This window comes from Myxococcus sp. XM-1-1-1 (assembly GCF_020037095.1).
Classification (GTDB): Bacteria; Myxococcota; Myxococcia; order Myxococcales; family Myxococcaceae; genus Myxococcus; species Myxococcus fulvus.
The window spans coordinates 1-51,806 of sequence record NZ_JAIQDH010000041.1 but is presented as its reverse complement, the minus strand read 5'-3'; the positions used below and the strand labels follow the sequence as shown (position 1 = coordinate 51,806).

Here is a 51,806-nt window from a genome sequence, read left to right as displayed (position 1 = left end):
AAACCGCGTGGGAGAGTAGGTCGCTGCCGGATTCTTTTTGAGAAGCCCTCGTCGCCTCGTGCGACGGGGGCTTTTCTTTTTTCCTCACGGCCCTCGACGCGCTTTACCGCGTGGCGAGGAGCTCGGCGAGTCGATCGAAGTTCTGCTCATTGGCTTCCTCGACGAAGCCGCGGACCTTCTCGACCTCCTCCTTCGACTCGAAGCGCATTCGCCAGGTGAGGCGCGTCTTGGGGCCCTCGTCCGCGAAATCGAGGCGCATCTCGAAGTGATGTGACTCCTGGAGGTGTCGGAAGACGACCCGCTCCATGGGGACCACCTGCGTGAACTCCTTGTGCATGGTATATCGGGCTCCATCCGGGCCCTGCATCACGAAGCGCCACTGACCTCCTGGGCGGAGCTCAAACACCTCGAAGGTGTTCGTCGAGCCCTTCGGTCCCCACCACCGCGACAGCTGCTCCGGGTCGCTGAATGCCTGGTACAGCCGGTCTCGGGAGGTGTCGAAGCGCCGAGAGGAGACGATGTCTCGGGACTCCTCGAGCACCCGCCCCAGCCTGTCGAAGTGTTCCGTCGTGCCTCCCTCACGTGAGCGCATCCCATCCTCACCGTCGAGGAAGGTGGCTTGCTCGGTGAACACCATCCTCGTCCCGCCTGTCTTCGTCGCGTGCAACTCCACCGTGGCCAGTGACACGGACAGGTGCTTGTCGCCCACGTGCATGTCGTAGACGTAGACCAGTCGCTCGTCGGGGATGATGGAGTGGTAGCGCGCGGTGAAGACACTCGCGTGGCGCCCCTCGAACTGTCCGTGGAGCAGCTCCGTTCCGCCCACGCGGAAGTCGAGCTCACGCTTCACGAGGCGCCACCGCTCAGGCGGACCGATGAACCACTGGGCCTTCATCTCCACGTCGGCCCAGGCCGCGAAGACCCGGGCAGGAGAGGCTTTGTACGTGCGCTCGATGCTGAATGTGCCGTGAACGGCGGGACGTGCCTTCATGAGCTGCCCTTCTTTCGGGGGGAAGGCGTGGGGGATTCGGGGCCATCCAGCAACTCGCCCAAGCGGTCGAAGCGGCGCTCCCACAGGCCGCGCCGCGCGGAAATCCAGTCCTCGGCCACGCGCAGCCCCTCTGGCTGGATGTGACAGGAGCGCACACGCCCGACCTTCTCCGTGCGCACCAGGCCGCTCTCCTCGAGCACCTGGAGGTGCTGAACGACCGCCGCGAGGGTGATGTCGAGCGGCTTCGCCAGGTCGCTGACCGACAACGAGCCCTGACTCAGGCGCTCGACAATGGCTCTCCGCGTGGAGTCACCCAGCGCCTGGAACACCCGGTCTACGGCGCCATGGTTTAGCATGGGCTTAAGTATGCGCTGTGCGCCCTGACTGTCAAGCCGTGGCTTAAGTGTTCGGTGCGGGCTTCAAACTGCACGGCGACTGTGGAGTCATCGTGCAGGCTGCAATGCGCGCGGCGGCCAGCGTTGCCCAACCCCGCGATAGTCCTACGGATTTGTCAGAGGCTGTGTGGTACGCGCGGTGCTCATTGGATGGGCACCCATGTTGTCCATCGACTCCACTCAGCTGCTTCTCTCCCTGCTCCTCCGGCAGGCCGATGCATCCCTGCCTGCTGCCGACGCCACGGCCCACGACTCGGCGGCGACCCGCTTCCTCTCCCGGGTCCAGCCCGAGGGCGGCGTCGATGTGTACTTCGCCCACAACTTCAACCGCCCCGCGAACAAGGCCAGCTTCCTCCCCGGCACCGGCACGTCCGCCAAGCGCGATGGCGAGGTGTCCATCAACCTGGCCTCGCTGGGGCTGAGCGCCGAGCCCGCTCCCGTGGGCTTCAAGGTGCTCCTGGGCTTTGGAACGGGGGCGGAGGTGGTGCACTCGGCGGAGCCCGAGGGTGTCGCCTCTGGACCTGCTGCGTGGCGCTACGTCCAACAGGCGTCCGTGTCCTTCGCCACGGGGCCGCTGACCCTGGAGGCGGGGCTGTATCCCAGCCACATCGGGCTCGAGTCGTTCCAATCCCAGCTCAACTGGACGTACACCCGCTCGTGGATGGGCGAGTACTCGCCCTATTACCAGACGGGCATCAAGGGGACCTGGGCCTTCGACCCGGCGTGGAGCGCGCAGCTTCAAGTCCTCAATGGCTGGCAGACCGTGGGTGACAACAACCGCGGGCTCGCCGTGGGCACTCAAGTGGCCTACGCGGGCGAGCGCCTCTCCGCGGCCCTCAACACCTTCATCGGCGAGGAGGGCGCCACGGGCGACGAGGGGCTGCGCCTCTTCGCGGACGCGGTGGCGACGTTTCGTGTCCTGCCCTCGCTGTGGCTCGCCGCGACCGCAGATGTGGGGACACAGCGTCTTCCCTCGGGAACTCGCGCGAACTGGTACGCGGCAGGGCTCAATGCCCGGGTGCTGCTCGCGGAGCCCGTGGCGCTCGCCGCGCGTGTCGAGGCCTACCGGGATGCCGATGGCTTGATGACCGGCGTCGCGCAGACCTTGTCGAGCGGGACCGTCACGCTCGAGGTGAAGCCCGCGGAGCAGCTCACCCTCAAGCTGGAGGCACGGCATGACCGCTCGACGGAGGCGGTGTTCGCGGGCCGCGCCACGGCCGATGACGGCTCGCCCGTGCCGAAGGACACCGAGACGCTCGTCGTGCTCGGCGCCACCGCCTTCTTCTGATGTGCCCCCGGAGACCTTCCATGGATTTCGTCCTCGTCCTCGTCACCGTCGGATTCTTCACCCTCGCGCTTGGCTACACCCATGGCTGTGAACGGCTCTGAGCGCACCCTGCCCGCTTTCGTGCACCCCGCCGGATGCTCCCTCGCGCCGTGCACTTCGCTCATGCGCAGCTCCACTCCAAGCCTCACCCGGAGTCCCCACTCATGACCTTCGAATACGCCGCCGGCGCCGTGCTCGCCGTCCTGCTCACCGTCTACCTCGTCTATGCCCTGCTCCGCCCCGAGCGCTTCTGAGGGCCCTCTCCAATGACTCTCATCGGCTGGCTGCAAGTCCTGTTGTTCTTCGCCCTCCTGCTCGCGCTGACGAAGCCGCTGGGCGTCTATCTCTTCCGTGTCTTCGAGTCCGAGGCGCGGCCGTTGCCCCGGCTGCTCGGCCCCGTGGAGCGGGGGTTGTTGCGCCTGAGTGGCGCGAGCGAGCGGCGTGAGCAGACCTGGGTGGAGTACTGCGGGGCCCTGCTGGCCTTCAGCCTGGTGAGCCTGCTCATCCTCTACACCCTCCAGCGGGCGCAACACCTGCTGCCCTTCAATCCCCAGAAGCTCGGCGCCGTGGGGCCCGAGCTCGCCTTCAACACGGCCGCCAGCTTCGTCACCAATACCAACTGGCAGTCGTATGCCGGTGAGTCCACCCTGAGCTACCTCACGCAGATGGCGGGCCTGGCGTGGCAGAACTTCGTCTCCGCCGCCGCGGGGCTCGGAGTGGCGCTGGCGCTCGCTCGCGGCTTCACCCGACGACCGGGGCCCGAGGGCTCGAAGACGCTCGGCAACTTCTGGGTCGACCTGGTGCGCGGCACGCTCTACGTGCTGCTGCCCCTGTGCTTCGTCGTCGCCCTGTTCTTCGTCTCGCAGGGGATGCTGCAGAACCTCGCTCCCTATCACTCGCTGACGACGCTCGAGGGCGGGACGCAGACGCTCGCGATGGGACCGGTGGCCTCGCAGGAGGCCATCAAGATGCTCGGCACCAACGGCGGTGGCTTCTTCAACGCCAACAGCGCCCACCCGTTCGAGAACCCGACGCCGCTCACCAACCTGGTGCAGATGCTGCTCATCTTCGCCATCCCCTCGGCGCTCACCTACACCTACGGGAAGATGACCGGTGACACGAAGCAGGGCTGGGCCCTCTTCGCCGCCATGTCGTTGCTGTTCTTCGTGGGAGTGCTCGCCGCCTACTCCGCCGAGGTCCAGCCCAACGCCGCCGTGTCCGCCGCGCAGGTGGCCCACGTCGGCAACATGGAGGGCAAGGAGGCGCGCTTCGGCACCGCCGCGTCCACGCTCTTCGCCGTCGTCACCACCGATGCATCGTGCGGCGCCGTCAATGCCATGCATGACAGCTTCAATCCACTGGGCGGGCTCGTGCCGCTCGTCAACATGCAGCTGGGCGAGGTCATCTTCGGCGGCGTGGGCGCGGGCCTCTACGGCATCCTCATCATGGTCGTGCTCTCTGTCTTCATCGCCGGACTGATGGTGGGCCGCACCCCCGAGTACCTGGGCAAGAAAATCGAGGCCCGGGAGATGAAGCTCGCGATGCTCTACGTGCTCATCTTCCCGCTGTTCATCCTCGGGCTGTCCGCCGTCGCGGCCGTGCTCCCCCAGGGCGTGTCCTCGCTCAACAACGCGGGACCGCATGGCCTGTCTGAAATCCTCTACGCGTTCACCAGTGGCACGGCCAACAACGGCAGCGCGTTCGCGGGCCTCAACGCGAACACCCCGTTCTGGAACATCTCACTGGGGCTGGCCATGCTCGGCGGGCGCTTCCTGATGATTGTCCCCGCGCTCGCCATCGCCGGCTCCATGGTGGGCAAGAAGGTGGTGCCCGCGGGGCCCGGCACCTTCCCGACGAATGGCGTCCTCTTCACCGGCCTCCTGGTGAGCATCGTCGTCATCGTCGGCGCGCTCACCTTCTTCCCCGCCCTCTCCCTGGGCCCCATCGTCGAGCACTTCCTCGCCGGGGCCGGAAAGGTCTACTGAGCCATGAGCTCCTCGTCCTCGAAGCCCGCGTCACTCTTCGACGCGTCACTGCTCAAGCCCGCGCTGCTCGACAGCCTCAAGAAGCTCCACCCCCGGGATGTGGCTCGCAACCCCGTCATGTTCGTGGTGTGGGCCGGCAGCCTGCTCACCACCGTGCTGGTGGTGAAGGACCTCGTGTCGCCGCGCACCGACGGCGCGCCCCTCTGGTTCACCGTGTCCGTGGCCCTGTGGCTGTGGTTCACCGTCCTCTTCGCCAACTTCGCCGAAGCGGTCGCCGAGGGGCGCGGCAAGGCCCAGGCGGGGGCCCTGCGCAAGATGCGCAAGGACACCACCGCGCGCCGTCTTTCCGAGGGGCGCGAGGAGCGGGTGCCCGCGCCTGACTTGCGCAAGGGCGACCTGGTCGTCTGCGAGGCTGGAGACCTCATCCCGGGCGACGGCGAGGTGGTGGAGGGCATCGCCAGCGTGGATGAGTCCGCCATCACCGGCGAGTCCGCGCCCGTCATCCGTGAGTCCGGCGGTGACCGCTCCGCGGTGACCGGCGGCACCAAGGTGCTGTCGGACCGCATCGTCGTGCGCATCGCCGTCAACCCAGGCGAGTCCTTCCTCGACCGCATGATTGGTCTGGTGGAGGGCGCGGCCCGGCAGAAGACGCCCAATGAAGTCGCGCTGCACATCCTCCTCGTCGGGCTCACGGTGGTGTTCCTGCTGGCGTGCGTGTCGCTGGTGCCGCTCGCGCTCTACTCGGGTGTGCCGCTGTCGGGCACCGCCGTGGTGGCGCTCCTCGTGTGCCTCATCCCCACCACGATTGGCGGACTCCTGAGCGCCATCGGCATCGCCGGGATGGACCGGCTGTTGCGCAAGAACGTCCTCGCCATGAGCGGCCGAGCCGTCGAGGCGGCGGGTGACGTGGACACGCTGCTGCTCGACAAGACGGGCACGATTACACTCGGCAATCGCATGGCCACGGAGCTGCTGCCCATGCCCGGCGTGCGCCTGGAGGAGCTGGCCGAGGCCGCTCAGCTCGCGAGCCTGGCCGATGAGACCCCCGAGGGACGCTCCATCGTCACGCTGGTCAAGGACACCTACAAGCTGCGTCCTCGCGAGCTCCTGGCGCACCAGGCGACGTTCGTTCCCTTCACCGCGCAGACGCGGATGAGCGGGTGTGACCTGGTGGAGCCTCACGCGCGCAGCATCCGCAAGGGCGCGGTGGATGCCATCGTCAAGCATGTGCAGGGGCAGGGCGGCCCGGTGCCTTCGGAGCTGGCGCTGGCCGCGGGACGTATCGGAGACGCGGGCGGGACGCCCCTTGCTGTCGCGGAGGGCTCGCGACTGCTCGGCATCATCCACTTGAAGGACGTGGTGAAGGGCGGCATCCGCGAGCGCTTCGACCGCTTCCGCGCCATGGGCATCCGCACGGTGATGATTACGGGCGACAACCCTCGCACCGCCGCGGCGATTGCTCGTGAGGCCGGCGTGGATGACTTCCTCGCGGAGGCGACTCCCGAGGCCAAGCTCGCGCTCATCCGTACCGAGCAGGCCAAGGGCAAGCTGGTGGCGATGACGGGCGATGGCACCAACGACGCTCCCGCGCTGGCTCAGGCCGATGTCGGCGTGGCGATGAACACCGGCACCCAGGCGGCGAAGGAGGCAGGGAACATGGTCGACCTCGACTCCAATCCGACCAAGCTGCTGGAGGTCGTGGAGGTGGGCAAGCAGCTCCTGATGACTCGGGGCACGTTGACCACGTTCTCCATCGCCAATGACGTGGCGAAGTACTTCGCCATCCTGCCGGCGCTGTTCATGGGTGTGTTCCCCCAGATTGCTCCGCTCAACGTCATGGGGCTGACGTCGCCCTTCAGCGCCATCCTCGCCGCCGTCATCTTCAACGCGCTCATCATCATCGCGCTCATCCCCCTGGCGCTGCGCGGTGTGCGCTACCGGCCGCTCGGCGCGGCGGCGCTCCTGCGGCGCAGCCTGCTCATCTACGGGCTTGGCGGCGTCATCGTTCCCTTCGTCGGCATCAAGGCCCTCGACGTGCTGCTCACGGCCGTCGGTCTCGCTTGAGGACTGGTCATCATGGTCTCCACTCTCGTAACCGCGCTTCGTGTTGGTGTCGTCACCCTGGTGCTCACGGGCTTGCTGTATCCCCTCGCTGTCACCGGCGTGGCCTCGCTGCTCTTCCCCTCCGAGGCCCATGGCTCCCTCGTGAAGGACGAGCAGGGCCGTGTCGTGGGGAGCGCCCTCATCGGTCAGGGGTTCACTCGCGCGGACTACTTCCAGCCGCGCCCCTCGGCCGCCGGGAGTGGCTACGACGCGGCCGCGTCCTCGGGGAGCAACCTGGGGCCCACTTCGCAGAAGCTCCGGGACCGTGTCTTGGCCGAGGCCTCGCGGCTGCGTCGTGAGAATCCGGATGCGCAGGGCGCTGTTCCCGCGGAGTTGGTCACCACGTCCGCGTCCGGGCTGGACCCGCACCTGTCGCCGGAGGCGGTGCGGTGGCAGGTGCCTCGTGTCGCGAAGGCTCGCGGCGTGGCTCCGGAGCGCGTGCTGGCCGTGGTGGGCTCGCATGTGGAGGGGCGCACCTTCGGCGTGCTCGGCGAGCCTCGGGTGAATGTGCTGTTGCTGAACCTCGCGCTGGACCGACAGTTCGGTCGTCCGGCCGTCGAGCCCGGGGTCCCGATGGGCGGCGCGGTGGCTCCGTCCGCCACGCCTGCCCGGGGCGCGGCCAGCCCGTGAGGGCTGGGTTGTCGTCCGCAGCGTCGAGGACGGTCGACATCATGGCGCTGGAGCCGTCGACGGGAGTTGCTTCGTCGTCGAGAGTCGAGGACGTTCGCCGTCATGGCATTCGAAGGGCGTCGTGTCTCCTTGTCGAATCGAGGTCCTTCGACCTTCATCATGGGCCGGGTCGATGAGCGCTGAGCTGACTCGGCATGTGATTCGTTTGTCGCGCTCCGAGGTTCTCGGATGACCCCCCGTCGCTCGCGTGCGGAGGACTTCCTGGAGCTGGTCGAGCGCGGCCGGCGCGGTCGGCTCAAGCTCTACATCGGCTTCGCGGCCGGCGTCGGCAAGACGTACCGCATGCTCGAAGAGGCCCATGCGCTGAAGCGGCGCGGCGTGGACGTGGTGCTCGGCTTCGTGGAGACCCACGGACGCAAGGAGACCGAGGCCCTGGTCGCTGGACTCGAGGCCGTGCCTCGCAAGACGTACTCCTATCGCGACGTCCTCGTCGAGGAGATGGACCTGGAGGCGGTCCTCGCTCGCAAGCCCCAGGTCGCTGTCGTCGACGAGCTGGCTCACACCAACCTCCCCCTGTGCCGACATCGCAAACGCTACCAGGATGTCCAGGCGCTCCTCGACGCGGGCATCAACGTCATCGGCGCCTTCAACGTGCAACACCTCGAGAGCCTCAATGACCTGGTGGAACGCACCACCGGCGTCGTCGTCCGGGAGACGCTGCCCGACAGCTTCCTCAAGGGCGCTGACCAGGTCGTGAACCTGGACCTCGCCGTGGAAGACCTCCACGAACGACTCAAGGCCGGGAAGATCTACGCCGAGGACAAGGTGCCCCATGCCCTGGAGCGCTTCTTCACCGGCGAGAACCTGTCCACCCTTCGCGAGCTCGCCCTCCGCGAGGTCGCCGAGAGCCTGGACCGCGCCACCTCCGGACTGTCCTCCCGCTCCGGCGAAGACGAACCTCGCAAGGGCGCGTCCTGGGGCCGGGTGCTGGTCGCCATGTCCAGCCATCCTCCTCGCGCGGCCACCCTCCTGCGCCGGGGCTCGCGCATGGCCGGTCGGCTGAACACGGACTGGTTCGTCGTCTATGTCGAGACGCCTCGCGAGGCGCCCCACCTCATCGACGCCGAGGCGCAACGCCACCTGCTGGCCAACATCGAGAAGGCTCGCGAGCTGGGCGCCGAGGTGGTTCGTCTTCGCTCGAAGGACCCCGTCGAGGCCATCCTCGACTTTGCCCGCTCCCATGGCGTCGGCCACATCATGGTGGGCCGCTCGCACCAGCCCTGGTGGAAGCGCGCGCTGGGCCGCGCCGCGGATGTGCGGCTGCTCCGTGAAGGCGAGGGCTTCGACATCCATGTCGTCGCCTTCGAGCCCTCCTCCGAGGAGAAACGTCCATGACCCTGCGGATGCGATTGCTGCTGGCGCAGGCGCCCCTCGCGCTCGCGCTCGCGCTGGTGGGCCTGGTCGCCGTCATCACCCTGGCCCGCTTGGGGCGCTCCGGTCAGCGCATCCTCCAGGACAACTACCGCAGCGTCCTGGCCGCCCAGCGGATGACCGAGCAGTTGGAGCGCATGGACAGCGCCGCCCTCTTCATCGTCGCCGGTGAACGCGAACGGGGGCAGTCCCAGCAGGCTTCGCAGCGTCAGGTCCTGGAGGCCGAGCTGCGGCTGCAGGAGGGCAACATCACCGAGCCCGGTGAAGCCGAGTCCACCCGCCGGCTGCGCGCGGGCTGGGAGCGCTATGTGGCCGCTTATGACGCGTTCCTCTCGCTGTCGTCTCCCGAGGAGCAGAAGGCGGCTTACTTCCGGAGCATCGAGCCCGCGTTCCGCGAGGTGAGGGACGCGGCCTCCTCCGTCCTGGCGCTCAATCAGGACGCGATGGTGCACAAGAGCGAGGCGCTGCGTCGACAGAGTGACCGCGTGAACACGCTGATGGTGCTCGCGGTGCTGGTCGCGTTCGCAGTCGGATTGTTCGCCTCCACGTCCCTCACACATCGCGCGCTGCGGCCCGTGTCCGTGCTGTCCCAGGCCGTGCAGCGGCTGGGGCGCGGGGATTACGCCGTGCGCGCCACGGTGGAGGGCTCGGATGAAATCGCGCGGCTGGGCGAGGACTTCAACTCCATGGCCGAGGCGCTCCAGCAGTACCGACAGAGCAGCCTGGGGGAGTTGCTCCAGGCCCAGGCCGCGTCCCAGGCCGCCATCGATAGCCTCCCCGACCCGGTGGTGGTGTTCGGCGCGGATGGCGGGCTGCTCAACGTCAACCGCTCGGCCGAGGACGTGCTCAAGCTGGGGCTCGAAGGCGGCGGGGATGTGCTCGGGCGCGTGGTGCCGGAGGCGCGCGACGTGCTGGAGCGCGTGCGGGGACACGTGCTCGGAGGCAAGGGCGCCTATCAGCCTCGGGGCTACGAAGAGGCGGTGCGTGTGCCGCTCACCGAGGGCGACCGGTGGCTCCTGCCTCGCGCCAGCCCCGTGTATGGCGAGACGGGCGAGGTGGTGGGCGCCACGGTGATTCTCCAGGACGTGACGCGGCTGCGACGGTTCGATGAGCTGAAGAACGACCTGGTGGCCACCGTGGCCCATGAGTTCCGCACGCCCCTCACATCCCTGCGCATGGCCGTGCACCTGGTGGCCGAGGGCATGGTGGGGCCCGTGACGGAGAAACAGGCGGACCTGCTCTTCGCGGCGCGCGAGGATTGTGAGCGGTTGCAGGGCATCGTCGATGACCTGCTCGATTTGTCTCGCATCCAGGCGGGACAGCTCCGGCTCGAAGTCCGCCGCGTGTCCGCCGAGGAGTTGGTGCAGGCGGCGCTCGACTCGCAGCGCTCGGCGGCGGAGGAGCGTGGGGTGCGGCTGTCCCGGCTCGTGGGGCTGGAGGTGGAGACCGTGGACGTGGACCCGGAGCGGATGGGGCTCGTGCTCGGCAACCTGGTGGGCAATGGCGTGAAGCACACTCCCGCGGGGGGCGAGGTGGAGGTGCGGGTGGCTCGCGATGGCGCGCGCGTCCGCTTCGAGGTGCGCGACACCGGGGAGGGCATCGCCCTGGAGCAACAGGCGCGCATCTTCGAGAAGTTCTATCGCGCGCCAGGGGCTCCCGCGGGCGGCGCGGGGCTCGGGCTGTCCATCGTGAAGGAGATCGTCCAGGCCCATGGCGGAGAGGTGGGCGTCATCAGCGCGCCTGGGCGGGGAAGTACGTTCTGGTTCACCCTGCCGGGGCAGGCCTCGTGAGGTGACGCGCGGTCTTGCCAGGTCCAGCTCCCGAGGCAGGAGGGAACGACACGGGTGTGTCTGGCCTGCCTCGAGAGCGAAGCGGGGGCCTCGGCGGCTCCGTGGGGGAGTGCGCGTCCGCCGCTACACCGTGGCGCCGCCCCAGTCCTTCATCTCCTCGCGACGAATCCTCGAGGCCTCGCGGACCAGGTCCTTGCACGACATGCCGAGCTCCTTCTCGGTGACGTTCTTCGCCACCTGCGGAAGGATGTTCTTCTCCTCGTCCGCGACGTGCCGTTTGACGACCTTCTCCAGCGCGTCCACCTTCAGCTTCACCGCGTTCATGTCGTCGCGCATCCGCACGATGTCGCCCAGCAGTTGCGTCATCTCCTGGTGCTCCTCCTCCGCGTGCTGGATCTTCTCGTCGCCCACCACGCGCGTGGCCTTCGGATAGACCCAGCGCTCCTCGATGGTGCTGTGCAGCATCAGCGCCTCCGCGAGCTGGATGCAGAGCTCCTTGCGGCTCGTGTCGTCCGAGGCGTTGCGGAACGCGAGGAACAGCGCGTCGACTTCGCGGTGCTGCTGAATCAACAGGTCGATGACGTCCACGGGTGCAGTCCTTTCAGTGGGGTCGCTCCTCAACGGTCCGCACCGCTCCGGACCCCGGCAATCACTCGCCACGCCGTGCACGCTCCCTCGTCCCAGCCTTCGCGCGGAGGAGGGCAGGGGAGCGCTCCACTCGGAGCAGAGGGCCTGGCGGCCGCACTCCGAGTCTGGGCAGGACTGGAACTCACGAGGGATGCCCGAATTCTTGAAAACTGACGAAACTTCCGCCGCCAGCCCGGGAGAATGGGGGACCAGGACGCATTTCCCCACCCCAACCCAGTGAACCCGGCAGGGTCCGCGCCGCTCCGTGAGGCGTGTGCGGACGCCGGACCCCAACCAGGACCCCCCCATGGGAATCGGCAGCATCATCGGTGGCGCGGCGGAGGCCGCCCGGCGAGCAGCGGAAGCGGCGAAGCGCGCGGCGGAGGCGGCGGCGAAGAAGGCCGCGGAGGCGGCGGCGAAGAAGGCCGCGGAGGCGGCGGCGAAGGCGAAGCAGGCGAAGGAGCAGATCGAGTCGGTCGCCAAGCAGCGCACGCAGGACGTCTTCGAGCGGGGCGAGGGGCTGGTCGAGGGCGCTCGCGACGTGAAGCAGCAGGTGCGCGAGACCGCGGGCGACGTCTTCGAGGGCGTGAAGTCCACGGCGGGCAGCGCCCTGCGCGACACCGTGCAGAAGGCGGGCCCCGTGCTCGACACGGCGACGGACATCGCGGCGGGCGGGCTCGACAAGCTGGGGCAGGCCATCCAGGACGCGCCGGCGCCCAACCCGCTGCAGGGCATCACCCAGGACATCGCCGGTGGCGTCCTCCAGGGCGCTGCGGACGTGGTCCGGGACCCGGTGGAGACCGCGGGCGAAATCAAGCAGGCGCTCAGCCTCAACCACCAGGTCGACCAGCTCAAGCCGGGCGAGAGCGTCTCCGTGGGGCTCAACGGTGAGGCGGATGTCTCCGGTGTCGGCGTCACCGCCAAGGGCGACCTGGCCGTCAGCCGCAGCGCCGAGGAGGGCGGTGGCTACACCGTCTCCGTGAGCGGAGAGGTGGGCGCGGGCGTCATCGCGAAGCTGGGCGCGAAGGGCGCGGCGGACGCGAGCGCCAGTGCCTTCGCCACGGCCGGCGCCAAGGTGGAGTTCCAGTTCGACACCGCGGAGGAGGCCAAGCGCGCCACGAAGATCATCGCGGCCTCGGCCGCCACGGCGGGGGCCTCGGCGAGCAACCCGCTGCTCGGCCAGGGGGTGAACCAGGTGCTGGGAGATCCGCTGTCGGACCTCGCGGGCCTGGGCGACAAGGTGAGCGCGGTGGAGCTCCAGCTGGGCGCGGAGGCGAGCGTCTCGGGTGAGCTGGGCATGAAGGGCCTGCCGGAGGTGCTCAGCGCGGGCGCGAGCGCGGGCGTGAGCGCCAATCAGGGCACCACGGCGCGCATCGAGATGGAGAACGGCCAGCCGAAGTCGCTGAAGCTCACGCAGTCGCTGGAGATTTCGGGCAACGCGGGCGCGAGCGCGGGCCTGGGGATTCCGAGCCAGGGCGAGGGTGGCACCAGCGCGTCACTGCCGACGAATGCCTCCGCGGGAGTCCAGGGCTCGCTGAAGGTGGAGCTGGAGCAGAGCATCGACCTGCCCGAGAACTTCAACCCGGCCGACTTCCTCAAGGACCCGAAGGGCACCGCGCGCGAGGTGGGCCAGACGGCCCTCCAGACGCACGAGGCGAAGCTGACGCTCACCGACTCGCGCCAGGGTTCCGCGCAGGCGCTCGGTCTGGGCGGGAGCGCGGGTCGCGAGGTGAAGGCGGAGATCAGCGGCAACCTCCAGGACATCGCGCGCAGCGGTGCGTTCAGCAGCATCGCGAACGGCGACGTGGGCCAGGCGGTGACGCAGCTCCGCGACAAGGTCGACATCAAGGCCACCGTGCAGGACAAGACCACGGTGAACGGTGACATCGGCGTCGGCGTGCACGCGGGCGTGGGCGGTGGCGAGGTGGGGCTCACCACCGAGCGCACCCACGTGGGCGAGGAGCGCGAGCTCAACGCCGCGCAGCTCGCGGAGCTGTACCTCACGCAGCGCTGGTCCGCGGGCATCCCGGGCTGACGCGCAACGCCGGGCGCGAGGGGTGCGCGCGCCCGGTGTCCCGTCTCACGGAAGGCTGGAGGCGCACGGTCGCGCCCGGTGTGGCGTTGGCTCATGCTCGGCCTGGCGCCGGCTCGTGCTCGGGCGCCTCATATCGCCTCATATGACGGGGACTCGTGCCCCTGGTCACCGCCCCGTGCGAGACCTGTCCATCTTCCGCAAGACACGGGCTGCCCGTGGGCTCAGCTGTCTGCCTTGCCTCCGGATTCGTACTTCTTGCGCTTGCGCCACAGCGTGGACGCGTCGATGCCGAGCACCTTCGCGGCCTCGTCCAGCGTGGGCGCGGAGGCCATGACCCGCAGCGTGTGCTCGCGCTCCACCTCCTCCAGCGTGTGCGGCCCGCCCAACGCCACCACCGTGCCCGCCGCCGCGGCGATGCGGTCCGGGAACGCCTGCGGCTCCAGGACTCCCGCGGGCCACACGATGAGCGCCCGCTCGATGGCGTTTCTCAGCTCACGCACGTTGCCCGGCCATGGGTACGCGAGCAGCATCTGCTCCGTCGCGGGCGACAGCTCCGGCGTCACCGGCCGCTGTCCTGTCCTCGCGAAGAACGCCACGAAGCGCCTCGCCAACGCGAGCAGGTCCTCGGGCCGCTCACGCAGCGAGGGCAGCTTCACCTCGATGACGTTGAGCCGGTAGAACAGGTCCTCGCGGAACCGTCCCTCCGCCACGTCCTTCTCCAGGTCCCGGTTCGTCGCCGCCACCACCCGCACGTCCGCCTTGCGCGTGCGGCCTTCTCCCAGCCGCTCGAACTGCTTCTCCTGGAGGAAGCGCAAGAGCTGCGCCTGGAGCGACGGGCTCATCTCCGCGATTTCATCCAGGAACAGCGTGCCGCCCTCCGCCTGCTCCACGCGGCCGGGCTGGTCCTTCACCGCTCCCGTGAACGCGCCTCGCACGTGGCCGAACAGCTCGCTCGCCAGGAGCTGCTCCGACAACGTCGGACAGTTCACCGTGACGAAGGGCCTGCGCCTGCGCACGCTCATCGAGTGCAGGGCTCGCGCGAGCACGCCCTTGCCCGTGCCGCTCTCTCCTCGCAGCAGCACCGCCGCGTCGGAGGTCGCCGCTCGCGACACCAGCCCTATCGCCGCGTGCATCACGGGAGAGGAGGTGTCCAGCGTGGCCTCCGGCACCGCCTGCGCGAGCTGTCCCTCGAGGCTCTCCAGCTGCGAGGACAGCGCCCGGTGCTCCCGTGAGCGGTCCAGCACGTGTCTTATCTGCGCGGGCGTGAAGGGCTTGGGCAGATAGTCGCGCGCGCCCCGGCGCACCGCCTCCACCGCCGTGTCGAACGTCGCGTACGCGGTGATGAGCACCACGTCCAGGTTCGGTGACTCCGCGAGCAGGCGGGGCAGCAGGTCCAGGCCACTCGCGGTCCCCAGCTTCAGGTCGACGAACGCCAGGTCCGCGGGCCCCTGGGCGAGCGCCGCCAGCGCCGCCTCCGGCGTGGCCGCCTCTCGCACCTCGCAGCCGAAGCCCTCCAGGCAGACCCGCAGCGTGTGGCGGATGTTGCGCTCGTCGTCCACCACCAACACCCGCATCGGCCGCTCGCCGGAAACCGGGGTCGGCTCCATCCGTGCATCCATGCATCAATTCTAAGTGCATCGGCCGCGCCCGGCCGTGTCTCGTTGGGGCTCGTGAGTCGTCTCGGGGACTTCCGCGCACCGCACCGTGCGATGCGCAACCCCGGGGCCGCTCCCGTCGTGCAGGCTGCAACCCGGGCCGCCACTTCTTCACACCCGCGACAACGAATCCTGGCGCGTCCCCCCTCATTCCGGTGGAACATGGGGCCATGGGTCCGAACGGGAACGAGGGGGAAGCGGAGAACATCTTCACCCGGGACAGGGCGCCCACCCGCAGCCAGAAGCGCGTCCGCCAGACGGTGACGCTGGGCCTCGTCGTGCTGGTGCTCGCCGGGGTGTGGGCCTACCTCCAGGGCGGAGAGAATCGCGCGCTGAACGCCTTGTCCCCCGCGCAGCGCGAGGCGCTCTTCCAGGAGACCCGCGACGACATCCGCCTGCTGTGCATGGGCGACGCCGGGCCCAAGCTCCTCAAGCGCTGCCAGAAGCAGGCGGAGTTCCTCACGCGCTTCTCCGAGTGCGACGAGGCGTGCCGACAGGAGCTCGCGCCCCTGTTGCAGCAGGCCGTGCGCTGACGTCGAGCGGGTGGGCCCTTGCGCGATGCATGGCTTCGCGCGCGCCTGCTTGCCGAATGCAAGGGTCCTGGACCTCGGTGATGGGAGCCCTGCTCGGAGGTGGCCTCGTGCCCTGGCGGCACGGGGTTTGCCCCTGGGGAGCCCATGCGTCCCGAGCTCCGTCTGGTCCCTGACTCCACTCCCCAGGCCCCCTCGGCGCCGCCCTCCCTGGCGAGCCCCTGGTGGAGGGACCTGCTCTGCATCCTCGCGCTGGGGGCCTCCCTGGCGCTCGTCGTGGGCTGGTTGGGCTCGGAGCGCCGCGCCGTGCTGTCCCTGGAGCCCGAGGAGCGTGCCCTCGTGTTCCAGGAGTCGTGGGACGGCTTCCAGCAGCTGTGCTCGGCGCCGTCTCCGCCCGGCCTGATTCCTCGCTGCCGGGAGCAGGCCCGCTTCCTCCTGCTGTTCCCCGAGTGCCAGGGGACCTGTCAGGAGCAGGCCCGGCTGCACGGTCGGGCCCTTCGCTGACCGCGGTCCGCGAGCGCGGCTCGAACACGCTTCCAGTCCCCGACTCCGGAGCGCCGCGTCCGCGCTGCGGTGGCTCGACGCTCCGGTGAGCTCCTCCCACGGAATTCCGCCCTCGTGCCGGGGCTGGCATGCGTCCCCGACGTCGCGAGCGCCCTGGAGTGTCACGTCCCTCGTGGGCGCCGGGCGCGGTTTGCAGTCATCGCGGTCGGAGCGGAATGACACGGCGCTCGGAGGGAGACCTCGCGTGTCGCGAGGCTCGGTGGCCCTCGAGGTTGCGGTCTGCATGGTGGGGCCGGGCTCGCTCGGGGAAAAGTGGCCGGATTCCGGGCGTCTGGTGGTGGGGGTGGTCGGCACGGTGGATGCGATGGAGGTGCCTCGTGCCGGGCGATGTGCGGCCCGGTCCTTGGGAGGACTTCATGGTGCTGCGTCGATTCGTGAGGTCGATGGTTCGTGGGGAGGCTCGGCGTGAGCCTGGCTCGTTGCTCGGGGAGGCGCCGCTCAAGGCGGTGCGTCTGCTGGGCGCGGAGCGGCTGGCCGAGGCGCGTGGGCGTGCGGAGCATGCCTTGAAGGGGGCTCGGCGGTGCTCGTGCTGCCGAGGGTTGCTGGAGCATCTGCATGACCGGCTCGGCTCCACGTTGTTCCTGGATGATGACCCGGAGCAGCTCGCGCGGGCGTTCGACGCGGAGGAGCGCGATGGGTTCACGGCTCGCGTGCTGGCGGCGTGCATCGTCCTGTCGGGTCGCGAGCGGGTGGCGGCTCCGGCGCTCTGAGGTTCACGGTGGTGGGCCCGGGACTGCTCGGGCCGTGGGAGGTCGTCATGTTGAGGTGGACCGAGTTCCTGGAGGTCGAGGCCATCCGTCCGTCGCTGCGGGCGCGGGAGCGGGTGGGCGTGCTGCACGAGCTGGCGGGGATGATGGCGGATGAGGCGGGAGTGCCTGCTCGCGAGCTCGCCGTGCACCTGCTGGCGCGGGAGCAGCTCGGCTCGACGGCGATGGAGGGCGGCGTGGCGGTGCCGCACTGTCGACATGCTCGCGCCGGACGCATCGTGACGTGTCTGGGCATCCATCGGGGCGGGCTGGCCTTCGGTGAGCCCGAGGATGGACTGGTGCGCATCTACGTGGGCCTGGTGTCGCCGCCGGATACCGGGGGCCTGCACCTCAACGTGCTCTCCCGCATCGCCACGTTGTTGCATGACGTGCGCGTTCGTGACGCGCTGATGGCGGCGGCCTCTCCGGCGGCGATTCGCGCGCTGCTGGTTCGCGCGGAGGAGGAGGTGCTCCCGCTTCGCGGTGAAGTGGCCGTGGCGCGCTGAGTCGTGCCCTCGGAGGCGAGGCTGTTGTTGCTCGCGTGGCAGCGCGGCGCGGGTTCGGGCGTCGCGGGTCCTGGTTTGGGGGAGTCCGAGAACCTGAGAGGAGCGGGGTGGCTCGGACCTGGTCCGGAAAAACGCGAGAGAAGTGTGTAGTGGGCTCGAAGAATTCGCGGGGAGGGATGCGGATTCGCGAGCGCGGATGCATCTCTGCGCCGACTCGGGCGGTGGCGGCTTGCCCGAGGAGGTGCGGCATGTTGCGGTGGACGGATTTCCTGGAGGTCGACGCTGTCCGCCTGTCGTTGGAGGCGCGAGAGCGGGTGGGCGTGGTGCACGAGCTGGCGGGGCTGATGGCGGCCCGCGCTCGGGTGCCCGCGAAGGAGCTGACGGAGCACCTGCTGGCGCGCGAGCGACTGGGCTCGACGGCGATGGCGGGGGGCGTGGCGGTGCCGCACTGCCGGCTCGGCGGCGTGCCGCGCATCGTCACGTGCGTGGGGATTCATCCGGAGGGCCTGGACTTCGGCGAGGCCAACGGCGGGCGCGTGCGGGTCTTCGTGGGGATGGTGTCGCCGCCGGACCCCGCGGGCCTGCACCTCAACGTGCTCGCGCGCATCGGCGCGCTGCTGCGCAACGCGAGGCTGCGTGAGGCGCTGCTCACCGCGCCGTCGCCCTCGGCCCTGCGCGCGCTGCTGGTCTGCGTGGAGGACGCGCACGTGAGCCAGCGCTCCGAGGCCGCCGTGGCGCGGTGGTGAGGCGCTCAGTCCTCGCGCGGACTTGTCGAGATAGCGAACAGATGGTGACGGGCCGGCCGATACGCCGGGCCTCCCGACGCGGCGCGTCCTGGTAGCGTCGCCAGCCGTGACGACGACCTCGACCACCTCGCCTCGCTGGCTGTTGTATGGCGCCTCCGGCTACACCGGCCGCCTCATCGCGGAGGAGGCCGTGCGCCGCGGCCACCGCCCCGTGCTGTCCGGCCGCTCCCGCGAGAAGCTCGCGCCCCTGGCGGAGTTGCTCGGCCTGGAGGTCCGCCCCGCGTCGCTCGACGACCCACGCCAGCTGGCCGCCGCCATGGACGGCCTGCCGCTCGTGCTCCACGCCGCCGGCCCCTTCGTCCACACCAGCGAGCCCATGCGCCTGGCGTGTCTCGCCGCCGCCACCCACTACCTGGACATCACCGGCGAGATTCCCGTCTTCGAGGACTCCTTCCGCCACGACGCCGACGCCAAGGCCCGCGGCGTCTCGTTCATGTCCGGCGTCGGCTTCGACGTCGTCCCCACCGACTGTCTGGCCCGCTACGTCGGCGAGCAGGTCCCCGGCGCCACCGAGCTCGACATCGCCATCGCCGCCGTCTCCCAGGCCAGCGCCGGCACCACCAAGTCCGCCCTCATCCAAATCCCCGAGGGCGGCAAGGTCCGCCGCAACGGCCGGCTCGAGCCCTACCCCATGGGCCACGGCACCCGCCGCGTGCGCTTCAGCGACCGCGAGCGCTCCGTCATGCCCATCCCCTGGGGTGACCTCTCCACCGCGTTCCACACCACCGGCATCCCCAACATCACGACGTACATGGCCTTCCCCGCCAACAGCGCCCGCGTCCTGCGGTGGACCCACCCCATCCTCCGCCGCGCCCTGAAGCTCGCCCCCATCCGCGATGGCCTGATGAAGCTCGTCGACGCCCGCGTGAAGGGCCCCGGGGCGGACCTGCGCACGTCCAGCCGCTCGTACGTCTGGGTCCAGGCCCGCGCCCCGGATGGCCGCTCCGCCCAGGCCTGGCTGGAGGTCGCCGAGGGCTACCTCTTCACCGCCCGTTCCTCCGTCCTCGCCGTGGAGGAGCTGCTCGCCCAGCCCACCCCCGGCGCCCTCACCCCCGCGGGTGCCTTCGGCGCCGACTTCGTCCTCCGCGTCGAGGGCTCCCGCCGCTTCGACGCCCTATGATGATCCACCCAAGTCCCGGGTCCGTTTGACCCCAGACTGGTGGAAAACCGCGCGGGGCCGGTGTGTGTCAATGAGCGGGGGTCCCTTAGCAGCCGGGTCTCAGTTGGCTATCCTGCACTTCGGCGGATCACCGGTCCGTCCGAGCTTCAGGGAGTCCACGGGGCTCCTCGGAAGGATGGCGACATGGACGGGCGCTGCAGGCTCCTCGGGGAGTCGCGCTTCAACTGCCGGAACCTGGCCGGGGCGGACGGGGTGCGTGGAGACTCGGGTGGGACGGAGGCCGTTCGGTGCGCTTGAAGCTGAAGCAGAAGGTGATGCTGTCCCCGGTGGCCGCGGCGGTGCTCCTCGTGGTCCTCGTCGTGGTGGCGCTGGCGGGCGGTCCGACGTGGCTGGTGGTCGTGCTGGCGCTCCTGGCGATGGGGACGACGGCGGGGCTCGCGTGGTGGCTGCACCGTGACCTGGCCGAGCCGCTGACGCGATTGTCCGAGGTGGCGCGGCGCATCGCGCATGACGGTGATTTGTCGCAGCCGCTGGAGCTGGGGCGGCAGGACGAGGTGGGCGAGCTGAGCCGGAGCCTGCAGGTGATGGCGGACCGGCTGCGCGACGTGCCGGCGACGCTGAAGTCCGTGGTGGAGGAGCTGTCCTCGGCGGCCACGCGGCTGACGCAGGCGAGCCAGGACCAGGTGAACTTCCTGACGAACCAGTCGCGCAGCCTCACCGAGGCGAGCACCACCATCGCCGAAATCGCGCAGACCTCCAGCATGGCCGCGAGCCGCGCGGAGATGGTGCTCAAGGTGGCCGCGCAGGCGGACCAGTTCAGCTCCTCCGGGCAGCACTCCATCGAGCAGAGCGCGGAGGGCATGCAGCAGATTCGCGAGCGCGTGGGCGCGCTGGTGGGCAGCATCGCGCACCTGAGCGACCAGGCCGTGCACGCCGGCGAAATCATCAGCAGCGTGAAGGATTTGGCGGACCAGTCCAACGTGCTCGCGCTCAACGCCGCCATCGAGGCCGCGCGCGCGGGCGAGGAGGGCCGGGGCTTCGCGGTGGTGGCGCGGGAGATGCGCGCGCTCAGCGGGCAGTCGCTCCAGAGCACGCAGCGCATCGGGAAGATCCTGCTCGAGATCAACCAGGCCATCCGCCAGACGACCTCCATCGCGGAGGGCGACAGCGAGAAGATGGAGCAGAACATCGAGCAGGTGCTGGCCTCGGCGAACTCGCTGAAGGAGATCACCACCGTGGTGCAGGAGAGCAGTCAGGCCGCGCGCCAGATTGTCGCCTCCGTCACCCAGCAGAACGCGGGCATCGCGCAGATGACCGAGGTGATGACGCAGCTGTCCTCGATGATGGCGGACGTGGTGACCTCCACCATGACGGCCGAGGAGGCCGTGACCCAAATCAACGCCACCCTGGGACGGCTCGAGTCGCTGTCCACGTCGTTCCGCGCGTAGCGTGCGTCGCTCCGGGCGGCCCCCTCGACGAGAGCGAGGTGAGGGCCGCCCGTCGAAGCCGCGTCACTCGCCCTGCATGAGCCCGGTGATGCGCCCGTCCTCGTGGACGGTGATGCGGCGGGCGGCGGGCTCGCGAGGCAGGCCCGGCATGGTGAGGATGTCGCCGGTGAGCGCGACCATGAAGCCCGCGCCCGCGGACAGGCGCACCTCGCGCACGGTGAGCGTGAAGCCGCGCGGCCGGCCCTGCTTCGTCGCGTCGTCGGAGAGTGACAGGTGCGTCTTGGCCATGCACACCGGCAGCTCCGCGCCGCCCAGCTCGCGCACGGTCTCCAGGTCCTTGCGCGCGGAGGCGGTGAAGGCCACGTCGTCCGCGCCGTACACGGTGCGGGCAATCGCGCGGACCTTCTCCTCGGGGGACTGCTTCACGTCGTAGAGGAAGCGCGGGGTGGGTGGAGACGCGTCCGTGCCGTCGAGCATCGCGAGCACCCGGTCCGCCAGCTCCAGCGAGCCCTCGCCGCCGCGCGTGAAGCCGTCACACACTGCCATCTCCACGCCGCGCTCCCGGCCGAAGGCGCGCAGAGCATCCAGCTCCTCCTGCGTGTCCTGGGGGAAGCGGTTGACGCAGATGACCGCGGGCAGGCCGAAGGCGCGCACCGATTCGAGGTGCTTGTCCAGGTGGTCGAAGCCTCGCGCGAGCGCCGCGCCGTCCGGCTCCGCGACGCGGGCGAGCGGGGTGCCGCCGTGGTACTTGAGCGCGCGCAGCGTGGCGACGAGGACGACGCCGCGCGGCCACAGGCCCGTGCTCCGGCACTTGATGTCGAGGAACTTCTCGGCGCCCAGGTCGAAGCCGAAGCCCGCCTCCGTGACGACTTCGTCCGCGTACGCGAGGCCCATGCGCGTGCCCACCACGGAGCTGCACCCGTGGGCGATGTTGCCGAACGGGCCCGCGTGCACGAGCGCGGGGCCGCCCTCTCGCGTCTGGACGAGGTTGGGCATCAGCGCGTCCTTGAGCAGGGCGACCATGGCCGCCGCCGCGTCCACGTCCCTGGCGCGCACGGGCTTGCCGTCCGGTGCGTGGCCCACGACGACGCGGCCCAGGCGCTCCTCCAGGTCCTTGAGGTTCTCGGCCAGGGCGAGGATGGCCATGACCTCGCTGGCGGCGGTGATGTCGAACGCGCCCTCGCGCGGCACGCCGTGCGCCTTGCCGCCCAGGCCCACGATGACGTTGCGCAGGAAGCGGTCGTTCATGTCCAGCGCGCGCCGCCAGCGCACCCGCGTCGAGTCGATGGCCGCCGGCTGGCCGTAGTACACGGCGTTGTCCACCAGCGCGGCGAGCAGGTTGTTGGCGCTGGTGATGGCGTGCAAATCACCCGTGAAGTGCAGGTTGATGTCCGCCGCGGGCTCCAGGCTGGCCTGCCCGCCGCCGGTGCCTCCGCCCTTCACGCCGAAGACGGGACCGAGGGACGGCTCGCGCAGCGCGGCCACGGCGCGGCGTCCCCGGCGACGCAGGCCCATGGCCAGCGCCACGGACATGGTCGTCTTGCCCTCGCCCGGAGGCGTGGGGTTGATGGCGGAGACGAGCACGAGGCGGCCTTGTCTTCCGCCCTGCTTGCCGAGTGCACCGAGGGAAACCTTGGCGCGGTTCGTGCCCCACGGGTGCACGTCGTCGGGGGACAGGCCCAGCTCGGCGCCCACTTCTGCGATGGGTCTCAGCTTCATGCAGGGGACTCTCGACGCGCGCGGGGCACGGGTCAACCGATGTGGTGTGGGCCCGTCCGGGGCGGGACGGATGTGGGCGCGGGGGGCCGCGCGCGGTGGGGCGGATGGGATGGCGCGATGACGTGGCCGTGTGGGGGCGCGTTGGGATGCGCGCCGTGGCACTTGCTCGTGAGGCGCCTGGCGCTGGTGGGCGAGCACCGCGACGCCGGGGTGTCGGCGCGGGGGGGGGCTGGGGGGTCAGAGCCCTCGCGCAGTGGTGCGCTGGCGGGCCGTGCGCAGGTGCTTTCGCACCATGAGGGTGGAGAGCCCCACGCCGGTCGCCAGGACGAGCCAGGGCCAGGCTCCCGCGCTGGCCAGTCGTTGTGTCAGGTCTCCGAGCACGGTGCGCGGGAGTTGGGCCAGGAGCAGGAACGTCGCGGTGGCGAGAACGAAGAGGGCGAAGCCTCGGCGCAGGACTCCAGGGGCCACGCGTCCGGCGAATCTTCCACCGAGCATGCTCCCCACGAGGGCGATGGCGAGGACCTCGCCCGTGAGGCGCCAGGGGAGCTCCGCATGGCCCAGATGGCCGATGAGACCCGCGGCGCACTGGAGCGCGATGACCACCAGCGAGGTGGCGGTGGCCATCGGCGTGGACAGGCCGACCAGCGTGAGCGCGGGGACGATGAGGAAGCCGCCTCCCGCGCCCACGAGCCCTGAAAGGATTCCCACGCCCACTCCCTGCGCCACCACTCGCATCACGGAGACGGATGCGCCGCTCGCGATGCTCGCGGGATGTGGCTTCTCGGTGCGCCCCACGGAGGCGGGGAACCCGTTCGCGATGCTCGCGGGACGTGGCTTCTCGGCGTGCTCCATGGACACGGAGGGAGCGCTCTCGATGCTCGCGGGACGGGGCTTCTTGGTGTGCCCCATGGAGACGGAGGATTCGCTCTCGACACTCGTGGGACGACGTTTCTCGGTGGGCTGCGCGTGCTGGTCGGCAGCGAACGAGGTGCTCGGCTCGACTCGTCCGGAGGTCGCTCGTGCTTCCGAGAGGTCGGCCGTGACGTGGCCGCTCGTCACCGGCGTAGGTGCATCCGAGCGCAGCAGCATGGCGACCGAGGCCGCGACCATCACCCCCGCGAAGCACAGCAGCAACATCGTGGGCGACAGGAGCGGGTTGAGCTTTCCTCCCAGGAACGCCCCCGCCATCCCTCCCGCTCCGAACAGGAGCGCCGTGCGCCACCGCACCCGGCCCGCTCGCGCATGCAGCAGCGCGCCGCTCGCGCTCGTGACGCCCACCACCACCAGGGACATGGCGATGGCCGTGCGCGGCTCCACTCCCAGCACGTACACCAGGAGCGGCACCGTGAGGATGGAGCCCCCGCCTCCCAGCAACCCCAGCAACACTCCCACGAGCAACGCGCCCGCCATCCCCACGGCCCACATCATGGACGACTGCCTCCTCCAGGCTTCGCGACCGCGAGCAGGTCCCGGACCTCTCGCAGCGTCTTCTCGAACGCCGCCGCGTCTCCTCGCTCCTTCGGCGGCTCTGCCTGGAGCGCATCCAGCACCGCACCCAGTTCCTCGCGAGAGGGCTCCGGTGGCAGCGACTCCACCGCGGGCACGCGCATCCCCGTGAGCCTCGCGCGCAGGGTGTCTCCCACCTGCCCGAGGTTCGGGAGCGGCTCCGTCGTCAGCCGCACCACCGGCAGCGCATGCGCGTTCCACGCGAGCATCCCGCCCGCCAGGTTCATCACCCGCGTGAAGCCCATCCCCACCAACTGCGTGGCCGCCTTCGCGGACCTCGCACCCGAGCGACAGATGAGCAGCACCTCCGTGTCCCTCGGCCACAACGTCGCCGCCTCGCGCAGGGTGGCGAGCGGCGCCGGATGCACGCCCTCGAGGTGACCCAGAATCCCATCCAGCTCGACGGGCTCGCGCACGTCCACCAGGTGCAGCCCCGGGGACCGCCCGGTCGCGAGCTGCTGGACGTCCACGTCGCGATAGCCCTCCGGCCGGGGAGGGGCGTTGTCGTAGAGGTGACTCAAGCTGCGGCTCCTTCGATTCGAGCAAAAGGGTCCCGCTCCGCGTCCCTCGGGGGAGGCGGCTGGGGCTCTGGAGGTGCGGGACTGGCGACGTGCCCCAGCGGGCACGGGTCACATCACGCGGACGGTGACTGGGAATCCGCCGGGGCGGTGAGACCGCAGGCGCGATTGGCCGGCACGGCCACGTCCAGCTTGCGCGGCGGCGGAATCTGTCGCGACTTCATGAAGTGCACGAAGTCGTCCCGCGTCCTGCCCGCGAGGCGTGGGTTGTGTCGCTTCTCCTCGCCCACCGAGGACGACGTGAAGCCCGCGTAGTCATGGGCGGGGAACACCTCCGTCGCGTCCGGCAGGACGAACAGCTCGCGGGTGATGGAGTCGTAGAGCTGCCCCGGGTCTCCATTCTGGAAGTCCGTGCGGCCCGTGCCGCGCACCAGCAGCGCGTCCCCCGTGAACAGTCGGCCGTCGCACAGGAAGCTCAGGCTGTCGTCGGTGTGACCCGGCGTCTCCAGGACGCGCAGCTCCAGCTGGCCCACCCGCACCACGTCGCCATGCTGGAGCTGCCGGTCGACACAGGGCGCGCCCTTCGCCGACGCCATCACCCGGGCACCCAGGCGCTCGCGCAGCTGCCCGGCGCCGGTGACGTGGTCCGCGTGCACGTGCGTCTCCAACACCACCACCAGCTTCAACCCCAGCTCCTCCATCAGCCGGGTGTCCCGCTCCACCTGCTCCAACACGGGGTCGATGAGCACCGCCTCCCGCGTCGCCGGGTCCGCCAACAGGTAGGTATAGGTCGAGGACTCCGAGTCGAAGAGCTGCCGGAAGAGCATGTCCACTTCCCTCCTGGGTTGGTCGCAGCGCATGTCCAGCGGTACTGCGAGCCCCATGCCAGCGATGCGGCTCCGAGTGACGGCCCGAGCGCGCCGGTCGTTGCACCCACTTCGAGGAAACAGGTGAAACACCTGGGTGAAACGGCCGCCCTGGATTCGAGGACGGTCGCTCGCTCAGCGCGCAGCTTCGCCCAAGGTCCGCAGGCGGCGCCAGAGTGTCACGCGACTGACGCCGAGCAGGCGCGCGGCCTTGGAGCGATTGCCGCCCGCCCGGGTGAGGGCCGCGCGTACCTGCTCCTCGTCGAGCGTGGCGCCGGTCGTCGCCACGGGGAGGTGGGTGAGCGCCTTCGCCTCGGAGAACTCGGGGGGCAGGTCCACCTCGCGCAGCACCGGGCCCTCGCCGATGACGTAGGCGTACTCCATGACGTTGCGCAGCTCGCGCACGTTGCCGGGCCACCCGTGGGACTCGAGCAGCTTGCGCGCGCCAGGCGCGATTCGCTCCACACGCCGCGTCCCCCGCTGGTGCAGCTCGTCGAGGAAGCGCAGTGCGAGCGGAAGAATGTCGCTCCGACGTTCTCTCAAGTTGGGGAGGAAGATGGGGACGACGCGCAGGCGGTACATGAGGTCCGCGCGGAAGCGGCCTGCCTCGACCTCGCGACGCAGCGCGCGGTGGGTGGCGGCGATGATGCGCACGTCCACGGGGACGGGGGCTCGGCCACCCACGGGGATGACGGTGCGCGTCTCGAGGACTCGCAGCATCTTCGCCTGGAGGTCGAGGGGGAGCTCCGCGACTTCATCGAGGAAGAGCGAGCCGCCGTGCGCGAGCCGGAAGTGCCCCGGGCTGTCTCGCACCGCGCCGGTGAAGGCGCCGCGCACGTGGCCGAAGAGTTCGCTCTCCAGGAGGCTGGGGGGGAGGGCCGCGCAGTTGATGGCTCGGAAGGGGCCCTTGCCGCGAGGGGACAGTTCGTGCAGCGCGTGCGCGATGTGCTCCTTGCCCGTGCCGGACTCGCCTCGCACGAGCACGCTCGATTCGGTGCGCGCGACCTTCTCGACGATGCGGAAGACGCGGCGCAGCTCCGCGTCCTGGGTCCACAGGCCGTGGAACACCTCGGCGCCCTCCAGGGCGGGAGGGGAGGTGTCCTGGCGGACGGTGAGCGCCCATCCGTCCTTGCCGAGCGCTGTCGCGCGGACCCGGATGGTGCCTCCGGCGCGGAGCCTCGCGGTCGTCTCGCGTCCGGTGGTGAGGAGTGCGTCCAGGCGCTCGGCGCCACCATGGAGGGAGAGCAGCTCCGTGAGCGGGGTGCCCTCGCGCACGGGGGCGACGAGCTGGGACTCCAGCGCGGAGGTCGCGCCCACGACGCGGCGCTCCGCGTCCACGAGGAGGACGGCGCCCGCGAGCGCGTCGAGCGCGGACAGGGCGAGCCGAGGCGGACGCTGCGGAGGGCGGGATGTGGGCATGCTCCGGGCTGCATAGCGCGGAGCGGGTTCGCGGGCACGCCCGTGGTGTCTCACGCCCGCCCGCGCAGCATGCCCTTCCAGTAGAGCTGCGGCAGGCCGTACTTCTTCATCAGCCACATGTCCCGTCGCTCCTGCATCGTGTCGATGAGCGGGAAGCTGGGCGTGGGCTTGCCGTCGTAGTCGAACTCCGCGAGCAGCAGCTTCCCGTAGCCCGTGGTCAGCGGACACGAGGCATACCCATCGTACCTCGCGGTGGGCGCACGGCCCGCCATGACGTCGCGCAGGTTGCGCACGAGCACCGGCGCCTGCTTGCGGATGGCGGCCCCCGTGCGACTCGTGGGCAGGTCCGACGCATCCCCGAGCGCGAAGACGTTCGGGAACACCGGGTGCTGGAGCGTGTGCTTGTCCGCGCGCACCCAGCCACTGCACGCCCCCTCGCGCGAGGTGAGCGGGCTGTCGCGGATGAAGTCCGGTGCGCTCTGCGGCGGCGTGACGTGGAGCAGGTCGTAGCCCAGCGTGACGCGTGTCTTCTGCCCGTCCCGCATCGTCTCGAACGTCGCCTCGCGCCGCGCTCCATCGACCGCGACCAGGTCATGTCCGAAGTGCGTCTGGATGCCGTAGCGCTTCACCACGCCCTCCAGCACCCGCGCGAAGGGCTGCACCCCGAAGATGGCCTTCGCCCCCGAGCCGAACACCACCCGCGAGCGCTCCAGGATGCCCGTGCGTCGGAAGTGGTCGGCGGCCAGGTACATGATCTTCTGCGGCGCCCCCGCGCACTTCACCGGCGTGGCCGGATGCGTGAAGAGCGCCGTGCCGCCCTTGAACGCCTGGAGCATCCGCCACGTCTTGGGCGCGAGCCTCACGTCGTAGTTGCTGCTGACGTGCTCGGTCTCCAGCGCGTCGCGCAGACCCCGCACCTTGTCCCAGTCCAGCTGGATGCCCGGCGCCACCACCAGGAAGTCGTAGCCCACTCGCAGGCCGCCTCGGGTGCGCACCTCCTGCCGGACGGGGTCCACCTCCTCCGCGGCGTCCTTCAGCCACTTCACGCCCCGGGGGATGAGGCGGGCCTCGTCGCGCACACTGTCCTCGATGCGCGCCTCGCCCGCGCCCACCAACGTCCAGAGCGGCTGGTAGTAGTGGCGCTCCGAGGGCTCCAGAATCGCCACGCCCTTCTGCCCCAGCCTCGCGAGCCGTGCCGCCACGCAGATTCCCGCCGTGCCTCCGCCGATGATGAGCACCCGGTGACGCTCGCTCACGGGTGCCACGTAAGGCATGGGCGTCGTCGCCGGGTCGGTGCAGCCGCAGTCCTCGCTCGCGTCCATCGTGCTCGCTCCCTGCCTGGGTGAAGTCGGCAGGGGGCCTTAGCAGGGCGCATGCCACCATCGTCCCCGAGTGCGGCCCGTGTGTGCGCTGGCGCGCGGCGCTGTTTCACACTGTTTCAGGGTGTTTCATGCAACACGGCCCGGAGGAGCGAGCGCCCTGGAGAGGACGTCCGCTCGACCGGGCCGTGGGGGCTCCCGTCGTTGCGTGCGCTCGGAGCGCTACTTCCCGAAGATGCCGCGCAGGCGCTTCTTGGCTTCCTCTTCCGCGCGCTTCTTCGCCTCGGCCTCCAGGCGCTTCTTCTCCTCCTCGGCCTTGGCCTCCATCTCCTTGCGCTTCGCCTCGGCGTCGGCGCGCAGCTTCTCCTCGCCGCCCTCGATGGCCTGCTGCACCTGCTTGCCGCGCTCACCGCCGATGAGGTTGCCCGCGAGCGAGGACGCCGCCAGCTTCGCCAACGTCGTCACCGCCGGCTTCACGTCCACGCCCGTCACCTCGGGCTTCCACGCCGGACCCGTCAACTTCAGGCCCACCGGGATGTCCGACGGCGGCGTCACCTTGCCCAAGGTCAGCGTCTTCACCGTCGACGGCGTCAGCGCCACCGCGCCCGTGAGGTCCAGCGTGCCGTCCAGCTTGATGCCACCGTCGAAGCTCATCGCCGCCTCCGGCCGCGTCCACGTGATGGGCTTGGACAGCTGCGCGACGCCGTTCTTGATCTGCACGCCGAAGGGCAGGTTCTCGCTGAGCGACGTCACCTCGTTGCTCTTGAGCGCCTTGGAGGCGAAGGGGAGCGCCTTGGCGAGCGGCTCGGAGACGGACGACACCAGGTCCTTGCCCAGGAGCGTGCCGCCCAGGATGTTGCCGCTGATGCCGCCCAGCAGCGTCTCCTTGAGCTTCTCCGGCGTGTAGCCGATGCCCTTCACGTCCACGTTCCCGTTGAACGTGCCCGTCATCACCTTGCGCGGCGTGGCCTGCGCGATGGCGTCCGCCACCTGCACGCCCTCCACCTTCACCTTCGCCTCGAACGGGCGCTGCGGCGCCGCGGGGCCCAGGCGGATGCTCGTCCCGTCAGCGACCACCTTCCCGCCGAACACCCCCGAGGAGAACTTCTCCACGGTGATGAGGTCGTCCGTCATCTTCACCACGCCGGTGACGTTGGTGAGGTCCATCTGCGTGTAGCGCAGCGTGCCCACCGCGAAGCGGAGGTCGCCCCGGTAGCCGTTGAAGCGCGCGGGGTCCTCGGGAGGCAGCTCCGCGGACTCGGGCGCGGGCACCGTGCCGCCGTTGCGCGCCGCCAGCTCCTGCTCGTCGAACAGCAGCGCGTCCGCGTCCAGCTTGTTCGCCTTCACGTCCGCAAAGAACGTCGTCGTCTGCTTCTTGCCCGTGCCCGCCGTCGCGAACGACGCGCTGCCCGTCACCGTGTCCTGGAGGAGGTTCGCCGTCATCTTCGGCACGTCCACCTTCATGCCCACGCCGCCCTTGCCGGGCGCGTACGTGCCCGCCGCGGCCAGCTCCATCCGCTGGCCCGGGGCCTTGTCCACCAGCAGGCCCGGGCGCAGGTCCACGCCGGACAGGTCCGCCTTCGCGTCGAACTTCAGCGCGCCGCCGCTCGCCGCCGCGCCCGTGAGGCTGGCGGTGAGCTTCATGGCGCCGCCCGCGTCCTTGGTGAGCTGCGCGGGCACCCGCAGGCGCACCGGCGTCAGGTCCACCGACACGTTGATGGCCTGCGCGGCCTGCGTCCCGCTGGCGCGCACGTCCAGTCCGATGGGACCGGCAATCATCCCCTGGAGCTGCTTCTTCAGCGGCGGGTAGTACTCGGCGAGCACGGCCGGGTCCAGGTCGCGCCCCACCAGTTCGAAGCCCTCCACCGACGGCGTGTCCGACAGCATGCCCTTCACGCGGCCCTTGCCGGTGATGTTCGCCGGGCCCAGGTCCAGCTTCAGCTTGTCGAGCGACAAGTCCCCCGTGGCCAGGTCTCCGGCGACGTCCGTGTCGAGCACCACGTCCAGCGCCTTGCCACCCTCGGCGCCCGCGAAGCGCAGGCCCAGCGCGGAGATGGCGCCGACCAGCCGCGTGGGGCCCTTGCCACCGGGCACCGCGCCGCCGAGCTCCGCCTTCCAGTCCGCGTCCAGCGTGCCCGCCTGCAGGCCCACATCGGGCGGCAGGAAGGGACCCAGCGGGGACAGGTCAATCTTCTCCGCCTTGAGCGTCACGCGCTCCGGCGTGGGAATCAGCGTGGGCGGCAGCGGGGCCGCGTGCAGCGAGAGCTTCAGGTTCTGCTTCTCCGCGAGCACCGCCGCGGCCAGGTCCACCACCAGCGGCTTGCCGGCGCGCAAATCCTTCACCTCGATGTCCAGGTCCTTCACCGCCAGCTCGCGCGCGCCCTGTCCCCCGGCGCGGTCGACGAAGCGGATGGTGCCGTCGGTGAGCGCCGCGCGCTCCACGTGCACGCCGGACAGGTCCGTGGGCTTCGACTCCTCCTCGGGCTTCGGCTCCTCGGGAGGGGACTGCTCCTCCAGGCGCTGGAGCAGGCGCTGCACGTTGGTGGTGCCGTCGGCCAGGCGCACCACGTTGACGGTGAGGCCGGACACCTCGGCGTTCTTCACCTGGATGTCCTTGCCGCTCGAGGAGAGCAGCGGGCCCACGGCCACGCTGACGTCCACCTTGGCGAGCGTCGCGAGCGGCAGGTCCTCGCCCTCCGCGGCGCCGATGGAGACGTCCTCCACCACCGCGCCCACGCTGGGGAAGAGCTGGGTGGAGATGTCGCCGATTTCAATCGGGCGGCCCAGCTTCTGCGAATAGGTGGCGGCCTGCTCCCTGGCCGTCTTCAGCAGGATGGCGTCGAGCCGCCAGAGCACCACGAGCACGGCGACGACGAGGAGCGCGAAGACTCCCCCGAGCACGTACGGCCAGCGGCGCTTCTTCTTCACGACGTCGGACATCGCTTGGTTCCTCCTCAGGTGAGCGGCCCCGGGTCTCGGCCCGGCGCGGAGCCTGGGCTCACGTCGGGACGCTTAGCCCAGCCCGGGGCGTGCCGCACGCGTCTGGCGCGGCCACGTATCGGGGTGGCTCGGCGGGGGCCTCATCTCATCCCGGGACGGTGGAGGGGGCTGGAAATGCACGCCGCCAGGGCGCGGGGCCCGTCCGGTCGTCCCGGGGGCGAGAGCGGAGGCGCCAGCCGGCCCTCTGGCGCCTCCTTGCCACCCAACACGCTCCAGGTATCCACGGGCGCGCCGCGAGGGAAGGGGTGTGCTCCCGCTTTCGAGGTGGGCAGAGGTGTTACCGCGAGGCCGCCTCCCAGGTGGTGGGGCTCGTCGAGGCAGGTATGGGGCGCTCACGGGCGGTGCGGACGCTCGTCTCGCGGGCCGGGCCCGCGTTGTGCCCGCCTCTGTGGGGGCCCAGCTTCGACGAAGAGGGGCTGGGGTCGGGCAGGGGCGGGGCGCATGGCACGGAGGTGACGCACATGGCGGGCGCACAGGCGTTTGCGCGGGCGGAGGCACGGCCGGGGCAAGGGATGCGGGCCCGGCCGCGAGAGGCCTTGCCCCTGCGCGGACGGGTGCGTCACCAGTCCTGGATTCCGCCCGTCGTGGGAGCCGCTCTCGGCGCCTGTCTGGCCGTGCTCCTGGTGGAGCCCTCCCCGACCCTCCTGCCCCGCCTGCTGAGTGGCGCGGCCTGGCGGGCCACGGCCGCCGAGGCGCGCGGCATGCTCTCCGCGGTGCTGGGCATCGCGCTGACCTCGCTGAGCATCGTGCTGTCCTTGTCCATGCTCGTGGTGCAGAACGCCGCGGGGCAGTATTCGCCACGTCTATTGCGTCTGTATCTGCATGGCACTGGCATCCGCGTGGTCATCCCGGTGTTCGTGGCCACGAGCGTCTTCTGCCTCGTGGCGGCGCATGAGTTCGGGTTCGTCTCGGGGCTGGAGCGCATGCCGCGACCGGCGCTCGCCCTGGCCATGCTGCTGCTCATCGCCTGCGAGGGGGCGCTCGTCTTCCAGGTGCTCCAGACCTTCCAGCTCATGCGCGTGGAGAACCTGGTCCGGCGGGTGCGTCAGGAGACGCTGACGGTCGCGCGCGAGCTCGAGCGGTTCCGCGAGGGGGACCTGGAGGCGCCACCTCCCGCGCGTGTTCGCGCGGCGGTGGCGATGCCGCTGCGAAGCCCTGGTGACGGCTTCATCGCCGCCGTCGATGCGAAGGCCCTGCTGGAGGTGGCGACGACGAAGCGCTGGGTCATCCATCTGGAGCGCGCCATCGGCGAGCCGGTGATTCGGGGGGAGCAGGTCGGCCAGGTCGAGGTGGAGCCTGCCCGAGGGCCCCCCTCGCGGCGGGAGCTGGTGGAGGCGATGGGCCGCGCCATCCGCCTGGACCACTGGCGGGACGAGGACCGGGACATTGCCCTGGGCGTGCGGCAGCTGGTGGACGTGGCCCTCAAGGCCTTGTCCCCTGGCGTCAATGACCCGTACACCGCCGTCGAGGCGCTGGACCAGCTCACGTTCCTCCTGTGCGAGCTGAGCCCGATGCGCCTGGGGCCCCGGGTGCTGGCGGACGACGCCGGGACGCCGCGCGTGTTCCTGCACGGCCCCACGCTGCGGGACTACCTGGCGTCGGTCGCGGAGCCGCTCCTGCGTTATGGCGCCTCGGAGTCCACCGTGGCGCTGCGGCTCATGCGCCTGGCCGCGGCCGTGGGGCAGCGCGCGCGGGACGCGGAGGACCGGTCCGCGGCGCGTGAGCTGCTGCGCTCCATCCCGACCGTCGCGGAGCGGGCGGCGGGACAGGGCATCGGGGTGGGCCCGCTGCTTCAGCGTCACGCCGAGGCGCTGGAGCGGGCGCTCGACGGAGGGCCCATGCCACCGCTTCCGGCCATCGGTTTCTGAGCGGGCGCGCGAGGAGTCAGGGATGGCGGCCGAGTTCGGGAGTGGAGAGATTCTGGTCCGGCTGCTCGTGGCCGGGGGGGCCGGCATCGTCCTGGGGCTGCCGTACCGCAAGCGGCCGGGCGGGGTCCGGACGCACTACCTGGTGACGTTGGGCGCCGCCCTCTTCTGCACCTCCGGGGCGAACCTGATGGCGACCCCCGGGGAGGCGCTGCGCATCATCCAGGGCGTGGCCTCCGGCATCGGGTTCGTGGGCGCGGCGAGCGTGCTCAAGCGGGGGAGCGCCATCTTCGGCATCACGACGGCCGCCTCCATCTGGATTGCCGCGGCGGTGGGCTGTGAGGCCGCGCTGGGCAACCCGTTGCTCGCCGCTTGCGTGGCGCCCGGCATCTCCGTGACGAGCTGGCTGGTGGGGCTGCTGGAGATTCGCGTCTTCCACCGCCGCAGAATCATGCGCGAGCTGCGTGGGGAGCAGAAGGAGGACCCGCCGCGCTGAGCCGCCGTCACTTCGGAGGGCCGTGGGACGTGTCGAGCCGCGCGAGGGTGCGACGCAGCTGCTCCAGCCGTCGGCGCTCCGCCTCATCCTCCGAGGAGTCGTGTGCCTCATCGACGAGCTCGCCCAGGCGGTGGAGCCCATCCCGGATGAGGGCCCACTCCTCCTCCGAGTGGTGGGCCCTGCGGGTGAGGTACTCGATGACGCCGTTGAGCGTCTGCGGCTGGAGGTCCCCGTCGCCCAGGCGGTCCGTCACCCCGGTCCTGTCCAGCAGGGCCTGGGTGGGCGCGAGCACGCGGGACAACATCAGCGTGATGTCGCGCTGGTCGAGCGACTCCTTCAGCTCACCGAGCATGTCCGCGCCGGGCACGTCCAGGTCCGCCGTCACCTCCAGGTCCAGCAGCACCGTGTGCACGGGCGCGCTCGACTGGTCCACGTGCGCGATGACGGCGTCGCGCAGCGCGGTGGCGTTGGCGAAGAAGATGCCCTCGTTCGGCCGGAGTATCAGCAGGCCCGGGACGCGCAAGGGCGCCGGGCGGCGGTGGATGTCGGCGAAGTCCAGGGTGCCCGGGACGCGGCCCAGCTCGCTCAGCCGGGGCTGGCTCGCCCGCCACACGAGGAAGGCCACCGAGAGCCCCACCGACACCATCAACCCGGGGAGCACGTCGAGCACGAGGACGCTCAGCAGCGCGCCCATGGCCAGCAGGAAGTCGGTGCGGCGCAGCGCGAAGAGGCGGCGCATCTGCTTCACGTCCATCATCCCCGCGGTGGCCAGGACCACGATGGCGGCCAGGGTGGCCTCCGGCAGCGTGCGGAACAGGGGCGTGAAGAAGAGCGCCACCAGCGCGAGCAGGGCCGCGGCGAGCAGGCTGGGCATCTGCGTGCGCGCGCCGGCCGCGTCGTTGGCCGCGGACTTCGAGAGGCTGCAGCCCACCGAGAGCCCGCGGAAGAGCCCGGCGCCCAGGTTGGCCGCGCCCAGGCCGATGAGCTCCTGGTTCGCGTCCACCTCGTAGCGGTGCTTCGACGCGAGCACGCGCGCGGGGCCGATGGCCTCCGCGAAGGTGACCAGCGCGATGCCGCACGCGCCCGGCAGCAGGCCCAGCAGGTCCTTCAAGCCGACGTCGGGAATCGCGGGACCGGAGAGGCCCGAGGGGATGTCGCCCACCACCTTCACGCCGTGGCTTTGGAGTCCCAGCAGGCCGATGCACGCGGTGCCCAGCACGAGCACCACGAGGGACGCGGGCAGCTTCGGCACCCAGCGGCCCAGCACGAGCAACAGCCCCAGGCTCACCGCGCCGACGACGAGCGTGAGCGGGTGTGTCTGCGGCAGGTGGGTGACGAGGTCCCAGAGCCGCTCGAAGAAGTTGCCGCTCCCGGCCTGGATGCCGAGCAGCTTGGGCACCTGCTTGATGGCGATGACGAGCGCGAGCCCGAAGACGAAGCCCGTGAGGAGTGAGTCGGAGAAGAACTGGGCGATGCGGCCCAGCTTGAGCACGCCGGCCAGGATGGAGATGACCCCGGCGAGCATCGCGAGCGCGGCCGTCAGCGCGATGAAGCGCGGGGTGCCGCTCTCGGCGAGGCTCGCCACCGTGGACGCGGAGAGCACGGCCACCGTGGCGGAGATGGCGACGACGAGCTGGCGCGACGTGCCCAGCAGGGCGTAGAGCACCAGCGCCACCGGGCCGGCGTAGAAGGCGGCTTGCGGTGGGACGCCCGCCAGCTCCGCGTAGGCCATGGCCTCCGGTATCTGCAGGGCGGTGATGGTGAGCGCCGCCACCAGGTCGCGCTTGAGCGAGCTGGGGCGCCACGCGGGGAGCCAGGCGAGGAAGGGCAGGTGGCGGGCGAGAGGGCGCGCGTGGGAGGTGTGTCGCTGCGGATGCGTGGACATGCGGCGGCCCTCCGGCCCATCGGGTCCCCGCACATTGGAGAGCGCACCCCTCGCGGGCATCGCCCGATGGGACGGGGCGGCCAGGGAGCCGGGTGGGCGCGAGCGCTCAGGTGGCGCGCGCGCCCGGGGATGCGCCGGGCTTGTGGAGCAGCGGGCGGACCGCCGAGAAGACCTGGTCCCGCACCCACCGGTGCGCGGCGTCGTGCTGGAAGCGCTCGTGCCACTGCATGGCGAAGCGGACGCGCGGCAGGGCGATGGGAGGTGGGCAGGTCTCCAGGTCCAGCGCGCGGATGGCGTCAGCGAAGAGCGGCATGGGGACGTTCATCAGCAGGTCCGAGTGGGCCAGCGCCTGGAGTCCGGAGAGGAACGACGGCGCCTCCAGGGCGACGTGCCGCCGCAGCCCCTGGCGCGCGAGCAGCTCCGCCAGGGGGTTGACCCGCTCGCCGCCGACATGGACGACGACGTGCCCGTGGGCCAGCCAGCGCGAGAGCGTCAGGCGCTGGCGCAGCGCCGGGTGGCCTCGGCGTCCGACGACGGCGAACCGCGGCTCGGCCAGCAGTCGCGCGTGGGTGGTGGCGTCCGCGAAGTGCGAGGGCGCGAGCGCGAGGCACAGCGGGCCCTCGGCGAGCAGTCGCGGCAGCTCCGGAGACAGGGGCCGCGCGCGCAGGCTCAGCCCTGGGGCCGTTCGCTGGAGGGCGGCGAGGAGGTTCGAGAGCACGGGGACGAACAGGTCCGGCATCACCAGCGTCAGCGCCCCGGTGTACGTCGCCGGGTCGAACGCCGCCGGGAGGCTCACGGCGGCCTCGAGCGCCCGGAGGGCCTCGGTGAGCCGGGGGGCGATGGCCTCCGCGCGCGGCGTGGGCACGAGCCCCGGGCCCGAGCGCACCAGCAAGGGGTCACCCAGCGACTCGCGCAGGCGCCGCAGCCGATGGCTCAGGGAGGACTGGCTGATGCCGAGGCGCCGGGCGGCGCGCGTGACGTGCCGCTCCTCCAGCAGGACCTGCAGCGCGTGGAGGTGCGAGGGGTCGAGGCGGTCGAAGCGCATCATCGAATGATGCCATGATGCTCATGTCGGAGATGAAGCAGCGCGATGGAGCCCCGCGTCGCTAGGTTGCGCGAATGGACTCCAACAAGCGCTCCCGTCTCCAGGTCGGCGAGGTCATCGCCCCCTTCCTCGTCACCACGCTCACCCAGGGCTCGCTGGAGCTCCCGCTGCGGAGCGCCGGCGCGCTCACGCACCTGCAGTTCCGGCGGTTCGCGGGCTGCCCCATCTGCAACCTGCACGTGCGCAGGTTCGCCGCCGCCCGGGAGCGGCTGGAGGCGGAGGGGGTCCACCCGGTGGCGTTCTTCCACTCCACCGAGGCGTCCATGCGGCCCTATCAGGGGGACCTGCCCTTCCCCGTGGTGCCGGACCCGGAGCGTCGTTGGTACCGACACTTCGGGGTGGAGCAGTCCCGGGTCTCGGCGCTCCATCCGCGGGCCATGCTGGCGGCCGTGAAGGGGCTGGCCTCCGTCCCGTCGAATCCCTTCGCGGGGGAAGGCGGGGCCCAGGGGCTGCCCGCGGACTTCCTCCTGGATGCCACGGGGCGGGTGCTCGCGCTCCATCGGGGACGCCACGCGGATGACCACTGGGAGGTGGAGGACGTGCTCGCGCTCGCGCGGACCGCGAGGAGCCAGGAGGCTCGCGCCTCGTGAGGGGCTCGCTTCGTCGTCACGACGAGAACGCAGCCAGGCACGCGAGCGTCCTCCGCACGACGGACCCGCGGGCGCGGACACGCAAGGGTGATTCACCACACGGTCAACCGTGACCTCGGGGGCGACGTGGCGGGTTGAGCGCAGGACGGCCTCCGACGTCTGCCCTTGTTTCCGCCTACCCCTTCCGGCGCACAGTGCGGACACTGGGGCCCGTCAATCTCGATGAGAGCCCTCATGCGTATCCGTGTCGCCGTCGTCCTGCTGGCCAGTGTCTGCGCGTGCGCCTCGCGCCCGAAGGAAGGAAGGGATGCGTCCTCCCTCCCCACGCCCTCGCACGCGGCCACCACCGCCTACTCCCACTTCATCCGCGAGTACCTCGACTGGTTCTCCGCCGCCAACCCCGTGCGCGCCACGCGCCTGGGCTTCCACAAGCACGACGCCCACCTGCAGGACGTCTCGCAGGTCGCGCTCGACCGGAAGGCGGAGGCGCTGCGCGGCTGGCTCACCCGGCTGGAGCAGGTGAACTGCTCGGCCCTCACCGGTGACGACGCCGTCGACGGCGTGGTGCTGGAGAACGCCATCCGCGCGGAGCTGCTGGAGCTGGAAGAGGAGCGCGTCTGGCGCCGCAACCCGGGCGCCTACGTGGGGCTCGTCTCCGGTGGACTGTCCAGCCTGTCCTCGCGCGACTTCGCGCCCCTGTCCGAGCGGATGATGGACATGCGCTCGCGCATGAACGACATCCCCCGCGTGCTCGAGGCCGCCAAGGCGAACCTCCAGGACGTGCCCCGCCTGTGGGCCGAGCAGGCCATCCGCGACGCGCGCGGCACCCAGGTGTACCTGCGCGTGGACCTGCCTCGCGCGCTCGAGGCCCAGGGCGCCGACAAGCTGCCCCCCGCCGAGCGCCAGGATTTCGACGCCGCGCGCGCCAAGGCGCTCGAGCAGATGGAGGCCTTCACCGCGTGGCTGGAGCAGGATTTGCTCCCCCGCGCCACCGGTGACTTCCGCCTGGGCCGCGAGCGGTTCGAGAAGAAGCTGGCCCTGGAGGAGCACATCACGCTGAACGCGGACCAGCTGCGCGACATCAACGAGCGGGCCATCCGCGAGTACCAGGCCTGGGTGGCGCGCGAGACGGCCAAGGTGGACCCGACGAAGTCCCCCGCGGAGGTGATGGCCGCCCTGGTGAAGGACCACCCGCAGGCCGAGGAGCTCATCCCCCTGGCGCGCCAGCAGCTGGTGGAGCTGCAGCGCTTCGTGCGGGAGAAGGACATCCTCACGCTGCCCTCGGACTCGCTGCCGTCCGTGCGCGAGACGCCCCCGTACGAGCGGCTGGGCTTCGCGTCCATGGACACGCCGGGCCCCTTCGAGAGCAAGGCCCAGGAGGCCTACTACAACATCACCAACGTGGAGGCGGAGTGGTCCACCGAGGAGAAGGCGCAGCACCTGACGTACTTCAACCGCGCGGGCCTGCTGGGCATCACCGTGCACGAGGCCATGCCCGGCCACTTCGTGCAGCTGCTCTACGGGGCGAAGATTCCCACCGACGTGCGCAAGGTCTTCACCCCCGCCTCCGTGGTGGAGGGCTGGGCCCACTACGCCGAGCAGATGATGGTGGACGAGGGCCTGGGGCAGGGTGACCCGGCGGTGCGCCTGGGCCAGCTGCGCCGCGCGCTCCAGCGTCACGCGCGCTGGTACGCCGCGCTCGCGCTGCACGTGTACAACGAGCCGGTGGAGGCCGTGGCGAAGCGCTACGCGGAGATTGCCTACTTCGAGCCCTTCCCCGCGCTGCGCGAGGTGGAGCGCGGCACCTCCAACCCCACGTACCTGTACTACGCGCTGGGCCGGATGCAGATTCTGAAGCTGCGCGAGGACTACAAGAAGCACCTGGAGGCGAGCGGCAAGAAGTTCGTGCTGAAGGACTTCCACGACCGCTTCCTGCAGCTGGGCCTGCCCGTGTCGCTCGCGCGCAAGGTGCTCATCCCCGGCGACGAGGCGCCGTCGCTGGAGTAGCCGAGCACCCGCGCTCGACGCCTCGCGCGACTACAGCTCGATGACGTCCTCGGGCGTCTGGGGCGTGTCGCGCGAGGACAGGCCCTCGATGGTGAAGCCCCGGGGCGCGCGGATGGACGCCCCGTGGTTGGGGTCCAGGTACATGCGCACCGGGAGCCCCAGCCCGTCGTAGCTCACCTCGAACATCACCAGGTCCGCGTACTCCCGCGAGGGGCCCTCATCACACGGCCCCAGTCGCTTCCAGGCCACGCGCTGCCCCTGGGGGCCGCGCAGCAGCTCGAAGAAGGCCAGGATGCCCGGGTTGCCCCAGCCCACCCGCACCGGGTCCTCCGCGCGGTAGCCGTAGGTGCCTCCCTCGTCCGGGAAGGTCGCGACGGGCGCGGCCTCCTGCCGGGGGGCCCTCACCACCGAGGGCCTCGACGAGGAACACGCCGAAAGCGCCAGCAACCCGACACACGCGATTCGCAGTGACACCATTGCACCCACCTCCTCCACGCCACCCGCGGCGAAGGTGTGGCCGGTGTCCGGCGCGTGCACGGCCTTCCCCCCGCGTTCCGTCGTCCAGTCGACGCTCCCACGCCCTGGCGGCGGGCCCCCGCCCGCCCGAGCGCCCCGGCCCCGGCGCCCCCTGGTCCTTCCAGAACCGGGCGCCGTCTACTTTCCGCCCTTCGCCTTGTCGCCCTTGGACATGGCGCGCATGAACGTCTCGTCGATGCCGTGGATGCGCAGGCGCACCAGCTCCTCCGGCGTGATGTTCGGGTAGCCCGCGTCGCGCAGCTTCTTCACGAAGTCCGCCGTGACGCCGTGGATGCGGAAGTTGACCAGCTCGTCCGACGTGAGCTTCGCGAAGCCCAGTTCGCGCATCTCCTTCACGAAGGCGGGCCTCACGCCGTGGATGCGGAAGTTGACCAGCTCGTCCGGGCCCAGGTCCTGGAAGCCCAGCTGGCGCATCTCCTTCACGAAGTCCGGCGTGACGCCGTGGATGCGGAAGTTGACCAGCGTGTCGGCCGCGAGGTCCTGGAAGCCCAGCTCGCGCATCTGCCGGGCGAAGTCCGCGCTGACGCCGTGGATGCGCAGCGAGACGATGTTCTCGGGCCCCACGTCCTTGAAGCCCAGCTCCTTCATCTCCTTCACGAAGGCGGGCGTGACGCCGTGGATGTTCATGGCGATGAGGTCGTCCCACGCGAGCTTCGCGTAGCCCGCGTCCGCCAGCTCCTTCACGCGCTGGGGCGTGACGCCGTGGATGCGGCCCTGCACCAGCTCATCCAGGTCCAGCTTGTCGTAGCCCAGCCTCGACAGCTCCTTCACGTACTCGGGCGTGATGTCGAAGATGCCCACCATCAGCAGCTTCTCGACGGGGATGTCCTTGTAGCCCGCGGCCCCCAGGTCCTTGATGCGCTGGGTGGTGACGCCCGTGGCGGCGAGCTGGAACTGCTGGTTCGGCGTCAGCGAGGCGTAACCGAGCGAGGCCATGGCCTTGAGATAGGCGTCGCTGGGGGTGAAGCGGTAGTGGCCCGCGCCCTCGCCGTCCTGGAAGCTGCCGGTGAAGGCGAACGTGCCCGCCTCGCGCGGCAGGGTGAAGGTGGCCGGGCCGTCCCCGGTGGGCAGGCCCTGGAAGGAGGCGCGGGACTCGGTGAAGCCCAGCCGCCCCCGTCCCTTCCGCTCGTCCTCGGGGTGGCTCAGGTTGAGGTGGAGCTTGTCGGGGGACTTCTCGTGCGTGGACGCGCTCCACGTCCCGCGCAGCTCGCTCGCGGCGGACGCGGCGCTGGCCACCAGCATGAGGACACACAACAACCACGAGGACGACGCTCGGCGCATGGTGAGGCTCCTTCGATTCGAGGATGGAGCCCTCCCGTCCGGCGCGCCCCTCCGAGTGGGGCACGCCGCCGTGGGAAGGCGGTGATGAGAGGAGGGGTGTCCGGAGGCCGGAGGGAGAAAGCCCTCCGACCTCGGCGTGACGGTGTGACAGGTGTTACTTCGTGTCGCGCATGCGCCGGATGAACTCGGCGTCCACGCCGCCGGTGCGCAGGCGCACCAGCTCCTCGGGCGTGAGGTTCTTCAGTCCCGCGGCGTTCAGCTCGCGCAGGAAGTCCGGGTTGACGCCCACCGCGCGCAGCTCGGTGAGGACCCGCGGGTCCTTCGTGTCCACGCCCGCCGAGCGCATCTGCTCCAGCCACGCCGGGTTGACGCCCACCGCGCGCAGCTCCTGGAGCTGGTCCGCCGTCAGCTTCGTCAGCCCCGACTTGCCCAGCGCGCTGATGAAGCCCGGGTCCACGCCCACCGCGCGCAGCTCGATGACCTGCTGGAGCGGCAGGCCCGAGTAGCCCGCCTCCTTCAAGCCCTGGACGTACTGCTCACTCACGCCCACGGCGCGCGCGTCCATCACGTCGCGCGGGTTCTTCGTCTCGAAGCCCGCGCCCGAGAGCGCCGCGACGTACTCCGGCGTGACGCCCAGGTGGCGCAGCTCCACCAACATGCCCGCCTCCAGCTTGCGGCCGAAGACCTCGTTCATCCGCTTCACGAACTCGGGGGTGACGCCCGCGTGGCCCATGCCCACCAGGTTGGACACGGTGGGCTCGAGGCCCATCCCGCGCAGCTCCTTCACCCGCTCCGGCGTGACGCCGGCGACCTTCAGCGCCACCAGCTGGTCCACGGAGAGCGGCTGCCCCGCGCCCACCCGGGTGCTCCCGTCGACGTCGTCCTCACGCTCGAAGTCCACCTTCACCTTCGGCGCGGCCGCGAGCTTCACCTTCGGCGCGAAGTCCACCTTCACGTCCATCGCGGGGAAGGGGGGCGCGGGAGGCGCGGCGGGAGCGGGAGGCGCGGGAGGCACGGGGAGCATGGCGAGGGTGCGCGGAGGCGTCTGGGCCATCACCAGCGAGGCCAGCGGCGCGGCGACGGCGAGGCCGCTGATGAGCGTGAGCACGGAGGCCCCCGCCACCCAGCGAGAGGAGCAGCGCGACGCGGGCGGGGACACGAGGCGGCGAACGCGCTCGGGCAGCGAGCCGCCCAGGGCGGACATGGCGTGGCTTTCGACGGCGGGCATCACGCGCAGCGTCTCCAGCGCGGTGAGGGCGCGGGCGTAGGAGACCGGGTTGGGGCTCGCGCCCACGGCCACGTCGTCGCAGCAGTGTTCGCGCTCCACGCGGATGACGTTGGACATCCACCGCACGGCCGGGTGGTAGAAGAACAGCGTCTCCACCACCACCTGCGCCAGGTTCACCGCGAAGTCATGCCGGCGGATGTGGGCCAGCTCATGCGCCAGCACCATCTCCAGCTGCCGCGCGGGCAGTCCGGACAGCGTGGACACGGGCAGCAACACCACCGGCGACAGCCAGCCCACCGTGGAGGGCACGTCCACCTCCACCGACTGGAGCAGCCGCACCGCGCGCTTCAGGCCCAGCCGGCCCGACAGCGCGTCCAGCCGCTCCTGCCACTCCCGGGGCGCGGGCAGCGCGCGGCGCGCCAGCTGGTGCAGCCGCACCCACTCCGCCGTCAGCCGTCCGGAGCTCAGCCCCACGCCCGCCACCCACGCGAACACCAGCCAGCGCAAGAGCGTGGGGGCGGCCTTGCTCGCGCGCTCCCAGAGCCACGCCAGCGCCGCGGCCGGCGTCGCCTCACGCCAGTCGAAGCCCCGGTCGCGCGCGGCCTCGAGCGCGGGCCGGCTGTCGGCCCGGAGCGCCCGCGACACGCGCTCCATCACCTGCGCCCGCGCCGCCTGGAACGCCGGGGCCGCTTCGCCTCGCCAGGACGCGGACTGCTCGGCCCGGGCCCGCGTGGCGTGCCGCACGCCCGTGGCCACCGGCAACGCCACGGCCAGCACCAGCGCGCCGCACGCCAGGGCATAACGCGCGTTCGCCGCGTGACGGCCCACCATCAACAGCGCCGCCGCCAGCCCCACCGCCACCAGCGCGCCCTGCCAGAGCGAGTGCACCAGCGCCCACCCCAGCGACTCCATCACCAGGCTGCTCATTCGTCCGCTCCTTCCAGGGAATCGAGCAACTGACGGAGCTGCGCCAGCTCCTGGGGGCTCGTCTTGCGCGAGGACAACGCCTGCATGGCCAGCCGCGCCGGAGAGCCACCGAAGGCGCGCTCCACCAGGTCCGTCACCAGTTGCCGCTGCGTGCGCTGCTCGGTCGCCTTCGCCCGGTAGACGTGCGCGCGCTGCGTCTCGTCGCGCTCCACCAGGCCCTTGTCCGTCATGATCTGCATCAGCTTCAGCACCGTCGTGTAGCCCGGGCCCGCGTCCCCAGGCTCGCGCCGCGAGAGGACCTCATGGACCTCCCGCACCGTGCTGTCTCCTCGCTCCCACAGCACCCGCAGGATGGCCAGCTCGCCATCCGTGGGGCGCGGCAGCACCGCCTCGCTCATGACTCCCTCGCTTCGAACATCCACGAGGCCATCATACGAACGGATTCGTAGATGTCAACGAAGGTCTTCGTAGATGCCGCCCGTGGGGTGGGATTCACTCCCGAGGTGTGGGTGACATCAGCGCAAGGGCCGTAGCTTCCCCAGCGGGACGCCTGCCTGCTCCCAGGTTTTACCCACGAGGAGAAGAATCCGTTTTTCCGAGTGGGAAGATTTCTGCCCACGGAGGGAAGCGCGAGGGCCACGCAAGCTTCCCCCGGGTCCAGGCAGGTCGGACTGGGGGGAGGTGGGTGCGTTGCCGCGGATGCGACCTGACAGGTCGGGCGCGTGGCACATCCGGTGAAAAAGGGTCTGCCCGGCGCGGGTCATCGGGGCTCGAGCCGCGAAGCAAAGACGAGGCAGACACATGAAGGCGTTGAGCAGTTGGATGGGGGCGGCTTGTGCCGCGGTGGTGGGGTTCTCTGGAGTGGCCCAGGCGCACGATTTGACGTGCACCAAGCTGGTGAATGGTCAGGCGTCGGTGCAGGCGACGACGTATCCGTTCACCGCGAACTTCAGCTTCCAGGTCAACAACGTGCATCCGACGTTGCCGTCCATCCTGTTGACGGCCACGGACCCGTTGCTGGCGGGTGAGGGGTTCGTCTTCAATCCGCCGCCGCCGGTGGTGATTCCGGTGGGCGCGTCGGTGACGTCGAACTTCAGCGTCACCCTGGACACTGTCGAGGAGTGCCGGGCGCTGGCGCTGCTGGACGGCCTGCCGGACAACAACATCGACAACACGTTCACCGCGGGCTTCGACCTGGGCAGCTCGCTGTGCACCGCGCGCGTCACCTGCGGAGACCCTTCGGGCGAGGTGTGCGAGAACGCGACGCGTGGGCTGGACTTCTGGCGCAACCACATCCCCGCGGTGCAGCAGTGCCTCGCTGGCGGGCCCATTCCGCTGGGCAGCATCGGCATCGTCATCGGCCTGGCGGGCGCCGAGGGCATCCTCTGGGGCAACCCGGACCGCTACCCCATCACCAACCTGCCGCGCAGCCAGCTGGACCGCATCCGCTTCCTGGCCGGGCGTGAGCTGTTCGTCGCCACGTGCAACCAGCGTGTGTTCGGTGGCGTCACCGTCCCAGCCAACCTGCTCGAGCTCATCCTCACCGCGCTGGGTACGGTCAACTGCGCGGACCTGACCAGCCTCACCACGCAGCTGAGCACCTACAACAACTCCTGCACCACGGCGCCGTTCCCGGGCGGGTTCGACCCCGGTCCCTCGACGCCGGAGGCCGCGGAGGCGCTGGCCATCGACCCGACCATTCCCACGGGGCTGTTCTGCATCCCGCCCCTGCCGTGAGCGTCGGCGTCCCAATCCATTCCAGACACATCCGAATCACTGAAAGTCTTTGAGGTATCAAGTCATGAAGAAGTTCCTGATGTCGACCCTGTGGGCCTCGGCCCTGCTGTTCTCCGCCTGCGGCGGGGATGATTCCCGCCAGGTCCCTGGCAATGAAGACCCCGGCGTGGAGACGCCCGTCCCCGGCGGCGAGGACCCGACGCCCGGTGGCGAGGGCCCCACACCCGGTGGCGAGGACCCGGGCCCCACGCCCGGTGGCGAGGACCCGGGCCCCACGCCCGGTGGCGAGGACCCCGGCACGCCCTCCACGCAGAGCTTCGAGCTGCGCCTGAAGGGCGAGAGCCTGATGGACTTCACCTCGCTGAAGGTGCCCATCTCCGACGTCACCATCACCGCCGAGGGCAAGCCGGTGAACGTGCAGGTGGTGTCGAACCTGCTGGAGATCGCCGACCCCATCCACGCGCCGCTGGCCGCGCGCTTCACGGTGCCTCCCGGCGTCGACAAGGTGCAGGTCACCGTGTTCTTCAACGCCATGGGTGACTTCGCCCGTCACTCCGTGCAGGCCTCGCAGCTCGACGCCCGCGTGGCGCCCATCACCTTCGAGGCGAAGGTGTCCGACCTGAGGACGCGTGGCCGCGCGGTGCTCCACCTGGATGTGTCGCGCTCCATCGTGGACACCTCCGTGTCGGGCTCCAACGGCCTGGTGGAGACCAGCACGCTGCTGCTGCCCTCCGGCGCGGTGAAGTTCTAGCCGACACGGTAGGGGTGAGGCTCCCGGAGGGCGGCGGCGCGGCGCCCTTCGGTGAGCCCTGACCACGGGCGGGTCCTCCTCGTGGGGTCCCGCCCGTCGCCGCGCTCGGGGACTACTCGGGCTGGGTGCCCTGGCCGTCCTTGCCCTGCCAGAAGCGCTTGGGGTGTCCGTCCCCGCGCGTGCCGTTGGACAGCCGGTCCACCCACGGATAGCGCTGGGCCTCCTCGGCGGTGTAGCCCAGGTTGAAGACGGTGGGGCTCTTGGGCAAATCCCCCGCCTTGGCGTAGTAGGTGCCGAAGAGCCGGTCCCAGAAGTAGTTGGTGATGCCGTAGTTGCCCTGCTCGTTGTGGAAGTGATGCGACAGGTGCAGGCGCTTGATGTCCTTCAGGAAGCCCAGCTTCGGCGTGTAGTTCAGGTGCTGGATGCAGTGGCAGAACTCATAGAAGCACGTAATCACCATGCCCCAGCCCAGCGCCGCCGCCGCGCCCGCCTTGCCGCCGATGAGGTAGCCCAAGGGCGCCATCACCCCGCCCACCGTGGGCAGCACGTTGGCCAGCGCGCCGAACAGCACGCGCAAGTCATTGGGGTCCTGGTGGTGGTCGAAGTGGATGCGCTTCCACGTGGCCGCGGTGAGGGGCGACTTGTAGAGGAAGCGGCTGTGCAGGATGTGCTTGTGCACCAGGAACCAGCCGAGCGGGAACACCACGCTCGCGGCCGCCATGGAGAGCAGCGTGCGCACGGGGCTCTCGAACCACTTCACCGCGTACACCAGGCTGACGATGCCCACGGTGATGTAGGCCAGCACGGCGTAGTAGGTGAAGAACGAATAGACCAGGTCGCCCAGCGTCATCCGGTCGAGGTTGTGCTTCCGGTTCTTCAAGAACGAAAAGGGTGCGCTGACCGCCACGGTATGCCTCGCAGGTGGACGCTGCCCTTGGGGGCAGTGGAGCAGGTGGGCCGCGCCATGCCCGCCGGCCTGGGGCATGCGGCGCCGCTGTGAGTAGCAGGGCCCGGGCGCGCTCGCGCCACAATCATCCGGCCGGCTTTTACGTTTTTCTGCGGCCCAAGAGAAGCACCGCTGCTGTGCGTCCCCCCGGTGGGACGCCTGCCCTCCCGCCCGGGTGGGGGCCGAGTCGGCCGGTGGACTTCCCGGCGGGAAGCGCGGAGCCCATGTTCGACGCAAGAGATCAGCGCGGGGAGGCCCTCATGGCGGAAAAGGCTGGGGAAGACAAGGCGCGAGGGAGCAGGGCTCGGGGACAGGCCGCGGTGACGACGCGGCGCACCCAGCCGATGGAAGGGGAGGATCGGGGCTCGCTCGCCCTACGTCGGCCCACCTCGGAGTACCGCGCGGCGGCCGAGGAGCAGGCGGCGCGGGTTCGCGAGGAAATCGAGGCGGCGCTCCTGGTGGCACGCGACACTCGCGAGGCCATCGAACGTCGCATCGCGGACGAACTGCACGCGCCGCCCGGCAGCTTCCGGGCGCGGGCGCAGCAGCAGAAGCCCAAGCAGCGCCGGACGGCGGCGCGCAAGAAGAAGGGCCAGGCCTCCTGACGCGAGTCTTCTAGCTGTTGAGCCGCGTGGCCGCGCTGGTGGCGGGCCGCGCGGCGTCGTCCACGGGGGCGGGCGGCGTGGCGGACTCCTCGCCCAGGCCCTTGAGCCTGCGCGCCAGCTGCGCGGCCTGCTCCCCCTTGGTGCCCAGCTCGTGGCCCTGCGCGCCGACGAAGGACACGCGGGCGCGCTCCAGGAGGGCCACCTGGGCGTGGAGCTGGGCGAGCAGCCGCTCCTGCTTGCGGCCCAGGGCATCCAGGTGGTTGAGCTCCTCGCCCAGCGAGGACGCGGCGAGCTCCAGCTGGCGTCGCGCCACGGTGTCCTGGGTGGCGGCGGCGCGGGCGCGAAGCTCCTTCACCTGCGCGTCCACGTCATGGGCCACCACGGAGTCGAGCTGCGCGGTGAGGCCCGCGTGGGCCTCCGCGAGCGAGAAGCTCTCCGCGGCCATCTTCTCCACCACGCCGAGCAGCTCCTGGCGGCCGGGGCTCGCGGGCAGGCGCAGCGCGGAGGTCTTGCACTGCTGGTATAGCCCGAGCGCGCGCGTGGTCAGCTCCTGGGCTTCACCCGAGAGCGTGCCCTGCAGCGTCTTGCCCCGCGCCTCGACGACGTCGGTGTGCAGCACCAGGTGCGAGGGCAGGGTGCCGATGCTCCAGAAGAGCGCCACGCAGGCGTAGCCCACCACCAGGGAGAGCAGCGTGGTGTCGCCGAGGAGGCGGGCATCCAGCACCTGCTGCACGTACAGGCCCACCGGGGTGAGCACACCCGCGGCGGCGGCGCTCAGGGCGACGGGGACGGGCGCGCCGGGCTGTTCGCGGCCATGGCCCAGCCACGTCACCAGCGCGGCGGCGATGCAGCCCGCCACGCTCTGGGCCAGGGGCCACGGAGCGGAGAAGAGGAAGGGGAAGACGGGCAGCACGGTGAGGGCCGCGCGCAGCCCCCAGCCGCCACCCTTGGCCGTCCGGGCGGCGGCGAGCGCCGCGCCCAGCACCGCGAAGTAGCCCGGCTCCAGGGTGAGCCGGACGACGGGCTCGAAGGGGGCCCACAGGCGCAGCGCCAGCGCGGCGAAGATGCCCATGCACGCTCCACCCCCCAGCGCGCGCAGGGTGCGGGACTCGAACTCCTCGCGGTGGAGGATCTGCAGGGAGAGGGCCATGGGGCTGCACCGTCCTGACTAGTAGGCGTTGTTCTCGCCGAAGTTCTTCATGGTCTTCTTGTAGAGCTTCAGCGACTCGCGGCGGACCTCGTCGTCACTCGATGCCCCCTCATAGGCTGCCTGGGTCTGGTCCAGCTCCGCAAGCTCCCCCGAGAGCGCGTCCGCGGACGAGCCGAAAAGCTTCCGGGCGTTGCCCAACAGACCCATGGCGGCGCCGCGGTTGCCGCGCTTCATCTCCTCCGCGGCGGCGCGCATCTGCTGGGTTCCCAACGCTCGCACGGCGTGCACGCGCACCTCCCGGTCCAGGTTGGCGCGCACCAGCGAGGCGTCCTGGGTGACGACGGCGGACAGGGCCAGCTTCGTCTCGGCGCGCATGTCGCGGGGGACGTCCATGTAGCGCACGCTGGCCTGGAGCAGCGGGAGCGCGTCGGACGTGACCTGGGTGTTGAGCGTCAGCTTCACGACGACGCGGATGGACTGCTCGCCAGCCAGGTCGTACAGCGGCACCTTGAGGGTGGTGCCCTCGCGGGTGGAGGGCAGGCCGAGCACCTGCGCGTCGCGGGCGACGGGGGGCAGCTCCAGGCGCAGCTCCACCTGACGGGCGACGGTGCTGGTGGCCTGGTCCAGCTCGCGGGAGAAGACCTCCGCCAGCCGGGCCGAGTCCTCGATGAAGCCGGAGAAGCCGCCGCCCTGCTCGGCCATGCCGCGCATGAGGGAGGCCTGGTAGTCCTCGCCCACGCCGAGCGCGCTGACGGTGATGCCCTCATCGCGCAGCTGGCGCGTCAGGTGGAACAGCTCCGGCTCGGTGACGATGCCGGTGGTGGGCTGGCCGTCGCTCAGGAGGATGGCGCGGCTGACGCGGTACTCGCGCAGGTGGGGGCGCAGGGCGACGGCGGCCTCGGTGAGACCGCCGCTGATGTTGGTGGAGCCGTCATCGCGGATGTTGGCGATGGCGGAGAGCAGCTCCTGGCGGACGGCCTCGGTGACGGGGCGGCTGGGGAGGACCTTCACGTCGGTGCCGTAGTGGATGAGGGCCAGCCGGTCCTCGGCGGTGAGGCGACGCACCAGCTCCACGGCGGCGCTCCTGGCGTCGGCGAGCTTCTGGCCGCTCATGGAGCCGGAGCGGTCCACGACGAGGGCCAGGTTGACGGGGACGCGGCGGGCGGCGGCGGGGTTGGGGCGGGCCTTGACCTCCAGCCACGCGAAGGCCTCGCTGGGGCCCGTCTGGATGTAGCTGCCGGACAGCTTGCCGGAGAGGACGAGGGCGCCGTCATCCGGCAGGGACATGACGTGCGGCAGCAGGGTGGTGGCGGGGGGCTCGTCGGGCTGGGCCACGGTGTGGCTGGTGTCGGTGACGGGCGGGGCAGGAGGCGCGGGCGGCGGCGGAGGCTTGCCCAGCGAGAGCGCGCCCAGGGCGAGCAATCCGGCGGCGGACAGCAGCAGCAGGGTGCGGTTCATGCGGTTCCTCGGGGTGTGTGGCTTTGGCGGGAGGGACACTCGCCCGTCCGCCCCCCGGACCGCATCGGTCACCGGGAGGAGGGTCCCCCCGATGACCGATAACCCAGACGTCAGACATTGCGGCGCGAGGCATTCCGGGTCGCTGGACACCTCACCGTCCCGCTGGGTTCCCGGAGTCGGCGGATCCGGACCCCGAGGTGTCGCTCGGGGAGGATGGGGCGGATCATCATTTCTTCCCGAGAACCAAGAATCGAAGCAACTGCTCTCCGGGGATTCCGATAATCGGGAAGGTCGGAGCTTCTCCGACCGCGACTTCAGAGGGTCGGGACCGCACTGGGAGCGCGCCCGCCAGGAGAGGAAGACATGTCCACGATTGGCAAGACGGGTTCGCGCACCCCCACCTATGTGAAGCCCGAGCCGAAGGCGGAGACGGCGAAGCAGCCGGCCCAGGCGCAGCGCAACGCGGTGAAGACGGCGGTGGACCAGCGGATGAAGGACGGCTTCGACGCGGCCCCGGCTCGCGCGGGCTCGGCGTCCCGGCCGCAGGTGCTCACCGAGACGCGCACCACGGAGAATGCTCCGCCGAGCCCTGGTGGTGGGCTGGGCAAGGCCATCGCGAAGATCGCGGAGAAGGTGAAGCAGGCCGCGGGTTCGGCCACGTCGCCGCAGGTGAGCACGAACGCGAACGGTCAGACGGTGGTGGACCTGGGCGCGGGGAACAACACCGCGACGGTGACGATGAACAAGAGCGGCGGGCTGGTCATCAAGTCCGGCTCGGACACGGTGACGCTGTCGCCGGAGCAGTCGCGGAACGCCATCATCAACGGCGGCGCGGGTAACGACTCCATCACCGTGGACAAGAACGTCACGGTGGACGTGACGCTGGACGGTGGCGAGGGCAACGACAAGCTGACGGGTGGCGCGGGTCACGACACCATCCGCGGTGGCGCTGGCAACGACACCATCATCGGCGGCACGGGCAACGACTCGGTGTCCGGTGACGACGGCGACGACTACGTGGAGGGTGGCGCGGGCGACGACCTGGTGCAGGGTGGCGCGGGCCGCGACGTGCTCTACGGCCTGGACGGCAACGACTTGCTCAACGGCGGCGAGGGCCGCGACTACATCGACGGTGGCGCGGGTGACGACACGGCCACGGGTGGCGCGGGCGATGACCAGGTCATCGGCGGCCGCGGCGACGACACCCTGTCGGGTGGCGAGGGCAACGACGCGGTGGCGGGCGGCGCGGGCAAGGACACGGTCAGCGGCAACGCCGGCGACGACAAGCTCTACGTCGAGGAGGGCGAGGAGACGGCGGACGCGGCCGAGGGCGAGCGGACCATCGTCGACATGACGGACGCGGACCAGCGCGGCAGCTCGGTGAAGGTGGAGGGCTCGCCGGAGTTCCAGGCGCGCGTGCAGTCGGACCTGGACGCGATGCGCTCGCTGCCGTCGGGCCAGGAGCTGCTGGGCACGCTGGACAAGAGCGGCCGCTCGACGACGATTCGCGAGACGTCCGGTGGCAACACGGCGTCGGGCACCAACTTCAACGATGGCTTCTTCAACGCGGACGGCACGCCGGGCAAGGGCTCGGATGCGTCGGTGAACTACAACACCACGCGCATCTCGCTCGGTGGCGACGAGTGGATGAACCGTCCCCCGATCGTCGGTCTGTTCCACGAGCTGGTGCACGCGTCCGACATCGCGAACGGCACGCTGGCGAACGGCTCGAAGGACGGCGTGCGCAACCTGGAGACCTCGGCGGTGGGTCTGCCCATCGACCTGGACCAGAACCCGGCCACGCCGGACGTGGTGCAGCCGGGCCGCCCGGGTGAGAACGTCCTGCGCGACGAGCTGAACCTGCCCACCCGTCCGCACTACTAAGCCGCGCTTCGATGTGAGCCGCCGATGCTGGCGGGGGGCCCTCCCCGGGCGCCCCGCCTCCGGCGTGGTGCCGACGTGGATTCAGGGCTGCGCGCAGGATGCGCCTGTTCCACGTTGGGCGTGCTCCGCACATGCACGTGCCTTCGGCGTGGTGCCGACGTGGATTCAGGGCCGCGCGCAGGATGCGCCTGTTCCACGTTGGGCCTCTGCTTGGGCGCGCGCCTCCAGCGTCGTGCCGACGTGGATTCAGGGCTGCGCGCAGGGACGTGCCTGCTCCTGGTTGAGGGCGCGCTCCGCTCGCGCACTCGCCTCAGGGGC

The 51,806-nt window shown here is 70.8% G+C and carries 43 protein-coding genes; 23 read left to right on the top strand and 20 right to left on the bottom strand.

Translation table 11 applies throughout. The features are described 5' to 3' along the window. Positions 1-103: 103 nt before the first annotated feature. Positions 104-991, bottom strand: a complete 888-nt coding sequence (locus K8640_RS41350) for an SRPBCC family protein (RefSeq protein WP_223752107.1) — start codon at positions 989-991, stop codon at positions 104-106. Further along, entirely contained in the window at positions 988-1,347 is a 360-nt protein-coding gene (locus K8640_RS41345) for a helix-turn-helix transcriptional regulator (RefSeq protein WP_223752106.1), read from the bottom strand. The genes K8640_RS41350 and K8640_RS41345 overlap by 4 nt, the downstream gene beginning before the upstream one ends. A gap of 199 nt (positions 1,348-1,546) precedes the next feature. On the opposite strand from K8640_RS41345, the gene K8640_RS41340 reads away from it, so the two are divergent. The 7 genes from K8640_RS41340 to K8640_RS41310 all read left to right on the top strand — a co-directional run bounded on the left by K8640_RS41340 (position 1,547) and on the right by K8640_RS41310 (position 10,652). Beyond that, positions 1,547-2,674, top strand: coding sequence for an outer membrane beta-barrel protein (locus K8640_RS41340; protein ID WP_223752105.1), 1,128 nt, complete (start codon positions 1,547-1,549; stop codon positions 2,672-2,674). A 203-nt stretch (positions 2,675-2,877) separates the two neighbouring features. Then, the gene (gene kdpF / locus K8640_RS41335) at positions 2,878-2,967 is read left to right on the top strand and encodes a K(+)-transporting ATPase subunit F (RefSeq protein ID WP_046710363.1); all 90 of its coding nucleotides are present in this window, start codon (positions 2,878-2,880) and stop codon (positions 2,965-2,967) included. 12 nt (positions 2,968-2,979) lie between these two features. Continuing rightward, a complete protein-coding gene (kdpA, locus tag K8640_RS41330; protein WP_223752104.1) occupies positions 2,980-4,698 on the top strand; it encodes a potassium-transporting ATPase subunit KdpA in 1,719 nt (572 codons plus the stop codon). Between the two features lie 3 nt (positions 4,699-4,701). Further along, a complete protein-coding gene (kdpB, locus tag K8640_RS41325) occupies positions 4,702-6,762 on the top strand; it encodes a potassium-transporting ATPase subunit KdpB (RefSeq protein ID WP_223752103.1) in 2,061 nt (686 codons plus the stop codon). Positions 6,763-6,774: 12 nt separating this feature from the next. Continuing rightward, the gene (gene kdpC / locus K8640_RS41320) at positions 6,775-7,431 is read left to right on the top strand and encodes a potassium-transporting ATPase subunit KdpC (protein ID WP_223752102.1); all 657 of its coding nucleotides are present in this window, start codon (positions 6,775-6,777) and stop codon (positions 7,429-7,431) included. Between the two features lie 228 nt (positions 7,432-7,659). Beyond that, the gene (locus tag K8640_RS41315) at positions 7,660-8,826 is read left to right on the top strand and encodes a sensor protein KdpD (RefSeq protein WP_223752101.1); all 1,167 of its coding nucleotides are present in this window, start codon (positions 7,660-7,662) and stop codon (positions 8,824-8,826) included. Further along, entirely contained in the window at positions 8,823-10,652 is a 1,830-nt protein-coding gene (locus K8640_RS41310) for an ATP-binding protein (protein WP_223752100.1), read from the top strand. The genes K8640_RS41315 and K8640_RS41310 overlap by 4 nt, the downstream gene beginning before the upstream one ends. A 123-nt stretch (positions 10,653-10,775) precedes the next feature. Here K8640_RS41310 and K8640_RS41305 read toward each other — a convergent pair whose 3' ends face one another. Further along, positions 10,776-11,240: a hemerythrin domain-containing protein gene (locus tag K8640_RS41305; RefSeq protein ID WP_223752099.1), complete on the bottom strand. Its 465-nt coding sequence runs from the start codon at positions 11,238-11,240 to the stop codon at positions 10,776-10,778. 346 nt (positions 11,241-11,586) lie between these two features. Here K8640_RS41305 and K8640_RS41300 point away from each other — a divergent pair, with 346 nt between their 5' ends. After that, positions 11,587-13,314: a hypothetical protein gene (locus K8640_RS41300; RefSeq protein WP_223752098.1), complete on the top strand. Its 1,728-nt coding sequence runs from the start codon at positions 11,587-11,589 to the stop codon at positions 13,312-13,314. Positions 13,315-13,535: 221 nt separating this feature from the next. On the opposite strand, the gene K8640_RS41295 is transcribed toward K8640_RS41300, so the two are convergent. Further along, the gene (locus tag K8640_RS41295) at positions 13,536-14,888 is read right to left on the bottom strand and encodes a sigma-54 dependent transcriptional regulator (protein WP_223752109.1); all 1,353 of its coding nucleotides are present in this window, start codon (positions 14,886-14,888) and stop codon (positions 13,536-13,538) included. Between the two features lie 251 nt (positions 14,889-15,139). Between K8640_RS41295 and K8640_RS41290 the strand changes: the two genes are divergently transcribed. The 7 genes from K8640_RS41290 (at position 15,140) to K8640_RS41260 (ending at position 20,689) form a co-directional block, all read left to right on the top strand. Then, positions 15,140-15,502 carry a hypothetical protein gene (locus K8640_RS41290; RefSeq protein ID WP_223752097.1) on the top strand — a complete coding sequence of 121 codons (363 nt, stop codon included), beginning with the start codon at positions 15,140-15,142 and terminating at the stop codon, positions 15,500-15,502. Positions 15,503-15,646: 144 nt separating this feature from the next. After that, complete coding sequence (locus tag K8640_RS41285; RefSeq protein ID WP_223752096.1) at positions 15,647-16,003, top strand: hypothetical protein; 357 nt, start codon at positions 15,647-15,649, stop codon at positions 16,001-16,003. Positions 16,004-16,419: 416 nt separating this feature from the next. After that, positions 16,420-16,773, top strand: a complete 354-nt coding sequence (locus K8640_RS41280) for a hypothetical protein (RefSeq protein ID WP_223752095.1) — start codon at positions 16,420-16,422, stop codon at positions 16,771-16,773. A gap of 47 nt (positions 16,774-16,820) precedes the next feature. Continuing rightward, the gene (locus K8640_RS41275; protein ID WP_223752094.1) at positions 16,821-17,315 is read left to right on the top strand and encodes a PTS sugar transporter subunit IIA; all 495 of its coding nucleotides are present in this window, start codon (positions 16,821-16,823) and stop codon (positions 17,313-17,315) included. Positions 17,316-17,563: 248 nt separating this feature from the next. After that, on the top strand, positions 17,564-18,061 hold the full coding sequence (locus K8640_RS41270; RefSeq protein WP_223752093.1) for a PTS sugar transporter subunit IIA: 498 nt from the start codon (positions 17,564-17,566) through the stop codon (positions 18,059-18,061). A 106-nt stretch (positions 18,062-18,167) separates the two neighbouring features. Further along, positions 18,168-19,241 (top strand): NAD(P)H-binding protein, encoded by a 1,074-nt coding sequence (locus K8640_RS41265; RefSeq protein WP_223752092.1) that lies wholly within the window; start codon positions 18,168-18,170, stop codon positions 19,239-19,241. Between the two features lie 287 nt (positions 19,242-19,528). Further along, a complete protein-coding gene (locus tag K8640_RS41260; protein WP_223752091.1) occupies positions 19,529-20,689 on the top strand; it encodes a methyl-accepting chemotaxis protein in 1,161 nt (386 codons plus the stop codon). 63 nt (positions 20,690-20,752) lie between these two features. Here the strand turns inward: K8640_RS41260 and K8640_RS41255 are convergent, their stop codons facing one another. The 7 genes from K8640_RS41255 to K8640_RS41225 form a co-directional block, all read right to left on the bottom strand. Beyond that, complete coding sequence (locus tag K8640_RS41255; protein WP_223752090.1) at positions 20,753-22,408, bottom strand: formate--tetrahydrofolate ligase; 1,656 nt, start codon at positions 22,406-22,408, stop codon at positions 20,753-20,755. Between the two features lie 237 nt (positions 22,409-22,645). After that, entirely contained in the window at positions 22,646-23,836 is a 1,191-nt protein-coding gene (locus K8640_RS41250; RefSeq protein WP_223752089.1) for a sulfite exporter TauE/SafE family protein, read from the bottom strand. Continuing rightward, positions 23,833-24,435 (bottom strand): rhodanese-like domain-containing protein, encoded by a 603-nt coding sequence (locus K8640_RS41245; RefSeq protein ID WP_223752088.1) that lies wholly within the window; start codon positions 24,433-24,435, stop codon positions 23,833-23,835. Before K8640_RS41245 ends, K8640_RS41250 begins: the two co-directional genes overlap by 4 nt. A gap of 113 nt (positions 24,436-24,548) precedes the next feature. After that, positions 24,549-25,259, bottom strand: a complete 711-nt coding sequence (locus tag K8640_RS41240) for an MBL fold metallo-hydrolase (RefSeq protein ID WP_223752087.1) — start codon at positions 25,257-25,259, stop codon at positions 24,549-24,551. Between the two features lie 174 nt (positions 25,260-25,433). Next, a complete protein-coding gene (locus K8640_RS41235) occupies positions 25,434-26,717 on the bottom strand; it encodes a sigma-54-dependent Fis family transcriptional regulator (protein ID WP_223752086.1) in 1,284 nt (427 codons plus the stop codon). A gap of 50 nt (positions 26,718-26,767) precedes the next feature. Beyond that, positions 26,768-28,039 carry an FAD/NAD(P)-binding oxidoreductase gene (locus tag K8640_RS41230; RefSeq protein ID WP_223752085.1) on the bottom strand — a complete coding sequence of 424 codons (1,272 nt, stop codon included), beginning with the start codon at positions 28,037-28,039 and terminating at the stop codon, positions 26,768-26,770. A gap of 219 nt (positions 28,040-28,258) precedes the next feature. Further along, entirely contained in the window at positions 28,259-30,976 is a 2,718-nt protein-coding gene (locus K8640_RS41225; RefSeq protein ID WP_223752084.1) for an AsmA family protein, read from the bottom strand. A gap of 521 nt (positions 30,977-31,497) precedes the next feature. Between K8640_RS41225 and K8640_RS41220 the strand changes: the two genes are divergently transcribed. Then, positions 31,498-32,904, top strand: a complete 1,407-nt coding sequence (locus K8640_RS41220; RefSeq protein WP_370640448.1) for a DUF2254 domain-containing protein — start codon at positions 31,498-31,500, stop codon at positions 32,902-32,904. Positions 32,905-32,926: 22 nt separating this feature from the next. Continuing rightward, positions 32,927-33,397 carry an MgtC/SapB family protein gene (locus K8640_RS41215; RefSeq protein WP_223752083.1) on the top strand — a complete coding sequence of 157 codons (471 nt, stop codon included), beginning with the start codon at positions 32,927-32,929 and terminating at the stop codon, positions 33,395-33,397. Positions 33,398-33,404: 7 nt separating this feature from the next. On the opposite strand, the gene K8640_RS41210 is transcribed toward K8640_RS41215, so the two are convergent. Together K8640_RS41210 and K8640_RS41205 are read right to left on the bottom strand one after the other, a co-directional pair. Further along, on the bottom strand, positions 33,405-35,282 hold the full coding sequence (locus K8640_RS41210; RefSeq protein ID WP_223752082.1) for a SulP family inorganic anion transporter: 1,878 nt from the start codon (positions 35,280-35,282) through the stop codon (positions 33,405-33,407). A gap of 106 nt (positions 35,283-35,388) precedes the next feature. Continuing rightward, positions 35,389-36,330: a LysR family transcriptional regulator gene (locus K8640_RS41205; RefSeq protein WP_223752081.1), complete on the bottom strand. Its 942-nt coding sequence runs from the start codon at positions 36,328-36,330 to the stop codon at positions 35,389-35,391. Positions 36,331-36,401: 71 nt separating this feature from the next. On the opposite strand from K8640_RS41205, the gene K8640_RS41200 reads away from it, so the two are divergent. Together K8640_RS41200 and K8640_RS41195 are read left to right on the top strand one after the other, a co-directional pair. Further along, positions 36,402-36,977, top strand: a complete 576-nt coding sequence (locus K8640_RS41200; protein WP_223752080.1) for a peroxiredoxin-like family protein — start codon at positions 36,402-36,404, stop codon at positions 36,975-36,977. 234 nt (positions 36,978-37,211) lie between these two features. Further along, positions 37,212-38,984 (top strand): DUF885 domain-containing protein, encoded by a 1,773-nt coding sequence (locus tag K8640_RS41195; RefSeq protein ID WP_223752079.1) that lies wholly within the window; start codon positions 37,212-37,214, stop codon positions 38,982-38,984. 30 nt (positions 38,985-39,014) lie between these two features. Here K8640_RS41195 and K8640_RS41190 read toward each other — a convergent pair whose 3' ends face one another. The 4 genes from K8640_RS41190 to K8640_RS41175 form a co-directional block, all read right to left on the bottom strand. Then, entirely contained in the window at positions 39,015-39,461 is a 447-nt protein-coding gene (locus K8640_RS41190) for a fibril protein (RefSeq protein WP_223752078.1), read from the bottom strand. Positions 39,462-39,638: 177 nt separating this feature from the next. Next, positions 39,639-40,802, bottom strand: a complete 1,164-nt coding sequence (locus tag K8640_RS41185; protein WP_223752077.1) for a 4-hydroxy-3-methylbut-2-enyl diphosphate reductase — start codon at positions 40,800-40,802, stop codon at positions 39,639-39,641. 154 nt (positions 40,803-40,956) lie between these two features. Then, positions 40,957-42,957: a M56 family metallopeptidase gene (locus K8640_RS41180; RefSeq protein ID WP_223752076.1), complete on the bottom strand. Its 2,001-nt coding sequence runs from the start codon at positions 42,955-42,957 to the stop codon at positions 40,957-40,959. Next, complete coding sequence (locus K8640_RS41175; RefSeq protein ID WP_141330045.1) at positions 42,954-43,355, bottom strand: BlaI/MecI/CopY family transcriptional regulator; 402 nt, start codon at positions 43,353-43,355, stop codon at positions 42,954-42,956. The genes K8640_RS41180 and K8640_RS41175 overlap by 4 nt, the downstream gene beginning before the upstream one ends. Positions 43,356-43,758: 403 nt before the next feature. On the opposite strand from K8640_RS41175, the gene K8640_RS41170 reads away from it, so the two are divergent. Then, positions 43,759-44,694 carry a hypothetical protein gene (locus K8640_RS41170; protein WP_223752075.1) on the top strand — a complete coding sequence of 312 codons (936 nt, stop codon included), beginning with the start codon at positions 43,759-43,761 and terminating at the stop codon, positions 44,692-44,694. Between the two features lie 64 nt (positions 44,695-44,758). Continuing rightward, the gene (locus K8640_RS41165) at positions 44,759-45,445 is read left to right on the top strand and encodes a hypothetical protein (RefSeq protein WP_223752074.1); all 687 of its coding nucleotides are present in this window, start codon (positions 44,759-44,761) and stop codon (positions 45,443-45,445) included. 112 nt (positions 45,446-45,557) lie between these two features. Here the strand turns inward: K8640_RS41165 and K8640_RS41160 are convergent, their stop codons facing one another. Beyond that, on the bottom strand, positions 45,558-46,352 hold the full coding sequence (locus K8640_RS41160; RefSeq protein WP_141330039.1) for a sterol desaturase family protein: 795 nt from the start codon (positions 46,350-46,352) through the stop codon (positions 45,558-45,560). Between the two features lie 299 nt (positions 46,353-46,651). On the opposite strand from K8640_RS41160, the gene K8640_RS41155 reads away from it, so the two are divergent. Continuing rightward, a complete protein-coding gene (locus tag K8640_RS41155; protein ID WP_223752073.1) occupies positions 46,652-46,996 on the top strand; it encodes a hypothetical protein in 345 nt (114 codons plus the stop codon). A gap of 10 nt (positions 46,997-47,006) precedes the next feature. On the opposite strand, the gene K8640_RS41150 is transcribed toward K8640_RS41155, so the two are convergent. Together K8640_RS41150 and K8640_RS41145 are read right to left on the bottom strand one after the other, a co-directional pair. Beyond that, complete coding sequence (locus K8640_RS41150) at positions 47,007-48,146, bottom strand: hypothetical protein (RefSeq protein WP_223752072.1); 1,140 nt, start codon at positions 48,144-48,146, stop codon at positions 47,007-47,009. A gap of 18 nt (positions 48,147-48,164) precedes the next feature. Beyond that, positions 48,165-49,604 (bottom strand): VWA domain-containing protein, encoded by a 1,440-nt coding sequence (locus K8640_RS41145; RefSeq protein WP_223752071.1) that lies wholly within the window; start codon positions 49,602-49,604, stop codon positions 48,165-48,167. A 363-nt stretch (positions 49,605-49,967) separates the two neighbouring features. Here K8640_RS41145 and K8640_RS41140 point away from each other — a divergent pair, with 363 nt between their 5' ends. After that, the gene (locus tag K8640_RS41140) at positions 49,968-51,488 is read left to right on the top strand and encodes a M91 family zinc metallopeptidase (RefSeq protein ID WP_223752070.1); all 1,521 of its coding nucleotides are present in this window, start codon (positions 49,968-49,970) and stop codon (positions 51,486-51,488) included. The last annotated feature ends 318 nt before the right edge of the window (positions 51,489-51,806 follow it).

Coding starts and splice junctions, on each gene's coding strand:
- K8640_RS41240 (WP_223752087.1), bottom strand. CDS start 25,259: ATGCTCTTCCGGCAGCTCTTCGACTCGGAGTCCTCGACCTATACCTAC.
- K8640_RS41235 (WP_223752086.1), bottom strand. CDS start 26,717: ATGCCCACATCCCGCCCTCCGCAGCGTCCGCCTCGGCTCGCCCTGTCC.
- K8640_RS41280 (WP_223752095.1), top strand. CDS start 16,420: ATGGTGCTGCGTCGATTCGTGAGGTCGATGGTTCGTGGGGAGGCTCGG.
- kdpB (WP_223752103.1), top strand. CDS start 4,702: ATGAGCTCCTCGTCCTCGAAGCCCGCGTCACTCTTCGACGCGTCACTG.
- K8640_RS41190 (WP_223752078.1), bottom strand. CDS start 39,461: ATGGTGTCACTGCGAATCGCGTGTGTCGGGTTGCTGGCGCTTTCGGCG.
- K8640_RS41310 (WP_223752100.1), top strand. CDS start 8,823: ATGACCCTGCGGATGCGATTGCTGCTGGCGCAGGCGCCCCTCGCGCTC.
- K8640_RS41315 (WP_223752101.1), top strand. CDS start 7,660: ATGACCCCCCGTCGCTCGCGTGCGGAGGACTTCCTGGAGCTGGTCGAG.
- K8640_RS41170 (WP_223752075.1), top strand. CDS start 43,759: ATGAAGGCGTTGAGCAGTTGGATGGGGGCGGCTTGTGCCGCGGTGGTG.
- K8640_RS41175 (WP_141330045.1), bottom strand. CDS start 43,355: ATGAGCGAGGCGGTGCTGCCGCGCCCCACGGATGGCGAGCTGGCCATC.
- K8640_RS41185 (WP_223752077.1), bottom strand. CDS start 40,802: ATGCGCCGAGCGTCGTCCTCGTGGTTGTTGTGTGTCCTCATGCTGGTG.
- K8640_RS41195 (WP_223752079.1), top strand. CDS start 37,212: ATGCGTATCCGTGTCGCCGTCGTCCTGCTGGCCAGTGTCTGCGCGTGC.
- K8640_RS41295 (WP_223752109.1), bottom strand. CDS start 14,888: ATGCGGGTGTTGGTGGTGGACGACGAGCGCAACATCCGCCACACGCTG.
- K8640_RS41350 (WP_223752107.1), bottom strand. CDS start 991: ATGAAGGCACGTCCCGCCGTTCACGGCACATTCAGCATCGAGCGCACG.
- K8640_RS41340 (WP_223752105.1), top strand. CDS start 1,547: ATGTTGTCCATCGACTCCACTCAGCTGCTTCTCTCCCTGCTCCTCCGG.
- K8640_RS41205 (WP_223752081.1), bottom strand. CDS start 36,330: ATGATGCGCTTCGACCGCCTCGACCCCTCGCACCTCCACGCGCTGCAG.
- K8640_RS41165 (WP_223752074.1), top strand. CDS start 44,759: ATGAAGAAGTTCCTGATGTCGACCCTGTGGGCCTCGGCCCTGCTGTTC.
- kdpA (WP_223752104.1), top strand. CDS start 2,980: ATGACTCTCATCGGCTGGCTGCAAGTCCTGTTGTTCTTCGCCCTCCTG.
- K8640_RS41300 (WP_223752098.1), top strand. CDS start 11,587: ATGGGAATCGGCAGCATCATCGGTGGCGCGGCGGAGGCCGCCCGGCGA.
- K8640_RS41210 (WP_223752082.1), bottom strand. CDS start 35,282: ATGTCCACGCATCCGCAGCGACACACCTCCCACGCGCGCCCTCTCGCC.
- K8640_RS41275 (WP_223752094.1), top strand. CDS start 16,821: ATGTTGAGGTGGACCGAGTTCCTGGAGGTCGAGGCCATCCGTCCGTCG.
- K8640_RS41200 (WP_223752080.1), top strand. CDS start 36,402: ATGGACTCCAACAAGCGCTCCCGTCTCCAGGTCGGCGAGGTCATCGCC.
- K8640_RS41220 (WP_370640448.1), top strand. CDS start 31,498: ATGGCGGGCGCACAGGCGTTTGCGCGGGCGGAGGCACGGCCGGGGCAA.
- K8640_RS41345 (WP_223752106.1), bottom strand. CDS start 1,347: ATGCTAAACCATGGCGCCGTAGACCGGGTGTTCCAGGCGCTGGGTGAC.
- K8640_RS41285 (WP_223752096.1), top strand. CDS start 15,647: ATGCGTCCCGAGCTCCGTCTGGTCCCTGACTCCACTCCCCAGGCCCCC.
- K8640_RS41150 (WP_223752072.1), bottom strand. CDS start 48,146: ATGGCCCTCTCCCTGCAGATCCTCCACCGCGAGGAGTTCGAGTCCCGC.
- K8640_RS41255 (WP_223752090.1), bottom strand. CDS start 22,408: ATGAAGCTGAGACCCATCGCAGAAGTGGGCGCCGAGCTGGGCCTGTCC.
- kdpC (WP_223752102.1), top strand. CDS start 6,775: ATGGTCTCCACTCTCGTAACCGCGCTTCGTGTTGGTGTCGTCACCCTG.
- K8640_RS41270 (WP_223752093.1), top strand. CDS start 17,564: ATGTTGCGGTGGACGGATTTCCTGGAGGTCGACGCTGTCCGCCTGTCG.
- kdpF (WP_046710363.1), top strand. CDS start 2,878: ATGACCTTCGAATACGCCGCCGGCGCCGTGCTCGCCGTCCTGCTCACC.
- K8640_RS41230 (WP_223752085.1), bottom strand. CDS start 28,039: ATGGACGCGAGCGAGGACTGCGGCTGCACCGACCCGGCGACGACGCCC.
- K8640_RS41250 (WP_223752089.1), bottom strand. CDS start 23,836: ATGATGTGGGCCGTGGGGATGGCGGGCGCGTTGCTCGTGGGAGTGTTG.
- K8640_RS41155 (WP_223752073.1), top strand. CDS start 46,652: ATGGCGGAAAAGGCTGGGGAAGACAAGGCGCGAGGGAGCAGGGCTCGG.
- K8640_RS41145 (WP_223752071.1), bottom strand. CDS start 49,604: ATGAACCGCACCCTGCTGCTGCTGTCCGCCGCCGGATTGCTCGCCCTG.
- K8640_RS41290 (WP_223752097.1), top strand. CDS start 15,140: ATGGGTCCGAACGGGAACGAGGGGGAAGCGGAGAACATCTTCACCCGG.
- K8640_RS41180 (WP_223752076.1), bottom strand. CDS start 42,957: ATGAGCAGCCTGGTGATGGAGTCGCTGGGGTGGGCGCTGGTGCACTCG.
- K8640_RS41215 (WP_223752083.1), top strand. CDS start 32,927: ATGGCGGCCGAGTTCGGGAGTGGAGAGATTCTGGTCCGGCTGCTCGTG.
- K8640_RS41225 (WP_223752084.1), bottom strand. CDS start 30,976: ATGTCCGACGTCGTGAAGAAGAAGCGCCGCTGGCCGTACGTGCTCGGG.
- K8640_RS41140 (WP_223752070.1), top strand. CDS start 49,968: ATGTCCACGATTGGCAAGACGGGTTCGCGCACCCCCACCTATGTGAAG.